At 70.1% G+C, this 50,150-nt stretch carries 55 protein-coding genes, 4 tRNA genes and 1 pseudogene; 22 read left to right on the top strand and 38 right to left on the bottom strand.

Translation table 11 applies throughout. From position 1 onward, the window contains the following. A partial coding sequence (locus B9G49_RS05640; protein ID WP_303645950.1) for an aldehyde ferredoxin oxidoreductase N-terminal domain-containing protein occupies positions 1-304 on the bottom strand: 304 nt, incomplete at its 3' end. 12 nt (positions 305-316) lie between these two features. On the opposite strand from B9G49_RS05640, the pseudogene B9G49_RS05645 reads away from it, so the two are divergent. Further along, a pseudogene (locus tag B9G49_RS05645) lies at positions 317-1,642 on the top strand (aldehyde ferredoxin oxidoreductase C-terminal domain-containing protein); the annotation flags it as partial. Positions 1,643-1,681: 39 nt separating this feature from the next. Here the strand turns inward: B9G49_RS05645 and B9G49_RS05650 are convergent. The 11 genes from B9G49_RS05650 to B9G49_RS05700 all read right to left on the bottom strand — a co-directional run bounded on the left by B9G49_RS05650 (position 1,682) and on the right by B9G49_RS05700 (position 12,748). Beyond that, positions 1,682-2,014, bottom strand: a complete 333-nt coding sequence (locus B9G49_RS05650; RefSeq protein WP_049930761.1) for a hypothetical protein — start codon at positions 2,012-2,014, stop codon at positions 1,682-1,684. Then, positions 2,011-3,054: an Mrp/NBP35 family ATP-binding protein gene (locus tag B9G49_RS05655; protein ID WP_086215718.1), complete on the bottom strand. Its 1,044-nt coding sequence runs from the start codon at positions 3,052-3,054 to the stop codon at positions 2,011-2,013. The genes B9G49_RS05650 and B9G49_RS05655 overlap by 4 nt, the downstream gene beginning before the upstream one ends. A gap of 81 nt (positions 3,055-3,135) precedes the next feature. After that, positions 3,136-3,939 (bottom strand): isopentenyl phosphate kinase, encoded by an 804-nt coding sequence (locus B9G49_RS05660; protein ID WP_086215719.1) that lies wholly within the window; start codon positions 3,937-3,939, stop codon positions 3,136-3,138. After that, positions 3,936-4,952 (bottom strand): mevalonate kinase, encoded by a 1,017-nt coding sequence (gene mvk / locus B9G49_RS05665; protein WP_086215720.1) that lies wholly within the window; start codon positions 4,950-4,952, stop codon positions 3,936-3,938. The genes B9G49_RS05660 and mvk overlap by 4 nt, the downstream gene beginning before the upstream one ends. Positions 4,953-5,017: 65 nt before the next feature. Continuing rightward, on the bottom strand, positions 5,018-6,043 hold the full coding sequence (locus tag B9G49_RS05670; protein ID WP_086215721.1) for an AbrB/MazE/SpoVT family DNA-binding domain-containing protein: 1,026 nt from the start codon (positions 6,041-6,043) through the stop codon (positions 5,018-5,020). 1 nt (position 6,044) lies between these two features. After that, entirely contained in the window at positions 6,045-6,716 is a 672-nt protein-coding gene (gene phoU, locus B9G49_RS05675; protein WP_086215722.1) for a phosphate signaling complex protein PhoU, read from the bottom strand. Between the two features lie 4 nt (positions 6,717-6,720). Then, positions 6,721-7,653: a phosphate ABC transporter ATP-binding protein PstB gene (pstB, locus tag B9G49_RS05680; protein WP_086215723.1), complete on the bottom strand. Its 933-nt coding sequence runs from the start codon at positions 7,651-7,653 to the stop codon at positions 6,721-6,723. 5 nt (positions 7,654-7,658) lie between these two features. Continuing rightward, complete coding sequence (gene pstA / locus B9G49_RS05685) at positions 7,659-9,287, bottom strand: phosphate ABC transporter permease PstA (protein ID WP_086215724.1); 1,629 nt, start codon at positions 9,285-9,287, stop codon at positions 7,659-7,661. Beyond that, a complete protein-coding gene (pstC, locus tag B9G49_RS05690) occupies positions 9,287-10,420 on the bottom strand; it encodes a phosphate ABC transporter permease subunit PstC (protein WP_086215725.1) in 1,134 nt (377 codons plus the stop codon). Before pstC ends, pstA begins: the two co-directional genes overlap by 1 nt. A 155-nt stretch (positions 10,421-10,575) precedes the next feature. Next, positions 10,576-11,802 (bottom strand): PstS family phosphate ABC transporter substrate-binding protein, encoded by a 1,227-nt coding sequence (locus tag B9G49_RS05695; protein ID WP_086215726.1) that lies wholly within the window; start codon positions 11,800-11,802, stop codon positions 10,576-10,578. 61 nt (positions 11,803-11,863) lie between these two features. After that, positions 11,864-12,748 (bottom strand): IS1595 family transposase, encoded by an 885-nt coding sequence (locus tag B9G49_RS05700; RefSeq protein ID WP_086215727.1) that lies wholly within the window; start codon positions 12,746-12,748, stop codon positions 11,864-11,866. Between the two features lie 269 nt (positions 12,749-13,017). On the opposite strand from B9G49_RS05700, the gene B9G49_RS05705 reads away from it, so the two are divergent. The 3 genes from B9G49_RS05705 to B9G49_RS05715 all read left to right on the top strand — a co-directional run bounded on the left by B9G49_RS05705 (position 13,018) and on the right by B9G49_RS05715 (position 15,122). After that, the gene (locus B9G49_RS05705) at positions 13,018-13,965 is read left to right on the top strand and encodes a halo transducer protein (protein ID WP_086215728.1); all 948 of its coding nucleotides are present in this window, start codon (positions 13,018-13,020) and stop codon (positions 13,963-13,965) included. Positions 13,966-14,013: 48 nt separating this feature from the next. Continuing rightward, on the top strand, positions 14,014-14,610 hold the full coding sequence (locus B9G49_RS05710) for a mechanosensitive ion channel domain-containing protein (RefSeq protein ID WP_086215729.1): 597 nt from the start codon (positions 14,014-14,016) through the stop codon (positions 14,608-14,610). A 164-nt stretch (positions 14,611-14,774) separates the two neighbouring features. After that, on the top strand, positions 14,775-15,122 hold the full coding sequence (locus tag B9G49_RS05715; RefSeq protein WP_086215730.1) for a DUF4870 domain-containing protein: 348 nt from the start codon (positions 14,775-14,777) through the stop codon (positions 15,120-15,122). Positions 15,123-15,209: 87 nt separating this feature from the next. Here B9G49_RS05715 and rpsB read toward each other — a convergent pair whose 3' ends face one another. The 13 genes from rpsB to B9G49_RS05780 form a co-directional block, all read right to left on the bottom strand. After that, positions 15,210-16,004 (bottom strand): 30S ribosomal protein S2, encoded by a 795-nt coding sequence (gene rpsB / locus B9G49_RS05720; RefSeq protein ID WP_049930745.1) that lies wholly within the window; start codon positions 16,002-16,004, stop codon positions 15,210-15,212. Between the two features lie 16 nt (positions 16,005-16,020). Beyond that, a complete protein-coding gene (eno, locus tag B9G49_RS05725) occupies positions 16,021-17,223 on the bottom strand; it encodes a phosphopyruvate hydratase (protein ID WP_086215731.1) in 1,203 nt (400 codons plus the stop codon). After that, entirely contained in the window at positions 17,223-17,402 is a 180-nt protein-coding gene (locus B9G49_RS05730; protein ID WP_049930742.1) for a DNA-directed RNA polymerase subunit K, read from the bottom strand. Before B9G49_RS05730 ends, eno begins: the two co-directional genes overlap by 1 nt. A 2-nt stretch (positions 17,403-17,404) precedes the next feature. Further along, positions 17,405-17,599, bottom strand: a complete 195-nt coding sequence (locus B9G49_RS05735) for a DNA-directed RNA polymerase subunit N (RefSeq protein WP_006628058.1) — start codon at positions 17,597-17,599, stop codon at positions 17,405-17,407. 12 nt (positions 17,600-17,611) lie between these two features. Continuing rightward, on the bottom strand, positions 17,612-18,010 hold the full coding sequence (locus B9G49_RS05740) for a 30S ribosomal protein S9 (protein WP_004595258.1): 399 nt from the start codon (positions 18,008-18,010) through the stop codon (positions 17,612-17,614). Next, positions 18,004-18,453, bottom strand: a complete 450-nt coding sequence (locus B9G49_RS05745) for a 50S ribosomal protein L13 (protein WP_086215732.1) — start codon at positions 18,451-18,453, stop codon at positions 18,004-18,006. The genes B9G49_RS05740 and B9G49_RS05745 overlap by 7 nt, the downstream gene beginning before the upstream one ends. Next, positions 18,450-18,803, bottom strand: a complete 354-nt coding sequence (locus B9G49_RS05750; protein ID WP_004595256.1) for a 50S ribosomal protein L18e — start codon at positions 18,801-18,803, stop codon at positions 18,450-18,452. The genes B9G49_RS05745 and B9G49_RS05750 overlap by 4 nt, the downstream gene beginning before the upstream one ends. A gap of 39 nt (positions 18,804-18,842) precedes the next feature. Then, positions 18,843-18,927: transfer RNA gene (locus B9G49_RS05755), tRNA-Leu, on the bottom strand. Positions 18,928-19,076: 149 nt separating this feature from the next. After that, positions 19,077-19,829: a DNA-directed RNA polymerase subunit D gene (locus B9G49_RS05760; RefSeq protein ID WP_049930736.1), complete on the bottom strand. Its 753-nt coding sequence runs from the start codon at positions 19,827-19,829 to the stop codon at positions 19,077-19,079. A gap of 1 nt (position 19,830) precedes the next feature. Further along, the gene (locus B9G49_RS05765) at positions 19,831-20,220 is read right to left on the bottom strand and encodes a 30S ribosomal protein S11 (RefSeq protein ID WP_086215733.1); all 390 of its coding nucleotides are present in this window, start codon (positions 20,218-20,220) and stop codon (positions 19,831-19,833) included. 6 nt (positions 20,221-20,226) lie between these two features. After that, positions 20,227-20,754 (bottom strand): 30S ribosomal protein S4, encoded by a 528-nt coding sequence (locus B9G49_RS05770; RefSeq protein WP_006112313.1) that lies wholly within the window; start codon positions 20,752-20,754, stop codon positions 20,227-20,229. Beyond that, the gene (locus tag B9G49_RS05775) at positions 20,751-21,272 is read right to left on the bottom strand and encodes a 30S ribosomal protein S13 (protein ID WP_086215734.1); all 522 of its coding nucleotides are present in this window, start codon (positions 21,270-21,272) and stop codon (positions 20,751-20,753) included. The genes B9G49_RS05770 and B9G49_RS05775 overlap by 4 nt, the downstream gene beginning before the upstream one ends. A 55-nt stretch (positions 21,273-21,327) precedes the next feature. Beyond that, a tRNA-Ser gene (locus B9G49_RS05780) sits at positions 21,328-21,413 on the bottom strand. A 260-nt stretch (positions 21,414-21,673) separates the two neighbouring features. On the opposite strand from B9G49_RS05780, the gene B9G49_RS05785 reads away from it, so the two are divergent. From B9G49_RS05785 to B9G49_RS05825, 9 genes are all read left to right on the top strand, one after another. Further along, complete coding sequence (locus tag B9G49_RS05785; RefSeq protein WP_086215735.1) at positions 21,674-22,714, top strand: zinc-binding dehydrogenase; 1,041 nt, start codon at positions 21,674-21,676, stop codon at positions 22,712-22,714. Next, the gene (locus tag B9G49_RS05790) at positions 22,704-23,084 is read left to right on the top strand and encodes a hypothetical protein (RefSeq protein ID WP_049930730.1); all 381 of its coding nucleotides are present in this window, start codon (positions 22,704-22,706) and stop codon (positions 23,082-23,084) included. The genes B9G49_RS05785 and B9G49_RS05790 overlap by 11 nt, the downstream gene beginning before the upstream one ends. Before the next feature lie 108 nt (positions 23,085-23,192). Next, on the top strand, positions 23,193-23,771 hold the full coding sequence (cmk, locus tag B9G49_RS05795) for a (d)CMP kinase (protein ID WP_049930728.1): 579 nt from the start codon (positions 23,193-23,195) through the stop codon (positions 23,769-23,771). A gap of 19 nt (positions 23,772-23,790) precedes the next feature. Then, entirely contained in the window at positions 23,791-24,816 is a 1,026-nt protein-coding gene (locus B9G49_RS05800) for an RNA-guided pseudouridylation complex pseudouridine synthase subunit Cbf5 (protein WP_086215736.1), read from the top strand. A 23-nt stretch (positions 24,817-24,839) separates the two neighbouring features. Then, the gene (locus B9G49_RS05805; protein ID WP_086215737.1) at positions 24,840-26,012 is read left to right on the top strand and encodes a succinylglutamate desuccinylase/aspartoacylase family protein; all 1,173 of its coding nucleotides are present in this window, start codon (positions 24,840-24,842) and stop codon (positions 26,010-26,012) included. 46 nt (positions 26,013-26,058) lie between these two features. After that, positions 26,059-26,129, top strand: a tRNA-Pro gene (locus tag B9G49_RS05810). Positions 26,130-26,273: 144 nt separating this feature from the next. Then, entirely contained in the window at positions 26,274-27,731 is a 1,458-nt protein-coding gene (locus B9G49_RS05815; protein ID WP_086215738.1) for a lamin tail domain-containing protein, read from the top strand. Continuing rightward, positions 27,728-28,024: a DUF3006 domain-containing protein gene (locus B9G49_RS05820; protein ID WP_049930723.1), complete on the top strand. Its 297-nt coding sequence runs from the start codon at positions 27,728-27,730 to the stop codon at positions 28,022-28,024. The genes B9G49_RS05815 and B9G49_RS05820 overlap by 4 nt, the downstream gene beginning before the upstream one ends. A 55-nt stretch (positions 28,025-28,079) precedes the next feature. Beyond that, positions 28,080-29,582 carry a replication factor C large subunit gene (locus B9G49_RS05825; RefSeq protein WP_086215739.1) on the top strand — a complete coding sequence of 501 codons (1,503 nt, stop codon included), beginning with the start codon at positions 28,080-28,082 and terminating at the stop codon, positions 29,580-29,582. An 18-nt stretch (positions 29,583-29,600) separates the two neighbouring features. Here B9G49_RS05825 and B9G49_RS05830 read toward each other — a convergent pair whose 3' ends face one another. Next, positions 29,601-30,755, bottom strand: a complete 1,155-nt coding sequence (locus B9G49_RS05830; RefSeq protein ID WP_049930720.1) for a HAMP domain-containing sensor histidine kinase — start codon at positions 30,753-30,755, stop codon at positions 29,601-29,603. Between the two features lie 146 nt (positions 30,756-30,901). Here B9G49_RS05830 and B9G49_RS05835 point away from each other — a divergent pair, with 146 nt between their 5' ends. Next, positions 30,902-31,972, top strand: coding sequence for a zinc-dependent alcohol dehydrogenase family protein (locus B9G49_RS05835; RefSeq protein WP_086215740.1), 1,071 nt, complete (start codon positions 30,902-30,904; stop codon positions 31,970-31,972). Between the two features lie 7 nt (positions 31,973-31,979). Here the strand turns inward: B9G49_RS05835 and B9G49_RS05840 are convergent, their stop codons facing one another. The 5 genes from B9G49_RS05840 to B9G49_RS05860 form a co-directional block, all read right to left on the bottom strand. Next, a complete protein-coding gene (locus B9G49_RS05840) occupies positions 31,980-32,708 on the bottom strand; it encodes an amino acid ABC transporter ATP-binding protein (RefSeq protein ID WP_086215741.1) in 729 nt (242 codons plus the stop codon). After that, positions 32,705-33,541 carry an amino acid ABC transporter permease gene (locus B9G49_RS05845; protein WP_049930713.1) on the bottom strand — a complete coding sequence of 279 codons (837 nt, stop codon included), beginning with the start codon at positions 33,539-33,541 and terminating at the stop codon, positions 32,705-32,707. The genes B9G49_RS05840 and B9G49_RS05845 overlap by 4 nt, the downstream gene beginning before the upstream one ends. 79 nt (positions 33,542-33,620) lie before the next feature. Further along, positions 33,621-34,442, bottom strand: a complete 822-nt coding sequence (locus tag B9G49_RS05850) for a basic amino acid ABC transporter substrate-binding protein (protein WP_086215742.1) — start codon at positions 34,440-34,442, stop codon at positions 33,621-33,623. A gap of 139 nt (positions 34,443-34,581) precedes the next feature. Then, entirely contained in the window at positions 34,582-35,478 is an 897-nt protein-coding gene (locus B9G49_RS05855; protein ID WP_222104438.1) for a COX15/CtaA family protein, read from the bottom strand. A gap of 124 nt (positions 35,479-35,602) precedes the next feature. Continuing rightward, positions 35,603-36,058, bottom strand: a complete 456-nt coding sequence (locus B9G49_RS05860) for a DUF5814 domain-containing protein (protein WP_086215744.1) — start codon at positions 36,056-36,058, stop codon at positions 35,603-35,605. 141 nt (positions 36,059-36,199) lie between these two features. Here B9G49_RS05860 and B9G49_RS05865 point away from each other — a divergent pair. Next, a tRNA-His gene (locus B9G49_RS05865) sits at positions 36,200-36,272 on the top strand. A 175-nt stretch (positions 36,273-36,447) separates the two neighbouring features. Here B9G49_RS05865 and B9G49_RS05870 read toward each other — a convergent pair. Then, entirely contained in the window at positions 36,448-37,188 is a 741-nt protein-coding gene (locus tag B9G49_RS05870; RefSeq protein WP_086215745.1) for an MBL fold metallo-hydrolase, read from the bottom strand. Between the two features lie 621 nt (positions 37,189-37,809). Between B9G49_RS05870 and asd the strand changes: the two genes are divergently transcribed. From asd to B9G49_RS05885, 3 genes are all read left to right on the top strand, one after another. After that, positions 37,810-38,856 (top strand): aspartate-semialdehyde dehydrogenase, encoded by a 1,047-nt coding sequence (asd, locus tag B9G49_RS05875; RefSeq protein ID WP_086215746.1) that lies wholly within the window; start codon positions 37,810-37,812, stop codon positions 38,854-38,856. 57 nt (positions 38,857-38,913) lie between these two features. After that, complete coding sequence (locus B9G49_RS05880; RefSeq protein WP_049931540.1) at positions 38,914-39,126, top strand: hypothetical protein; 213 nt, start codon at positions 38,914-38,916, stop codon at positions 39,124-39,126. A gap of 99 nt (positions 39,127-39,225) precedes the next feature. Further along, positions 39,226-39,852 (top strand): class I SAM-dependent methyltransferase, encoded by a 627-nt coding sequence (locus B9G49_RS05885; RefSeq protein ID WP_086215747.1) that lies wholly within the window; start codon positions 39,226-39,228, stop codon positions 39,850-39,852. Positions 39,853-39,867: 15 nt separating this feature from the next. Here the strand turns inward: B9G49_RS05885 and B9G49_RS05890 are convergent, their stop codons facing one another. Beyond that, positions 39,868-41,853 (bottom strand): 3-hydroxyacyl-CoA dehydrogenase/enoyl-CoA hydratase family protein, encoded by a 1,986-nt coding sequence (locus tag B9G49_RS05890; RefSeq protein ID WP_086215748.1) that lies wholly within the window; start codon positions 41,851-41,853, stop codon positions 39,868-39,870. A 369-nt stretch (positions 41,854-42,222) separates the two neighbouring features. Here B9G49_RS05890 and B9G49_RS05895 point away from each other — a divergent pair, with 369 nt between their 5' ends. Continuing rightward, a complete protein-coding gene (locus B9G49_RS05895) occupies positions 42,223-42,777 on the top strand; it encodes a DNA-3-methyladenine glycosylase (protein ID WP_049931703.1) in 555 nt (184 codons plus the stop codon). Positions 42,778-42,808: 31 nt separating this feature from the next. Here B9G49_RS05895 and B9G49_RS05900 read toward each other — a convergent pair whose 3' ends face one another. Beyond that, a complete protein-coding gene (locus tag B9G49_RS05900) occupies positions 42,809-43,261 on the bottom strand; it encodes a hypothetical protein (RefSeq protein WP_086215750.1) in 453 nt (150 codons plus the stop codon). A gap of 78 nt (positions 43,262-43,339) precedes the next feature. Beyond that, positions 43,340-44,695, bottom strand: coding sequence for a RimK/LysX family protein (locus B9G49_RS05905; RefSeq protein ID WP_176450716.1), 1,356 nt, complete (start codon positions 44,693-44,695; stop codon positions 43,340-43,342). Positions 44,696-44,805: 110 nt separating this feature from the next. On the opposite strand from B9G49_RS05905, the gene B9G49_RS05910 reads away from it, so the two are divergent. Next, the gene (locus B9G49_RS05910; protein WP_086215751.1) at positions 44,806-45,849 is read left to right on the top strand and encodes a succinylglutamate desuccinylase/aspartoacylase family protein; all 1,044 of its coding nucleotides are present in this window, start codon (positions 44,806-44,808) and stop codon (positions 45,847-45,849) included. A 71-nt stretch (positions 45,850-45,920) separates the two neighbouring features. Here B9G49_RS05910 and B9G49_RS05915 read toward each other — a convergent pair whose 3' ends face one another. Together B9G49_RS05915 and B9G49_RS05920 are read right to left on the bottom strand one after the other, a co-directional pair. Next, entirely contained in the window at positions 45,921-46,436 is a 516-nt protein-coding gene (locus tag B9G49_RS05915; RefSeq protein ID WP_049931545.1) for a hypothetical protein, read from the bottom strand. A 97-nt stretch (positions 46,437-46,533) separates the two neighbouring features. Next, positions 46,534-48,435, bottom strand: a complete 1,902-nt coding sequence (locus B9G49_RS05920) for a site-2 protease family protein (protein WP_086215752.1) — start codon at positions 48,433-48,435, stop codon at positions 46,534-46,536. 132 nt (positions 48,436-48,567) lie between these two features. Here B9G49_RS05920 and B9G49_RS05925 point away from each other — a divergent pair, with 132 nt between their 5' ends. Together B9G49_RS05925 and B9G49_RS05930 are read left to right on the top strand one after the other, a co-directional pair. Beyond that, positions 48,568-49,053: a DoxX family membrane protein gene (locus tag B9G49_RS05925; protein WP_086215753.1), complete on the top strand. Its 486-nt coding sequence runs from the start codon at positions 48,568-48,570 to the stop codon at positions 49,051-49,053. A gap of 66 nt (positions 49,054-49,119) precedes the next feature. Next, a complete protein-coding gene (locus B9G49_RS05930; RefSeq protein ID WP_049931548.1) occupies positions 49,120-49,359 on the top strand; it encodes a hypothetical protein in 240 nt (79 codons plus the stop codon). A 112-nt stretch (positions 49,360-49,471) separates the two neighbouring features. Here the strand turns inward: B9G49_RS05930 and B9G49_RS05935 are convergent. Then, on the bottom strand, positions 49,472-50,150 hold a 679-nt coding region (locus B9G49_RS05935; protein ID WP_233125169.1), incomplete at its 5' end, for a methyl-accepting chemotaxis protein.

Consider the following 50,150-nt stretch of genomic DNA (forward strand, 5'->3'; position numbering starts at 1 on the left):
GCGGCCGGCGGCGCGGTCCGTCCGGGACGGCGGGCGGGGGGGGCCGGGGGCCGACGGCGTGCGCCGCTTTCGGGCCCGTACCCGCGCCGGCGCCGCCGCGCCCGGCGGGGTGGTCGCCGCCGTCGCTCGCGATCGTCGCGTACGCCGCCCCGGGCTCGCCGGCCGGGCCGACGCAGGCGACGCCGGCGTCCGGGAACCGCTCGGCGGTCTCGGCGGCGTCGTCGCCCCACGCGTCGGTCGGCTTGACCCGGGCGCGACCCCCCTCGACCTCGATCCGGACCGGTCTGTCGGCGGTCCCGGTCACGAGCAGGCCGATGCAGTCGTCGCCCGCGACCCCCCGCCGGCGGTCCCGGACGACCTCGCCGCCCGCCGCGACCGCGACGCCGAGACGTACGGGCGGCGGCCGACCGGCGAGTGGCAGGCGGCCGGCGAGACGATCGAGACGGTCGACTACGCGGACGAGGTCGGGATCCTCGCGGCCGAGGGATGGACGGAGACCGGCTTCGACGGGGTCGACGACATCGGCGTCGAGGCCGCGACCGCCCGCGCGACGGGACGCGAGGGAGTCAGGGAGGGCGACTCGGCCGTCCCCGGCGGATTCCGGATCGACACGCCCGACGGCGAAGTGATCCCGCGCGGCGCGGCCCCGATCACGCTCGGCGCCGGCCTCGGGATCGACGACTTCGACCGCGTCGCGGAGCTCTGCGGGGTCTGCGACCGTCTCGGCCTCGACGTGATCGGCGCGGGCAGCGCGGTCGCTTGGGCGATCCGCGCCGGGCGGGCTGGGGTCGTCGACTGCCCGGTCGACTTCGGTGACGCCGCTGGCGCAGAGCACCTGCTGAAGGCGATCGCGGCCCGCGACCCCCCGGCCGATCTCGACGTGGACCCGGACCTCCCGGACGCCCTCGCCGACGGGGTCGACGCCGCGGTGGCCCAATTCGGCGGCGACGCGCTCGTGCCGACGGTGAAGTCGATGGCGCTGCCCGGCTTCGACCCGCGCGCGGCGGTCGGCGTCGCGCTCGCGTACGCGACGAGCGACCGCGGCGCGTGTCACCGGCGCGCGCGACCGCAGGAGCGCGAGCCGCTGGCACGTCCCGACCGCTCCCTCGCCGACCGGGTGCGCGACGTGGTCGGGGAGCAGAACGCGCGCTCGGTCCTGTGGAGCCTCGTCGTCGACGACTTCGTCGGCGAGGCGGTCTGTGCCGACCTCGGCGCGGAGTGGCTCGCGGCGATCGAGCACCCGGCGGTCGACGACTGCGGCGGCCCGCACCGCGACGAGTCGGAACGCGGGGACGCGAGGGACGCTGGCCGACCGGATCCCTCCCCCGCCGCGCTCGCGACGACCGGCGAGCGCATCTGGACGCTCACCCGACTGTTCAACGCCCGAGAGGGATTCGACCGCGCGGACGACGCGCTCCCTGAGCCGCTCCGCACCGACGCGGCCGACGGGACGCCGGGCGTCGACGTCGACGCGTTCGACCGCCTGCTCGATCGGTACTACGCGGCACGCGGGTGGGGCGAACGGGGGCTCCCGACGCCGGAGACCGCCGAGCGGCTCGGGCTCGCGCGCGTCGTCGACGACGCGACGCCGCTGGACGATAGCCCGATCGACTCCGCCCCGGCGGCCGACGCGGACGACTGACCCCGCCCGGCGACGTGACTGCCGTCCGCTCCGGCGGCCTCAGCGACGCAGCCCGCCCTCCGCCTTGATCCGCATGATGTGCCGGACGTTGAGGTAGATCTCCTCCGGCGACGTCTCCTCCTCCTCGTCGTAGAGGTCCGACACCCGGTAGAGGATCGCCGAGAGCTGCTTGCTCTCCGAGCTCTCCGCGCGTACGTCCGCCGCCACCTCGCGGAGGAACTCCCGCACCTCCGCGTCGGCCGGGATCTCCGCGCCCGACGCCTCGTCCGGTACCACCGGGTCGACGCCCGCGGCCGCGAGGGGGTCCTCCGGGTCGTCGCCGGTCGCCCCGGTTTCGTCGCCGGCCCCCGCGCCGTCGTCCGCGTCGGTCATCGCTCGCCGCTCACCCCGCGGCGGCGGACGACCCCGGCGTTGTTCGCGACGTTCTCGACGAGCACCTTGAACGCGTCTGCGGTCTCGCCGTCCTCCAAGACGAGGGGCTCGCCGTCGTCGCCGCCCGTCCGGACCGCGGGGTCGAGCGGGACGCCGCCGAGGAAGGGCAGGTCGTGGTCCGCGGCGAGCGCCTTCCCGCCGCCGGAGCCGAATATCTCGTGGAAGCCGCCGCAGTCCGGGCAGCGGAATCCGGCCATGTTCTCCGCGATACCGAGGACGTTCGTGTCGTGTTTACCGAACATCCGGAGCCCCTTCACCGCGTCGTCGAGCGCCACGTCCTGCGGCGTGGTGACGATCACGGCCCCCGTCAGCGGCAGCGTCTGGAGGATCGTGAGCTGTGTATCGCCGGTGCCCGGCGGGAGGTCCATCACGAGGTAGTCGAGCTCGCCCCACTCCACGTCCTCGACGAGTTGGGTGATGATCTTGTGGACCATCGGGCCGCGCCAGATGACGGGGTCGTCCTCGCCGGTGAGGAAGTCCATGCTCATCAGCTTCACGCCGAACCGCTCCGGTGGCACGATCGTCTCGCCGTCGGTTTCCGGGCGCTGTTCCGCGGACACCATCCGCGGGACGTTGGGCCCGTACACGTCGGCGTCGAACAGGCCGACGCGGGCGCCGAGTTTGGAGAGCCCGGCCGCGATGTTGACCGCCATCGTCGACTTCCCGACCCCGCCCTTCCCGGAGGCGACCGCGATCACGTTCTGTACGCCGGGGAGGACCTGCTCCTCGGTCGAGAGGTCGTCCGGGATCGACGCCGACAGCTCGACGTCGAGCCCGGTGTCGGCGAGCGCCTCGCGCACGTCGTCGGCGATGGCCGACTCGGTCGGCGAGAAGGGGGCGCCGAGCGCGAGCGACACGTGGACCGTTCCGTCCGCCTCGTCGACGTCGACGCCGTTCACCAGCCCGAGCGAGACGATGTCGCCGCCGAGGTCGGGGTCCCGCACCTCCGCGAGCCGCTCCCGTACGTCCGATTCGTTCATGCCGGGGAGGAGGGCCGTGGGTCGAATAAGGGTTCTGTACGGGGGCGCGCCACCGTTTGCGACGCGCCCGCGGTCACCCGCTCAATCGATCCGGGTCCCCGCGCCCTCGCCGCGCAGGAACGGGACCAGCCCCTCTGCGCCGAACACGTACGCCGGCGCGTCGAGCGCGAGCAGCTCGCGCACCTTCGCCGCCATCCCGCCGGAGACGTCCGTCGCGTCGCTCGCGCCGAGGGCGTCCGCGACCGACCCGAAGTCGTCGATCGCTGGGATCACGTCGCCGTCGACGTCGAGGACGCCGGGCACCGTCGAGCAGACCCCAACGCGGCGTGCGCCAAGTCCGGACGCGAGCTCGACGACCAGCTCGTCACCCGAGACGACTGTCACCCCGTCGCCCGCCGTCGCCACGCCGTCGCCATGGAGGACCGGAACGAACCCCTCGCCGAGCAGCGTCGCCGTCGACCCGAGCGGGAGGTCGAGCCCGCCGTCCGCGCCGTCGGCCCGCGCCGCGAGCGACAGCGGGTGAACCGGCACCGCCGGGACTCCGTGCTCGCGGAGTCGTTCTAACACGTGCGCGTTCAGCCGCTTCATCGCCCCGTGAATCGCGGCCGCCGCCTCGGCGTCCCGCGTCCCGTCGGTCGTCGACACGCCGTGCTCGCTGGCGTGGTAGTGGCCGAAGCTCCCGCCGCCGTGGACGACGACGAGCCGGTCGGCCGTACCCGCCGCGAGGGCGTCCGCGACGGCGTCGCAGGCCGCGTGGAGCGCCGCCTCGTCGAGGGTTTCGGGCTCGTTCTTCTCCGTGATCAGACTCCCGCCGAGCTTGAGGACGACGGGGGGAGCGGACTCTCCGCCGGCGTCGTCGTTACTGGCGGCTTCGCCCCCCGTCACGGCTCCACCACCCGGACGCCCTCGGTCGCCAGCTCGGCGCGGAACGATTCCTCGCAGCCCTGCGTGAACGAGAGCGCGGTCTCCGTCGCGTCGCTTTCGTCGAGCGCGACGATACAGCCGCCGCCGCCCGCACCGGTGAGCTTCGCACCGTGCGCGCCCGCGTCCCGCGCGGCCCACACCATGGCGTCGATCGACCGGGCGGAGACGCCGAGCGCCGCTAACAGTCCGTGGTTGAAGTCCATCAGCTCGCCGAGTTCCGCGAGCAGCGCCGGGTCGGGGTCGCTCTCGGGGTCGGCATCCGCGAGCAGTTCCTCGCCCGTCCGGACGAGGTCGCCGATCGATTCGACCGTGTCGGCGGCGAACTCGTGTTCCGCCCGCAGTTCGCGGACACCGGCGACCAGCTCGCCGGTATCGCCCGCGCCGCCGTCGAACCCGACGACGAACGGAAGGTTCGGCGCGTCGATCGGCTCGCAGTCGTCGCCCTCGACCCGCACCGCGCCGCCCATCGTCGAGCAGAAGGTGTCCGCTCTGGAGGCCTGCCCGTCCTGGACCTCGAACTCGGCCCGATACGCCCGCTCGGCCAGCTCTCGGCGGTCGAGCGGCTCCCCGAGCGCGCGCGTCGCGGCGTCGATACCGGCCACGACCACGGCCGCCGACGACCCGAGCCCCGCGCCGAGGGGGATGTCGCTCTCGACGGTGATGTCGAAGCCGGCGTCGGGCGCGTCGGCCGCCTCGCGCGCCTGCTCGACGGCCGCGTCGACGTACCCCATCGCGGCCTCGACGAGCGGCGTCGGCACGTCGACATCGGGCCGGTCGCTCGTCCCACCCGCGTACTCCACGGTGAACCCGTTCAGAGAGAGGTCCTCGGCCTCGACGCGCACGTGGTCGTCCTCGCGCGGCTCGGCGGTCACCGTGGCGCGCCGCTCGATCGCCGCGGGCACGGCCGGCTCGCCGTAGACGACGGCGTGTTCGCCGAAGAGGTACACCTTCCCCGGCGCTTCGCAAACGGTCATACGAGTCTCCTCTCCCCCCGCGCTTACAGGCGTTGCGCTTGGCGGGTCTGGGCGGGACCCGACATCTACTCGTTCATCCGTCCCGGGTCGCGGTCGCGTATCGTTTCGCGGCAGCGGACCGCGCGACGCAGCCCGATCTCCGCCACGTCGCCCCCGCACTCCGCGGTTCGCCGCAGCGCGCGCGCGACGCGGCGGATCTCCGCCGCCCCCGCGCCCGCCTCGTCCAGTTCTCGATCGAGCGCGTCGATGTCGTCGCGAGCCCGGCGCAGCTCACCGACCGCGCTCCGAGCGACGTCGGCGCCCTCGTCGCCGAGGGCGACGCTCACCCCGTCGGAGACGACCTCTCGGACCGTGCGACCGAAGTCGCGACACGCCGCCAGTCGCGCGGCCGACGGCGGGTCGTCGAGGGCCGCCGCGGCGTTCCCGATGTCCGCCGCCGCGTCGCGGAAGCGGCACAGCTCCCGCATCGCCGTCCACGACTCGAACAGCTCCGGGCGGGTCGTGCCGAGGGCGTCGACCTCCCCGAGGTCGGCCATGCCGCGGGAGACGGACCGGTCGATCATCGACGCGAGGCGGTCGACCTGTTTGTCGCGGGAGCCGATCGGCGACGAGTCGGGCGGCGTCGCCAGCGCCTCGACCGCGTCGCCGTGTATCGAGCGGACCGTGAACGCCAGCTGTCGGAGCGACTGACTCACGGAGACCTCCGCCGAGTCCAGCATGATCTGAACCGTCGTCGCGGTCTCCGACTCCGCGGCCACCGACATCCCGATCCGGTTGCGGGCGACCCGCTCGACGACGCGCCGCTGGTCCGGGGTGAGCGGCTCGTCCCGTTCGAGCGTGACCTCGCGCGCGCCAGCGGCGTAGGCCGCCCGCAGCGCCCGCTCGATTACCTCCGGGTCGGCCGACTCGATCCGGGCGACGGGCGGGTCGCCGTCGCCGCCGTTCCCGGTCTGGACCGCCAACACGCCGTCGATGTGGTCGTGGAGCGTCACGGTGTCGCCGGACGCGACGCCCTGCGACTCCGCCCAGTCCTTCGGGAGCGAGACCGTGTACGTCCCGTTCCCCACGGTTTGGACCTTTCTCGACTCCATCTCAGTAGAGCAGCTCCGGGTCGTTTTCGATCATGTACAGCGTCCGCGCCGCGATGTTCACGGCGTGATCCGCGATCCGTTCGAGGTCTCGGATCGTCAACAGCACCCGCGATACGTCGTCCAACAGCCGTTCGGCCTCCCAGCCGTCCCCGTCCGACCCCGCGATCAGGTCGCGGGTGACGCTCTCGCTCGCCCGCTGGCAGAGCGCGTCGACCTCGTCGTCGTCGGCCGCGACCGCGCGGCACGCGGCCGCGTCCTCGGCCTCGTACGCGGCGAGGCTCCGTTCGAGGAGGTCGCGCGCCGCCTCGCCGATGGCGTCGAGCTGAACCTCCGGCGAGAGCGTCCGCGTCGCGGTCCGGAGGTAGTCCGCCAGGTTGACCGCGAGGTCGCCGATGCGTTCGAGGTCGGTGATGATCTTGAACGAGGCGGTGACGAGTCGGAGGTCGCCCGCGACCGGCTGCTGGAGCGCGAACAGGTCCACGCACCGGTCCTCCAAGCGCAGGTACGTCTCGTTGACCGCGGCGTCGGCGTCGACCACTTTCTTCGCCAGCGGCTCGTCGCGGCGCTCCGCGGCGTCGAGGCTCCGTTCGACCTGCCCTATCACCTGATCCCCCATGGCGAGCACGTCCGCCCGGAGCTCGTCGAGCGAGTCCTGGTACTGTTCTCGGGGCATGGGATCACCCGAACTTGCCGGTGATGTAGTCCTCGACGCGCTCGCTGTGTGGGTCCTCGAACACCTGATCGGTGTCGCCGTACTCGACGAGCTCGCCGCCCGTGAGGAAGACGGCGGTCTGGTCCGATATCCGGGCCGCCTGCTGCATGTTGTGCGTGACGATGACGACGGTGTACTCCTCCGCGAGGTCGTCGATCAGGTCCTCTATCTTCGCCGTGGCGATGGGGTCCAAGGCGGACGCCGGCTCGTCCATCAGGATGACCTCCGGGTCGACCGAGAGGCAGCGGGCGATACAGAGCCGCTGTTGCTGGCCGCCCGAGAGCCCGAGCGCGTTGTCGTCGAGCCGGTCGCTCACCTCGTCCCATAGCGCCGCGTCGCGGAGGCACCGCTCGACGAGCGCGTCGCGCTCGTCGGCGTCGCTCCGGTTCAGCAGGCGGGCGAGGAGGCCCGTGTCGAGGTCGCCGTGCTTCTTTGGCCCGTAGGCGATGTTCTCGCGGATCGTCTTGGGGAAGGGGTTCGGCGACTGGAACACCATTCCGACCCGCTTACGCAGCTCCACGAGGTTGACCCCGTCCCGGTAGATCTCTTGCCCGTCGAGCTTCACCGAGCCGTCGATCCGGGCGGAGCTGACCCGATCGTTCATCCGGTTGAGACACCGGAGGTACGTCGACTTCCCGCAGCCTGAGGGGCCGATCAGGGCGGTGACGCTCTTCTCGGGGATCTCCATCGAGACGCCCTTCAGCGCGTGGTCGTCGCCGTAGTGAACGTCGAGGTCCTCGACGGCCAGTTTCGTGTCGCCGCGGAACTCGTAGTCGGTCCACTCGTCGCGGGTCTGCTCGACGGTCTCGCCGGTCGTCGTGGTGGGCGAGCGGCCGTCGGTCGGCGAGCGGTCGTCGGTCGATGCGGTCTGGGTCTGTTGGGTGGTGTTCTCGCTCATCGGATTCAGGTGTGTGTGAGCCGTCGCCGGAAGTAGTAGCGCGTCGCGATGCCGATCGCGTAGAATGAGAGGACGACGACGAGCAGCACCAGCGCCGTCGCCCAGCGGAACTCGTCCGCGTTGCCGACGTTGCTGCTGGCACCCACGCCGGCGGAAATCAGAGCGTACAGCTGGTACGGCAGCGCTGAGGTTGCCTCCAGCAGGGCCGGATTGGCGACGAACGGCGGCGCGGACGTGAACTGGAAGCTCCCGAGGACGTCGACCGTCTGCGAGCCGGGAACGAACGTCCCGCCGGCCATCGTCAGCAGGATCGGCGCCGTCTCGCCGGCGATCCGACCGACGCCGAGGATGACGCCGGTGACGACGCCGGGCAGCGCCGCCGGGAGGACGACGCTCCGGATCGTCTGCCACTTCGACACCCCAAGCGCGGCGCTCGCGTCGCGGTACTCGTCGGGGACGGAGAGCATCGCCTCCCGGGAGGTGATCACCACGAGCGGGAGGAGCATGAACCCGAGCGTGATCATCCCGGAGAGCAGCGACTTTCCGTTGCCGAACCGCGGGATGAGGAAGGCGAAGCCGAACAGCCCGAAGACGATGCTGGGGGTGCTCCACAGCCCGTTTGTCGCGATCTCGACGACCTGGGTGAACCGACCGCGGTCCGCGTACTCGGTGAGGAAGAGCGCCGCGCCGACGCCCAGCGGGACCGCCAGCACGACGGCGCCGAGGACGAGCCAGACCGTGCCGACGATCGCGGGCAACACGCCCTGGAAGTCGTTGAAGAGGGCGACGCCGTTCATCACGAACGGGACGGACACCGGCAGCGTGACCGAGACGCCGAGGACCGTCGTCTGCGGCCCGGTTCCGAGGCCGATCTCGACGCCGTTCAACAGCCCGGGGACCCCCTGGACGACCACGAAGGCGACGAGGACGAACAGGAAAGCGACGATCGAGAGCGCGTTCAGGTACACGAGGACGTACGCGCCCGTGTGCCGACCGCGGGCGCCGAAGCCACCGTACGCCTTCGCCGAGGCCCAGCCGCCGTACAGCCCGCTGAACAGCGTCGCCGCGGGGATGAGGAACTCCGCGGTGAGGGCCGCCTGCTGGGCCCAGTCCAGCTCCCACACCCACGTCGGGCCGATGACGCCGGTGAGGAACACGAGCCCCGTCAGCGCGAGGAGGCTCCCGAGCGGGAGCGTCGACCCCACGTCCTCGCGGGGGAGGACGGTGAGCGCGAACGCGCCGCCGCCGACGGCCGTCCCGGCGAGGACGCCGACCGTCGTGCCGAGACCGAGCGTCTGGCTCGCGACGCTCCCGCCGACGACGACCCACGGAACGGCGGCGCCGAAGCCGGCGACGAGCCCGGCGCTCGGGTCGGGGTCGGTCTCGACGTAGCCCAGACGGGAGCCGGCGCCGAAGGCGACCACCGCGACGCCGAGCGCGGTCAGGAGCCCGCCGAGCAGCGTCACGGTCCGAATCCCGAACAGCGAGCCGGTGAGGCTGACGCGCTCGAACAGCGCGGCGACGGCGAGCGCGAACAGGACCGCCGAGAGCCCGACGGCAACGCCCGCGACGGCGTCCGTCTCCGTGGTCTCCGACTCGACGAGCCTAGCGTCCGTCTGGCTCGCGTCCGCCATCAGACCTCACCCCCGAGCCGCTTGTGCATTCTCCATTCGATGTACTGCGCGCCGATGGAGATGACGAGGACGGTGACGAACAAGATCACGCCCGCGACGAACAAGGCGTCCATCTGGAGGCCGTCGGCCTCGCCGTAGTTCCGCGCGATGATCGACGTCAGCGTCTCCTGCCCGTAGAAGACGTTGACGAGTGGCTCCGTGAGGCGAGGCACGCCGCGGAGCATCACCGTGGCGGCCATCGTCTCGCCGATGGCGCGGCCGACGCCGAGCAGGACCGCCGCGGAGACGCCGGAGAACGCGGCCGGCAGCGTGATCGAGGTCATCGTCTGCCAGTCGGTCGTCCCCATCGCCAGCGAGCCGCTCTTCATCGACTCCGGGACGCTGCTCAGCGCGTCTTCGGCCACGGAGACGACGGTCGGGAGCGCCATCAGCCCGACGACGATGCCGACGAACAGGTACGACCCCTGCCCCGTCGTCTGGAACTGGTCGGAGGCCCACGGGCCCAGCACGGTGAACCCGATGAACCCGTAGACGATTGAGGGGATGCCGGCGAGGATCTCGACGCCGGGCTTGACGACCTCGCGGACGGTCGCGGGGGCGATCTCCGAGAGGAAGAGCGCCGCGGAAACACCGAGGGGCGCGGCGACCGCGGAGGCGATCAGCGTCACCATCACCGTCCCGTGGATCATCGGCACCATCGAGTACCGGATGGGCGGCGAGACGGCGTCCCAGTTCGGCTGGATGAACATCCGCAGGCCGGGGACCGTGATCCCGAACGCCGTCGCGCTCTCGTATCGGATCACCGGGACGGACTCGCGGAAGATGAAGACGATGATCAGTCCGAGGATGAGGATCGTCGACACCGTCATCATCAGCGCGATCGTGTACGCGGTCTCCTCCTGGTACCGGAACCAGCCGATCCCCGCCGCCGTGAGGAAGACGACGAAGGGAGCGATGGTGAGGTCGGAGACGGCGAGGAACCCGACGAGGGTGGCCAAGAGCGACAGCGTCATCGCGGAGATGATCGCCAGCGCGGGGGGTTCGGTCTCGTCGACGAACTCCCTGACTCGTCTGCGCTGCGCGCCGAGCGCGTCGGTCAGTCGCCCGCCGAGCGCGTCTGTTACCGTTGGCATCTGTCTGTTATCGAGAGCATTCGCGTGTTGTGTGTCGTAGAAGCCATGTTCGTCCGTACCGTGAGCGCCGGCGGCCGCGGAGAGACGGGCGGTCGCGGGGGGTCAGTCGGCCGAGACGACGCTCGTCTCGGGTCGATCGACCGTCGGTCGTCGGACTACGGCGAGATGAGATCCTCCGTGGCGACGGACGAGACCTTGTCTTTCATCGACTGGAGGTCGCTCGTCGGGAGCGGGATGTAGTTGTTCCCCTCGACGAAGACGCTCTGTCCGAACTCGTTGAGGAACATATTGACGAACGCCGCCTCGCGCCGGTCGTAGCCGCCGGCTTCGGGGTTGTTCTCCTCGATGAGCGTGTACATGTGGAGGTCGCGGTTGAGCGGGTACTCGCTGTCGAAGATGGTGTTCTCCGCGTCGCGGCTGGTCTCGTACAGCGTGCCGTCGAACTCGATGGAGATCGGGATGACCGTTTCGCTGGTGAACGCGAGCGCCATGTACGCGATGGCGCCCTCGTTCTGGGAGACGGCCTGCGCGACCTGCTGGTTCTGCCCGAAGCGCGTGTCGACGCCCGACATCGAGGCGTCGGCGGCACCGAGCATGTTCAGGCGGAACGAGGTGTCCGTTCCGGAGCCCTCGGCGCGGCCGATGGCGTAGATCTCCTGATCGTAGTCGACCCCGTCGATCTCGTTCCAGTTGGTGATCTCGTTCTGGTAGATGCCGCGGATCTCCTCGCCGGTCAGCTGCGCGACGCCGGCGTCGGAGACGTCGGAGCTGACGACGACCGGCTGGCCATCGCGACCGACAACGTTGTCGACGACTGTGTTCTGGGCCTTCTCCTCGGTCCAGTCGAGCTCCGCCGTGATCGGCCCGGAGGAGTTGCCGATGTCGACGAGGCCGTCAGTGACGGCCTCACAGCCGGTCCCGGAGTGGCTCAGGCCGACCGTCGTCGGGAACGGCGGCGAAGAGCGCTGATCGGTCGGCTCGAAGCCGAACTTCGCTGCGAAGTAGTCGGCGATGAGCATGTCGTCCGCGCCGTCGGCGGAGAGCTGGTCCCAGCCGGGCACCGAGCCCTCGTCGTTCGCGCCCCAGTACTCGCCGTCGCTCGGCGGGGCGTTGGAGTTCCAGTATGAGCTCCCCGTGTTCGAGATGGGGTACACCGTCGAGGAGCCCTCGGCGTTGAGCAGCGCCGTGCTCTGCCCGGAGCCGTCGTCGCCGTCGCCACCGGAGCCGCCGGAGCCACCGTCGCCGCCGTCGCCGCCGGATCCGCCGTCGCCGCCGTCGCTGCTTCCGCTACAGCCCGCCAACCCGGCGGTTCCGAGCGCTCCGGACGTGATGAGAACTTTCCGCCGCGACACGCCGCCGTCGACCCAGTTCCGGTCTGACATCAGGCGTGGCAACGGGCAAATCTATTAAACTGGTTCGCTCTTGTGTAGCACATTGTTGATTTCAGAGAGTGGCTTTGACGGCGTCTTTGAGCGCTTCTCGTCCGGGTTTGCGGTAGAGTTCTCGTCTGAGTTGGAACGCTCGGAGATACTGTGTGAGGCGATCTTTTGAGATGCCTCGATGCGGCGAGAGCCACCGTCGCGCCAGCGACGCGTGGCTCTCGCAGGTATTCACGTGGACCGTGTCGTCGGCGTATTCACCGTCTCCGTGAACGACGTATTCGCGGTCGAATTGCTCATCTTCATCAAGCGGATCGTACGCGCAAAATCCGTCGGTATAGACCGTGAGGGGCTCCTGCTGGCGGTCAGCCAGCAGGAGCCGGATCGTCAATTCGTCTGCGGATTTCGCCGGCACGACGTACCGTTGCTCGGTGCCACGATCCACGAGGACGAACACGGGTGGTTTGTCTTGATCATACGTTCCGCGTCCGCGTCGTGAGAGGCCGCGAGAGCGCGACCAGCGGTCGCGCTCGCGGCCTTTCAAGCCGGCAGAGACGTAGAACTCGTCAATTTCAACCGGGCCACGGAGATCGAGTGACGGCGCGTCGAGCGCTTCGGTGAAGCGCTCGACACGCCTGTGGATCGTTTTGTAGGTGACATCGATTTCGCACTGTAGTTGCCTGAGACTGGTGTTAAACCGCAAAAACGCGTAGATCGAGAACAACCATTTGCGGAGTGCGATCTTCGAGTGAGCGAAGATCGTGCCAGTCTTATCGTTGAACGTGCGGTCGCAATCCTTACAGAGATACCGCTGAAACTGCCCGTAGCTGCCGTTTCTGACCGTTCGGTCAGAACGGCAGCGAGGACAGGAAACGCCGTCACGCCAGCGAACCTGCTGTAACAGGTCCGCTGCGACCGATTCCGACCCAAACACATCTAGCGGAATCATCCGTGTCGGACACCGCTGACGCGGTGTCCTTGTCCTCTTCGACACGACAGCGACAGCTCGCCAGTATCAACAATCTCCTACAGAAGAGCGAACTGGTTTATATTTTTAATATAGTCACCTCTTGTCACGCGAAGAGCCCACAGTATCGGTGGTGAGTACAAGAGAGGGTTCTGACAGCTATATACCACCACGTACCGCTCTGTTCGCCTCTGTCCCCGAACACACCGCTCTTAGGAAGGTATACACCGTACTACGCCGAATCCGGCCGTATGAGTGAGAGCGCGCCCGCGGAGACGCCCCTCGACGAACTCGTCGAGTCTGTGGCCGACCGGACCGGCGAGGAACCGGAGTCGATCCGGACCTGGCTCGAACCCTTCACCGACGACGGGAGGGTGACGTCCGCGGCGATCGAGTCGAGCGTCACCGACGTGTCGCAGATACTCGCGACAGCGGAGACGCGGGTCGACCTCGCGACGCGGACCCACGACGAGGCGACCGCCGCCGACGACGCGCCGGACCTCGAGGTCGTCACTGTCCGCCGGCGGGCGTTCGGGGACCGGCTGGACGACCTCCGTGCGGAGGTGGAGGCGCTCGGCGACGACCTCGGCGCGGCGCGGTCGGGGCTGGCCGAGCCGGTGGCGGTGTACCGCGCCGCGGTTGCCCTCCACGAGATAACCACCGAGGCGCAGGACATCGTCCGCGTCGCCCACGACCTCGAAACCGAACTGGAGGCGTTCGAGGCGTGGCTCCGCTCGGCCAACCGACGTCACGGCGCGCTCGTGGACGAAGTCGAGGCCGCCGAGGAGTCCGCCGCGGCCCTCACCGAGACCGTCGAGTCGCTGCGGGACGCGGACGACCCGGACCCGGGACGGCGGTTCGACGCCACCGTCCAGACGCGCGTCCTCGACCTCGTCGTCGCCGACCTCCGAGCCGAGGCCGACGACCTCCGCGCGTGGGCCCACCGCGACGGCGCCCCCTTCCCGGACGACGTGGACGCGCGGATCGACGATCTCGAATCCGCGGTCGCGGAGCACGCCGACGCGCTCGGCGACCGGCCGGGCCGGGACGGCGAGTTCGGCGAGCGGCTCGACGCGCTCGACGCGGAGCTCGAGGCGGTCGAGCCGCCCGTCGCGTGGGCTCGCGTGGACGAGACCGTCGCGGAGGCTCGGTCGGCGCTGTCCGAGGACGGGGCGCCCGGCGACGAGGCCGCGAACTGAGCCGGCGGCGCCCTCACCTTTTCCACTCTCCGCCGTGTGCGGTTCGGCATGACGCAGATCCCGTCGCTCGTCTCCCGCTCGCTCTCGAACTTCGTCGAGGGGCTGGTCGTGGCGGTCCCGCGGCTGCTCTCGGGGCTGATCTTCCTCGCGCTGGCGTACCTGACGGTGCGGGTCGTCCTCTCGGTCGTCCGCGGGTCGATCGAACGGCTGTACGTCGGCGACCGCGAACTGGTCGGCGACCTCATCGTCACGCTCGTCTCCGTGTTCCTCTGGTTCGGCGTCGCGCTCACGTTCCTGAAGGTCGTCGGCATGGGCGACATCGCGGCGAGCCTCGGCACCGCCGTCGGCTTCATCGCCCTCGGGGTCTCCTACGCGCTCTCCGAGATGATCGAGGACACGGTGGCGGGGGTCTACCTCCTGCGGGACCCGGACTTCAACGTCGGCTACCGCGTCGAGTCGAAGGGCGTGACGGGAACGGTCGCCGCCATCGAACTCCGGAAGACGCGGATCGACACCGACGGCGGCGACCGGATCGTGATGGCGAACCGAGAGATAGAGCCGCGGTGGACCCACGACGTGCCCGAGGAGACGACGGGCGGGGCGGTCGACGAACCGACCGACAGCGAGCCGTCGACGCCCGACTGAGCGGGGGACCGGTCGACGCCCGACTGAGCGGGGGACCGACCGACGACCGATCGGTCGCAGTCGGCGACGGGCGCCGGCTCGAGCGTGGCTGTCGACTGACGCCTCCGTGTATTCCGGTCGGTCTCCGAAAATTTATCAATCTGCTCCGAAACCGCCATCCCGCTATGTCAACCACAGCAACTGAGACCGGCGACGGGACCGTCGACGGGGACACGACGCTAGCGGCGCTGTCGCACGCCTCGTCGCTCTTCGCGTCGTTCCTCGGCCCGATTCTCTTCCTGATCCTCGCGGACGACGACGAACTCGTCGAGCGGAACGCGAAGAACTCGCTGAACTTCCAGATCGTCGTCTTCGCCGCGCTCATGATTGCTGCCGTCCTGAGCTTCGTGTTCATCGGCCTCCTGCTGTTCCCGATTATCGGCGTCGTCGACCTAGTCCTGGTCCTCGTGGCAACGGTGAAGGCCAACGACGGGCGGGTCTATTCGTACCCGTTCACGCCCGATATCGTCTGAGCGCGTCGCGCCGCGGATCGATTCGCCGACGGCTCTCCGAGCGGTGAACGGACGAAACAGGAAGCGTCGAAGAAAAACGCGGCCGGCTTAGAGTTCGTCCTCGAAGTCTTCGAGGGCGAACACCGTGTCGGCGCCGCGGCGGTCGAGCGTCTCGTTGGCGAGGAGCCAGTAGACGACCGACAGCGCGCGCCGACCCTTGTTGTTCGTCGGGATGACGAGGTCGACGTTCGACAGCTGGTTGTTGGAGTCGCACATCGCGATCACCGGGATACCGACGGTGATGGCCTCTTTGACGGCCTGCGCGTCGCCGATGGGGTCGGTGACCACGACCACGTCCGGCTCGATGTAGCCGGCGTAGTCGGGGTTCGTCAGCGTGCCCGGAATGAAGCGACCGGTGCGGGCGCGGGCGCCGATGGCGTCCGCGAACTTCTCGGCCGGGAACCGACCGTACTGCCGCGAGGATGTGACGAGGATCTGCTCGGGGTTGTAGTTCGCGAGGAAGTCCGCGGCCGTGCGGATCCGCTGGTCGGTCAGGCTCACGTCGAGGACGTACAGCCCGTCGTCGCGGACGCGGTGGATGAACCGCTCCATGTCCTTCGTCTTCTGCTGGGTCCCGATGTGGACACCCGCGGAGAGGTAGTCCTCGACGGGGATCAGCAGGTCGACGTCGTCGTCGGGCATGACGTCGTCGTCGAACGGGGAGGCCTCCTCCTCGTCCGCTTCGTCGTCGCCCGCGGCGGTCTCGCTCTCGGCGTCGGCGGCCGTCTCGGCCGCGTCGGCGGTCGGTTCCTCGGTCGTGTCGGCCTCCTCCTCGACCGCCGCGTCGACCGCCTCGGTCTCCGCGTCGTCGTCGAGTTCGACCGCGTCGTTGTCTTCGCTCATGCGTGGTGTGGGCCCGTCATACCGCGTCGTCCGCGATGCGGACCAGTTCGTTCAGCTTGGCGGTTCGCTCGCCGCCGACCGTCCCGGTCTTGATGTAACCGGCGTCGGTCGCCACGGCGAGGTGTGCGATGGTGGTGTCCTCGGTCTCGCCCGAACGGTGAGAGATGACCGTCTCGTACCCGTTGCGGGCGGCGAGCTCGACGGCGTCGAACGCGTCCGACAGCGTCCCGATCTGGTTCGGCTTGATGAGGATGCTGTTGGCCGCGCCGGCGTCGATGCCGTCCTGGAGCCGCTCGACGTTGGTGACGAACAGGTCGTCCCCGCAGATCAGCGTCCGGTCGCCGACCCGGTCGGTCAGGTCCGCGAACGCCTCGTAGTCGTTCTCGTCGAGCGGGTCCTCGACGTACGCGAGGTCGTACTCGTCGACGAGGCCGGCGACGTACTCGATCTGCTCGTCGGCCGACTTCGTCTCGTCGCCGTAGACGTACGCCTCGGCCTCGTCGTCGTACAGTTCGGCCGCGGCCATGTCGAGACCGAAGCGGATCTCGAAGCCCACGTCTTCCTCGACGCGGTCGACCGCCTCGTCGACGACCTCGAACGCGTCGGCGTCCGAGATGGGGGGCGCCCACGCGCCCTCGTCGCCCTTCGCCGCGGGCACGCCGCGCTCGTCTAACACGTCCGCGACCGCCGCGTGGACCGCGGCGTTCGCGAAGACGGCCTCCGAGACGCTCGGCGCGCCGACGGGCGCCGCGAGGAACTCCTGAATGTGGGTCGCCTCCTTGGCGTGCTCTCCGCCGCCGACGACGTTGCCAAGCGGGATCGGGAAGTTCTCGCCGCGGAACGCCCCGCCGAGGTGCTGGTACAGCGGTGCGCCGAGCACGTCGGCGGCGGCCTTCGCGGCCGCCATCGAGATGGCGACCGCGCTGTTCGCGCCGATGGCGGAGAAGTCGTCCGTCCCGTCGGCGCCGCGCAGGGCGTTGTCGACCGCGCGCTGGTCGCCGGCGTAGACGCCCTCGAGGCGCGGGACCGCGTGTTCGCGGGCCTTCGCGATGGACTCGCTCGCCGGGAGTTCGATCGCTTCGTACTCGCCGGTCGAGGCCCCGCTGGGCGCCGCCCCGCGGCCGAAGCCGCCGGACTCGGTGAGCACGTCGGCCTCGACCGTCGGGTTTCCGCGCGAGTCGAGCACGCGACGCAGTGAGACGCTGGTAATTCGGGTCATTAGTTGGATTCCCTCCGCACCGTGAACGGGAGCGCGCCCGCGTCGTACTCCTCCGCGGCGACGAGGATCGGCTCCGTCTGGTCCGTGTCGATCAGCACGGGCGCCCCGTAGGACACCTGTAGCGCTCGCGCGCCGAGGATGCGTGCCTTCTCGTATCGATTGTATCGCTGTCCTGACATGGTTACTGGTACGGCGAGACGACGTCCACGAGGTCGCGGTGACTCACCAGCATGCGCCGGCAGCAGTGCCGGTCGACCCCGAGGTCGTCGAGCACCTCGCCGGGGTCTTCGTCGCCCTCGCGAGCCCGCTCTTTGAACTCTTCCCAGTGTTCACCCACGACGTTGCCGCACGTGAAACACCGGACGGGGATCATCATGACTGGATCACCTCAGCGGTAGGACTTCTGGTAGCGAGCGCGAGCGCCGGGTCCGCCCCACTTCTTGGGTTCGGACTGGCGCACGTCGTTGACCAGCAGGGTGCGGTCGAAGTTCATGTACGCGTCGCGCAGCTCCGCGTCGCCGAGGTGCTGGACGAGGCCGCGGGCGATGGCGGTCCGCGTCGCGTCCGCCTGGCCGCTGAAGCCGCCGCCCTCGACGTCGATGTCGATGTCGACGCCGTCGCGGAGCTCCTCGCCCGCGATGCGGAACGGCTCGAGCATCTTGAGCCGCGCCTGCTCCGGTTCGACCAGCTCGACTGGCTGGGAGTTGATGCGCACGCGACCCTCGCCCTCGCGCACGGTGGCGCGGGCGACGGCCGTCTTCTTCTTGCCTGAGGTGTTCGTTACCATGTGACGTTGGCTCCCAGAGACTCGGAGATCGCTCCGAGCGTCGTGAATTTGATGTTCGAGAGGCGGTCGAGCGAGGTGCCGTCGAGGACGACGCTCTCGACGTCCTCGTCGCGCTCGTAGGGGTTCCCGACGTACACGCGCACGTTCGAGAACGCCTCGCGGCCGTCCTCCGACTTGTACGGCAGCATGCCGCGGATGGCGCGCTTGAAGATGCGGTCGGGGCGCTTGGGGTAGTACGGACCGCTGTCCGAACCGAGCTCCGCGCGCTTGTGGTACGTCTCCATCGTCGCCTCCTCGTTGCCGGTGATGACGGCGCGCTCGGCGTTGACGACGGCGACGGTCTCCCCGGCGAGGACGCGCTGGGCGACCTCCGAGGAGACGCGACCGAGGATACAGTCGCGGGCGTCGACGACGACGTCCGCGTCGATCTTCGCGAGACTCATCGGATCACCCGCACGTTGCTTCCTTCGGGGTTCTGTTCGACGTACTGTTCCAGCGTCACCGCTTCGCCGGCCTGGTCGATCTTCGTCCGGGCGGTTCCGGAGAAGTCGACGGCGGCGACGGTAACGTTCGTTTCGAGCACACCGCTGCCCAGCACCTTGCCGGGGACGACGACCGTCTCGTCTTCCTGCGCGTATCGTTCGATACGGCCCAGGTTGACCTCAGCGTGCGTGCGCCGTGGCTTCTCCAGTCGGTCGGCGACGTCCTGCCACACGTTGGCACCGGAGTCACGCGAGACCGACTTCAGATCGGCGATGAGGTTCTGTAGTTTCGGATTCGTCTTGCTACTCATAGCTGTCCCTCCTGAACGGAGAGTTCGTGGAAAACGGAGTGCAGGGAGCAGGATTTGAACCTGCGGACCTCTACAGGACAGCGCCCTGAACGCTGCGCCGTTGGCCTGACTTGGCTATCCCTGCGTGCACTCCACCGTATTCCGGCTCCCTTCAAACCACTTTCGGTCCCGGCGTCCCCGCGGTCGGCCGCGGGCGCTCCGTCGGTCGGAGCGGCGCCGCGGCTGCCGGCGGGGGCGACGGTCAGGGGGGTGGTTCGAAGGGCCGTCATTTCCTTATACTGCGACTTTCGTCTGTAGTTCGTCCGCGCGCTCCTCGATGGAGTCGATCGCGCGGAGCAACAGTTCCTCGACGTCGAACGAGCCGTCCGTCTCGATGTGGAAGACGAACGCGCCCGGCACGTCCTCGACCGCGACCTCTTTGCCGGGGAACCGTTCCGAGAGGTCGTTGTCGAACTCGTCCGTGAGCTCGATCTCCCCGTCCGGCGTCTCGATGACGCCGCGGAGGATGTTCGGCTCGTCGTCGTCGAACTCGCCGCGGTCGCCCTCGACCGAGACGCGCTGGAGGTGGCGGTAGCCGACGGAGACGCCGCCCTGGTGTTTGGCGTGCTCCTTGCCGGTGTCGAGGACCGCGTCGGCCTCGAACTCCAACCGCTGTCCCTCCTTCAGCTCGATGATCGGAACGTTCTCGTCGGCGACCTCGACGAGCGGGTCGCTGCTCTCGATGTCGCCGGAGTACGCCGTCGCCGGACCTTCGACGTCGAGCGCGAGGGTGACCTCGTCGCCGATATCGAAGTCGTCGAGCGGCGTCGTCAGGGGCACGAGCCCCAGCCGCAGGCCGATCATCTCGTCGAACATGACCGAGGAGTTCTCGACGAACCGGACGGTGTCGATCGAGAACGTCGGGACGTCGGCGATCATCGCGCGGCGGATGCCGTTGGCGAACGCCGGCGTGAGCCCGCGGATCAGCACCCGCGCGCTGCGTTCGTCCCGTTCGACGTACTGGACGTCGAATTCGTCTTCGGTCATGTCAGACTCGCTTGTTCTTCGGCGCCTTCGTCCCGTCGTGCGGGATCGGCGTGACGTCCTCGATGCGCCCGATCTCGACGCCCGCCCGCGAGAGCGCGCGAATCGTCGCCTGCGCACCGGGACCGGTGGACTTGTTGAGGTTGCCGCCGGGACCGCGCACGCGAACGTGCACGCCCTCCAGACCGGCGTCCTTGACGCGCTCGGCGACGACCTCCGCCATCTGCATGGCGGCGTACGGCGACGCCTCGTCGCGGTTCTGCTTCACCACGGTGCCGCCGGACGACTTGGCGATCGTCTCGGCGCCCGTCTCGTCGGTGACCGTGATGAGCGTGTTGTTGAACGACGCGTACACGTGGGCGATGCCCCACTTTCGGTCCTCGGATTCACTCATGGTTGGTTACTCCTGTGACTCCGCGCGCTCGGGGTGGAGATCGTCCGCGAGCGGGCTCGTCTCGTCGAAGGCGATGGCGCCCTCGTCGTCGACGTCCACCTTCACCGACGGGCGCGTGACGCGGGCGCCGTTGACGGTGATGTGGCCGTGGACGATGAACTGGCGGGCCTGCTGGGTTGAGGAGGCGAAGCCCTGTCGGTAGACGACCGTCTGGAGGCGACGCTCCAGCAGGTCGGTCACGTCGAGCGACAGGACCGTCGAGATGTCGTCGTTGTCGCCGAGGATGCCGATCCGGCGGAGCCGCGTAACGAACTCCGCGCCGGCGTCCTGTGCGGCGTCGACGTCACCCTGCGCCTCGCCGAGCAGCCGTCGGGCCTCTCGGCGCATGTTGCGCAGTTCGGACTGGGCGCGCCAGAACTCCTCTTTGTTCTTCAGACCGTACCGCGAGAGGAGGTCGGACTCCTCGGCGATGCGCTCGCCCTGATACGGGTGGTTCGGCGTCTCGTAGCCCTTGGTGTTCTTTCCGGTACTCATTCGTCGTCACCGCCCTCGTCGTCTTCCATCTCCTCGCGGATCTCCTCGACGTTGACCCCGATGGTCCCCTCCGAGCGACCCGTGGACTTGGTGCGCTGGCCGCGGACCTTCTGCCCGCGCTTGTGGCGCACGCCCTTGTACGATTCGATGATCTTCATCCGGTTGATGTCGTGGCGCCGCTTCTCGTTGACGTCCGTGCCGACGAGGTGCGTCGTCTCTCCGGTGAAGAAGTCGTTCTGTCGGTTCGTCATCCACGACGGGACGTGGTCTTCGAGGTTCTCGGCGATGTCGACCACCGCGTCGATGTTCTCCTCGTCGAGGAGCCCGAACGTGGCGTTTCGGTCCACGTCGGCCTTCTCGGCGACCAGCCGCGCCGTGCGCGTGCCGATGCCGTCGAGTTCGGACAGGCTTCGCTCGACCGTCTTCGTCCCGTCGAGGTCCGCGCCCCCGATCCGAACGAAGTACTGGAGGTCTTCCTCCTCCTCCGGCGAGTCGTCCTGTGGTTCTTCCGTGCTCATGTGTTGGTTGTGGTGAGCCCTACCGGCGCGATCCGGCGGTACTCGTCCGTTCGAGCGTTGCGGCGGGGATTCGAACCCCGGAGGCAGTGACGCCACAGAGTTAGCAACCCTGCGCCTTGGGCCAGGCTTGGCTACCGCAACCCGCGTTGTATCATCGCCCTCTCGGACTCGGGGCCCGATGCCCCTACAGTTCGTGCGTTCGTATGCTCCCGCTTTCGGTACTTAAACATCACGAAACGGTCGGGTCGCTGTGGGCGACTCGCACGGTGGCTGCGAGCGTCGTCCGGCGGGCCGCGCCGGTTCGATGGTCGCGTCAGCCCGGTGGCCGCGCCGGTTCGATGATCGCGTCGCTCGTTTCCGTGAGGCGTACTGTTTAGTGGGTCCCGCGGGAGGGTCCGAATATGAAGGCCGTTCAGTTCGCCGACCACGGCGACCGCGACGTGATCGAGTACGGCGAGTTCCCCGAGCCCGACCCCGACCGCGGCGAGGTGCTCGTCGACGTCAAGGCGGGGGCGTTGAACCACCTCGACGTCTGGACCCGCCGCGGAATGCCCGGCATCGACGTGGAGATGCCGCACATCCCGGGGAGCGACGCCGCGGGCGTCGTGGAGGCCGTCGGTGAGGGCGTGACGCGCTTCGAGCCTGGGGACCACGTCGCCGTGAGCGCCGGCGTCTCCTGCGGCAACTGCGAGTTCTGCCGGAACGGCGAGGAGTCGCTGTGCGTCTCCTTCCACATCATCGGCGAACACGTCCGCGGCGTCCACGCCGAGAAGGCGTCGGTCCCGGCCGAGAACCTCGTCCCGGTCCCCGACGGCGTCGACTGGGAGGTCGCCGGCTCCGCGTCGCTCGTGTTCCAGACCGCGTGGCGGATGCTCCAGACGCGCGCGGACATCGAGGCGGGCGAGAAGGTGCTCGTCTTGGGCGCCTCCGGCGGCGTCGGCCACGCCGCGGTCCAGATCGCCGACCACGCGGGCTGTGAGGTGTTCGCGACCGCCTCCACCGAGGAGAAGCTCGCGCACGCCGAGGACTGCGGCGCCGACCACGTCATCGACTACGAGGCGAACGACTTCGCGGACGAGATCGCGGCGCTCACCGGCAAACGAGGCGTCGACGTCGTCGTCGACCACGTCGGCGAGGCGACCTACCCGAACTCGCTGAAGTCGATGGCGAAGGGCGGCCGGCTCGTCACCTGCGGCGCGACCACTGGCCCGAACCCGGGCGCGGGGCTCAACCGCATCTTCTGGAACCAGCTCTCCGTCATCGGCTCGACGATGGCGACGCCGGGCGAGGTCGACGACGTCCTGGAACTGGTCTGGGACGGGACCTTCGAGCCCCGCGTCCGGGAGGTCCTCCCGATGAGCGAGGCCGCGCGCGCACACGAGATGATCGAGAACCGTGAGGGCTTTGGCAAAGTGGTGGTTAGACCCGACAGTGAGCTCTGAGACCGACGCGGCCGACGGCGACGCGGCCGATCGCGACGCGGCCGCGGGCGCCGACGGCACTACCGACGGCGGCTATGTCCACGCCCCGGAGGGCGAGAGCGGCGGCGCCGACGGTACGGGGCCGTCGGAGTCGGCCGGTCGGGAGCCGGCGGCCGACGGCTTCGGCCGCGAGGGGTGGGCGCTGACGGCGGCGCTTTTCGTCTGCGCTATCGTCATCCCCGGGATCATCTACGCGTATCCGTACGCGGCCGGGTGGTTCGGGCTCCCCTTTTTCGCCACGTACCTCGTGCTGCCGCTTGTCCCCGCGCTCCTGCTCGGCCTCGTCGCCGTCTGGTCGATGACGGCCGCGACGGCCGACCCCGAGGCGTGAGCGAGCCGGGTCGGTGACGGCGAGCGAGTCCTCGACACGGGCGCCGACGGGCGCGCGCTCCCGCAGCCGAACGACAACCGTTTTGAACGACACCCGCGCAGTGGTGATATGTTGATCACCGTCTCCGGCCCGCCTGGAAGCGGGAAGAGCACCAACGCCGTCCAGCTGGCGGACGCGCTCGGTCTCGGGCACGTCTCCGGCGGCGACATCTTCCGCGAGATGGCGGCCGAACGCGACATGACGCCGGTCGAGTTCAACGAGTTCGCCGAGGAGGACCCGCAGATCGACCGCGACCTCGACCGCCGGCTCCGCGAGATCGCCGTCGAGCGCGACGACGTGGTCCTCGAATCGCGGCTCGCCGGGTGGCTCGCGGCCGACCACGCCGACTTCCGGTTCTGGTTCGACGCGCCGCTGTCGGTCCGCGCGGAGCGGATCGCGGAGCGCGAGGCGAAGCCGACCGACCGCGCGCGAACGGAGACGGAGCGCCGCGAGGCCTCCGAGCGCAAGCGGTACCGGGAGTACTACAACATCGACATCGAGGACCTCTCGATCTACGACGCCGCGTACAACACCGCCCGCTGGGGGCCCGAGCGCTTCCTCGACGTCCTCGTCGCGACCGTCGAAGCGTACGACCCCGACGACGACGAGGGGAAGGCGCCCGTCGACGGCGTCGTGTACGACTTCTGAACCCGCGACTGACCTCCGCATGACGGATCCTTCCGACGCCGACCCCGACCCGCTCAGAGCGCCTCCCGAAGAGCGGTCGGTGCCGGAGCTGCTCCGGTTCGGCGTCGTCAACCTCGACAAGCCCGCCGGGCCCTCCTCGCACCAAGTGTCGGCGTGGGTGCGGGACGCCATAGACGAGACGCTCGCGACGCTCGACCCCGAGGGGCCACCGACCCGCGGCGTCGCTCACTCGGGGACCCTCGATCCGAAGGTCACCGGCTGTCTCCCCACGCTGACCGGCGACGCGACGCGCATGGCGCAGGTGTTCCTCGAAGGGGCGAAGGAGTACGTCGCGGTGCTGGAGCTCCACGGGTCACCCCCGTCGGACTTCCGGGAAGTCGTCGCCGAGTTCGAGGGCGAGATCTACCAGAAGCCGCCGCGGAAGAGCGCCGTGAGCCGTCGGCTCCGCACGCGGACGGTCCACGAGTTGGACCTGCTGGAGGTCGCCGACCGCCGGGCGCTCCTCCGGATCCGCTGCGAGTCGGGGACGTACGTCCGGAAGCTGTGTCACGACATCGGGCTCGCGACGGGGGGCGGCGCGCACATGGGACACCTCCGGCGCAGCGCCACGGACCCGTTCGACGACCGCGACCTCCGCACGCTTCAGAACCTCGTGGACGCGCTCGCGTGGGCCGGGGACGGCGACGACGCGCTCCTCCGCGAGGTGGTCCGCCCGGCGGAGGACGCCCTCGCCCACCTCCCCGCGGTGACGGTCGCCCGGTCGGCCGCCCGCAGCGTCGCGACCGGGGCTCCCGTGTACGCGCCCGGCGTGATCGACATCGACGACGCGGCGATCCCGGCGGCGGTCCGCGATGACGCGTCGACCGATAGCGACGCGCCGACCGACACGAATGGCGACGCGCCGACTGACCGCGACACGGACCCGGACCCGCCGCTCGCCGCGTGCTTCACGCCGGACGGCACCGCGGTCTGCCTCGGGCGCGTCGTCGACGACCCGGACGCCGAGAACGGGACGGTCGTCGCCTTGGAGCGCGTTCTTTTATAAATACGCCGCCCCCAGATGCGGACATGGACGAGCCGGACGCAGACGGAGGCGGAGTGGTAGCCGTCGGGAGCGCGAGCGCCGAGCCCGGAACGCTCGACCGCGGGTGGCTCACGGTCGGGGACCTGCCGACCGGCGGCACGGAACGGCTCCCGGTCGCGGTCGCGAACGGCGCCGCCGACGGGCCGACGCTGTGGCTCACCGGCGGCGTCCACGGCGACGAGGCGACGGGCGTCGCGGTCGTCCAGGACGCGGTCGCGACCTTCGGCGACCGCCTCGCCGACCTCGCCGGCGTTGTCGTCGCCGTGCCCGTCGTCTCCCCGGCCGGCCTGCGCCGGAACGCGCGAGAGACGTACTACGCCGACGAGGACCCGAACCGGCACTTCCCGGACGCCGACGCGGAGTCGGCCCGCCCGCCGAAGCTCCAAGAGCGGATCGACGCCCGGCTGTACGCCGCGATCACCGGCGAGTCGTCGGACGATGGGGACAAGTTCTCAGTCGACGCGGTCGGCACCGACGCGACCGCGGACGCACTGATCGACTGTCACACCGCAGGCGTCGGTAGCGAGCCGTTCGCCATCCGCGACCGCGTGCTGTACGGTGACCGACGGAATGAGGCCGATGCGGCCGCGCTCTCTGAGGACCTCGGCCGACTCGTCGAGGCGTTCGGGCTTCCGGTGGTCCGGGAGTATCCCGCCGCAGAGTACGTCGAAGAGAACCTCCAGCGATCGACCGCGGGTGCCGTACTCAACGAGGCGGGGATCCCGGCGTTCACGGCGGAACTCGGCGCCCACAGCGTCGTCGACGACGCGCTCCTCGACGCTGGCGTCGCGGGCGTCGTCGGCGTCGCGGTCGAACTCGGGCTCCTCGACGAAGTACCCGAGTCGGCCAGCGAGCCCGGGGTCGGCGTGGCTCCGGCCCCCGTCGAGTTTCCCGTGCGGCGCTTCCGCGGGCCGACGACCGATATCTCCGGACTCGTCCGGCACCGGGTGGCGGCCGGGAACGCGTTCGACGAGGGTGATGTCCTCGCGAGCGTGGTCGACGCCGCGGGCGCGGAGCGCGGGACGGTCGAGGCGGACCGCGACGGGTACGTCCTCGGTCGTGCCGAGGGGCTGGCCGTCTACGAGGGCGACGCGATCGGGAGCCTCGCGGTGCGGGACGCGGGCGACCTCGTGGTCCCGCGGGACGGCGACGACTGAAGCGAAGTCCTTAATTACTGGACCGTCGTTTTTCAGCGTGTAGTCAGGGACCGTGGGGTAGTGGTATCCTATGCGGATGGGGTCCGTATGACCTGAGTTCGACTCTCAGCGGTCCCATACGGAATTCTACGCGGACCGTCCGGATGCGGCTAGCGCGACCGCTGTCGCTCTTCGCGGACGGTGCGACGCGATCCGGGACAGTACACGTGCGGGTCGGTAACGGATGCGTACCTCTTTGCCCGTGTAGAATATCAACGAAACATGAAACGAACGGGCGGTGCGTTCCGGATCCTCCTGCTCGCGGGGATCATCTTCCTCGCGGGCTGTGCCGGCGCGGTACCCGGCGATCAGGCGCCGACGGGACCGGACGCGGGCGACGAGACGGCGGCCGAGGCGGCGAACGGCACCGTCGAGGTCCACTTCATCAACGTCGGGCAGTCGGTCAGCACGCTCGTCGTCGGGCCGGAGGGAGCGACCATGCTCGTCGACACGGGTCACTACAACGACGACGGCGAGTACGTGCTGGAGTACCTCCGGCGGCACGACATCACGCGGATCGACCACCTCGTCACCTCGCACAACGACGCAGACCACATCGGCGGCAACGCGGCGATCATCGAGCACTACGAGACGGAGGCCGACGGGATCGGTGCCGTCTACGACCCCGGCATCGCCGCGAGCACGCAGACCTACGCCGAGTACCTCGACGCGGTCGAGGAGCACGACGTGACGCTGTACGAGACGCGCGAGGGCGACGCGATCTCGTTCGGCGCGGTCGGCGTCGACGTGCTCGGGCCGCCCGAGCCGTACCTCGAAGGCGAAGCGCGCAACGAGAACAGCGTCGTGCTCAGGCTCACCCACGGCGAGACGAGCTTCCTGCTGTCCGGCGACGCCGAAGACGATCAAGAAGCGTACCTGATCGACGCGTACGGGTCGGAACTGGAGTCGACCGTGCTGAAAGCCGGCCACCACGGCTCGTCGAGCTCGTCGAGCGGCCAGTTCCTCGACACGGTGGGACCGCGGGCGGTCGTCGTGTCGAGCGCGTACGACTCCCAGTACGGTCACCCGACAGAGGAGGTCCTCCGGCGGTTCGCGGACCGGTCGCTCCCGACCTACTGGACCGCGACGCACGGGACCGTCGTCCTCGTGAGCGACGGGAACGGCGTCTCCGTGCGGACGCAGCGCGACGCGCCCACCGACCCGCTCGCGATGCGCGACGGCGAGCCGATCGAACCCGGGGCAGGCGGCGAGGTCGTCGAACGCGCTCGGCTCGGCGGCGACCCGGTCGACGGCGGTTCCGGAGGCGGAGCCGACGACGACAGCGACGCCGACGACGACGGCGGCGACACTGACGGAGGGGACGAGACGGCGTCGACCGATCCGGCCGCAGCCTTGGAAGTCGCGGCGATCAACGCGGACGCCGAGGGCGACGACGGCGAGAACCTGAACGACGAGTACGTGGTCTTCGAGAACGCGGGCGACGAGCCGATCGACCTGTCCGGGTGGACGGTCGCGGACGAGGCGGCGCACAGCTACGCGTTCCCGGAGGGATACACGCTCGACGCGGGCGCGACGGTGACGCTCCGGACGGGGAGCGGCGCAGACACCGACGCCGAACTGTACTGGGGGGCGGGGGCGCCGGTCTGGAACAACGCCGGCGACACGGTGATACTCTCGAACGCCGCCGGGGAACGCGTGCTTGCGGTGAGCTACGAATGACCGGTATCGATCTCCCCGACGGCGAGTACACCGCGGTCGTGGACGGCGTCGAGGACGGGCTCGCGACCGTGTTCTTCGAGCGCGACGGCGACGAGGTGGGGGACGCGGTGCTGGACGCCTCGCGGCTTCCGCCGGACGGAGGGCATGCCGACGCGGTCCTGTCGGTGACGCTCGACGGCGGGCGTATCGAGGCCGCCTCGTACGAGCCCGAGGAGACGGAGCGCCGCGCCGAGGCGGCGCAGGACCGGTTCGATCGGCTCTCGGAGCGACCGCCGTCCGACGAGGGGGCGTAAGGGCGGCGCCGGTCGCTCCGCAACCACTAAACGCGGCTCGCTCCTTGCTTCGGTAATGGCCGACTGGACGGAGAAGTACCGCCCGAGCACGCTCTCGGAGGTGCGCGGCAACGACAAGGCCCGCGACGCGTTCGCGGAGTGGGCCCGCTCGTGGGACGACCATCACGAGGCGGTCGTCCTCCACGGCAGCCCCGGCGTCGGGAAGACGAGCGCGGCGCACGCGCTCGCGAACGACATGGGGTGGGAGACGGTGGAGCTGAACGCCTCCGACCAGCGCACCGCCGACGTCATCGAGCGGTTCGCGGGCCGGGCCGCGCGGAACGCCACCCTCAGCGGGAGCGCGGCCGGCGGCGGCGCGGCCGGCGGCGACACCGCCTCGCGACAGCTCGTCATCGTCGACGAGGCGGACAACATCCACGGCAACTACGACCGCGGCGGCGCCTCGGCGATCACGAAGCTGGTCAAGGAGTCCGGCCAGCCCATCGTGCTCATCGCCAACGACTACTACGACATGTCGCGGGGGCTCCGGAACGCGACCCAGGAGATCGAGTTCCGCGACGTCTCCGCGCGCTCCATCGTCCCCGTCCTCCGCGACGTCTGCCGCAAGGAGGGAATCGAGTTCGACTCCGACGCCCTCCAGCGGATCGCGGAGGGGAACCGCGGCGACCTCCGAGGCGCGGTCAACGACCTCCAAGCCGCGACGCAGGGGCGCGACTCGATCACGGTCGAGGACGTGGTCACCGGCGACCGCGACAAGGCGCTGGGGCTGTTCCCGTTCCTCGACGCCGTGTTGAAAGAGGAGTCCGCCGAGGAGGCGCTCCGGTCGGCGTACGCCGTCGACGAGACCCCGGACGACCTGACGGCGTGGATCGAGAACAACGTCCTCGACGTGTACGAGCCGGCGGCGGCGGTTCGCGCGTACGACTTCCTCGCGAACGCCGACGTGTGGCTCGGCCGCGTCCGCGCCACGCAGAACTACTCCTACTGGCGGTACGCGACCGACAACGCGGCGGCGGGCGTCGCGTCCGCCCGCGACGGCGAGAAGGGGGGCTGGACCCGGTACGGCCGCCCGCAGTTCTGGTCGTCGTCGGACGCGACCGCCGACGAGGTCGTCGGCAAGATTGCGGCCGCGAGCGGCTGTAGCGTCGCGACCGCCAGACGCGAGGTGCTCCCGTTCCTCGAGACCGTCACGCACCACTGTAAGCCCCGCGACCTGACCGTCGCGATGGCGGCCGCATACGACCTCGACGAGGCGGGCGTCGCCTTCGTTACCGGCTCCGGCGAGTCGACGAACAAGGTCGCGTCGATCGTCGAGGACGCGCAGGCCCGCCGCGAGGAACTGATCGAGGAGCACGCGGACGGCGCCTTCGCGCACGCCGCGGCCGACCGCCGAGACGACGAGAGCGACTCGGGCGCGGCCGACGACCCGGACCGCGACGGCTCCGAGGCGACCGCCGACGGGAGCGACCAGCGCGACTCGGCGGACGGCGCGGCCGCTGACGAAGCGGCCGACGAGGAGGAAGACGACGATCAGGCCGGGCTGACCGACTTCATGTGAGCCGGTCTCGGGGGTAGTTCACCGGTTCCCGCTGCCGCTGAGGGGGGACGAACTCGGCCCCGAACCGCCGTCGCTCACGCCCGCAGGCTCGATCGCATCCACGCGGCAGAACTCGAACCGCGCGCCGCCCTCCCGGCCCTCCGTCACCGAGACGGTCCACCCGTGCGCCTCGGCGATTCGCTCGACGATGGCGAGCCCGAAGCCCGTCCCGTCCTTCGCGGTGGTGTGTCCAGCATCGAAGACGGCGTCTCGCTGGTCGGGGTCGATCCCGGGCCCGTCGTCAGCGACGTAGAACCCCTCGCGCGTCCGCCCGACCCGGACGCGGACCGCGGCCTCGTCGGGGTCCGAGGGAGTGCCGTCGGCCTGCGACCCCGCTCCCGAGGCGAACGTCCTCGGCGCGCCGCGCTCGTCTGGGTCCGACTCGTCGCCGCCGGTGCCGGCCGAGCCGGGTTCGTCCGGGGTCCCGTGTTCGATCGCGTTGCGGAAGAGGTTCTCGAGCGCCTGTCGGAGTCGGTCCGCGTCCGACCGGATCGTCGGGAGCGGTGCGTCGACGACGAGCGCGGCGTCGGCCGGTCGGCCCGTCGTCCGCCACGCGCTCTCGACGACCGACCGCAGGTCGGTCGGCTCGGTCGCCTGAACCGTTTTCCCCTCGCGCGCCAGCGTCAGGACGTCGCCGATGAGGTGGTCCATGCGGTCGAGGGCGTCGAGGGCGCGGTCCAGCTGCTCCGTCGACGCGTCGCCGTCGAGGTCGTCGGCCAGTTCGATGTTTCCGACCGCGACGGAGAGGGGGTTCCGGAGGTCGTGGCTCACGACGCTCGCGAACTCCTCCAGCCGCTCGCGCTGTCGTTCCAGCCGTTTGCGACGCTCGACGCGCTCGTCGGCGGGGAAGAGGTACCCCGCCACGTCGCCGCGTTCGGTCGCCCGGCCACGCTCGTGGACCCACTGCGGCTCACTGTCGGACGCGACGCGGTACACCACGTCGACGGGGTCGGTCTCGAGCGCCTCCCGGAGACGGTCGCGGTCCTCGTCGGCCACGCAGTCGAGCCAACCGCCGTCCGGCCGCTCCGGGGCGTGGACCCGCGGATCGTCTCCCGCCTCGATCACGAACCGAGAGGGGTCCCCCTCGGGTCGGCGGTAGGCGATCCCGGGCCGTCGCTTCATCGGTCGTGACACGTGTCAACCAGATTACTCGGTCCACATAAACATTACTCAACTATCACTTGTCATACACTGAGATCAAGTCAAAATAACACGAAAAAATCGATCGCGGAAGCGGAACCGCCGAGAGACCTTTGTCGCGTCCGCCGATTGATCGCCGTATGCGCGCTGCGATCCTTCGAGACCACGGGGAGCCGCTCGCGGTTCGCGAGCTTCCCGACCCCGAACCGCAGCCCGACGGCGCCGTCGTCCGCGTGGAGGCCTGCGGCGTCTGCCGCAGCGACTGGCACGCGTGGGCCGGTCACGGGGAGTGGGCGGACGACCGCGTCCCGCGCGGCCAAGTGCTCGGCCACGAGCCGGCCGGCGAGGTCGTCGCGGTCGGCGACGAGGTCGACCGGTTCCGCCCGGGCGACCGCGTGGTCGTCCCCTTCTCGCTCGGCGACGGGACGTGCCCCCACTGCCGCCGCGGGGCCGGCAACGTCTGCGAGGACGGCCGCGCGCTGGGGTTCGAGGCCGCCGCCCCGGGCGCGTTCGCGGAGCGAGTGGCGGTGCCGGCCGCCGACTACAACCTCGTCGGGCGCCCCGCCTGGCTCGGCGCGACCGCGGCCGCGGCGCTCGGCTGTCGGTACATGACGGCGTACCACGCGCTCGCCGAGCGCGCGAACGTCAGCGGCGGCGACGCGGTCGCCGTCCACGGCTGCGGGGGCGTCGGCCTCTCCGCGGTCCAGATCGCTGCGGCGCTCGGCGCGCGCGTGATCGCGGTCGACATCGACGACGCGGCCCTCTCGCTCGCTCGCGAGCTCGGCGCCGACGAGAGCGTGAGTCCGGGGTCGCTGCCGGAGGAAAGTTCGGTCCCCGAGCAAATCCGCGACCTCACCGACGGCGGCGCCGACGTCTCGCTCGACGCTCTGGGGATCGCCGAGACCTGTCGGAACTCCGTCCGGTCGCTGCGTCCCCGAGGCATCCACGTCCAAGTCGGGCTCACGACGGACGCCGAACGCGGCGAGGTGTCGCTCCCGACCGACTGGATGACCCGGTGGGAGATCTCGTTCCTCGGCTCGCGCGGGATGCCGCCGACGAGCTACCCGGACCTGTTCGCGCTGATCGAGTCGACGGGGATCGACCCCGGCGCCCTGGTCGCTCGCGAACTGTCACTGCCGGAGGTGTCGGGCCGGCTCGCGGCGATGGACGAGTACGAGGTGGCGGGCGTGGAGGTCGTTACCGAGTTCTGAGCGCGGCCTACAGCAGTCGCGAGAGGAACTGTTGACCGCGGTCCGTCGACGGCTCGTCGAAGAAGGACCGCGTCTCGGTCCGCTCAACGACTCGGCCGTCGGCCATCAAGACGATCCGGTCGCCGACCTCGCGGGCGAAGCCCATCTCGTGGGTGACGAGGACCATCGTCATCCCGTCGGCCGCGAGTCCCTCGATCACGTCGAGCACCTCGCCGACGAGCTCGGGGTCCAACGCGCTCGTCACCTCGTCGAACAGCATCACCCGCGGCTCCATCGCGAGCGCGCGGGCGATGGCGACGCGCTGCTGCTGGCCGCCCGAGAGCGCGCCCGGGTGCGACTCGGCCTGATCGGCGAGCCCGACCCGGTCGAGGAGGTCGGACGCGGCCCGCTTCGCCTCGCCCTCCGGCTCGCCTTTCACCTTCTCCGGGGCGAGCGCGACGTTCTCCAGCGCGGTCTTGTGCGGGAAGAGGTTGAACGACTGGAACACCATCCCGATCTGCTGTCGGATCTCGTTGACGTCCGTCTCGATCACGGACCGGCCGTCGAGCCGGATATCGCCGCCCTGAATCTCCTCTAACCGGTTCGCACACCGGAGCAGCGTCGACTTCCCGGACCCGGACGGTCCGATGACGACGACGACCTCTCCCTCGTCGACGTCGACGTCGACGTCGTACAGCACCTGCGTGTCGCCGAATGACTTGTCGACGCCGTCAAACTCGACGAGCGGACCGGTCACGCCTCCTCACCCCCGTCGTCGTCGCCGGAGCCGAGCCCCGACAGCCGACCGAACATCCGGCTGTCGGACCCCCAGTCCGACCGGCGCTCCAGTCCGTTGACGAGCTGGCTCATCGACATCGTGATCGCGAGGTAGAGCACGCACACCCACACGAGCGGGGTCCACGGGTCCAGTTGGTTGCTGTTGATGTTTCGGAACACGCTCATGATCTCCGGGACAGCGATGACGGTCAGCAGCGAGGTGTCCTTCACGAGAATGATCTGGTCGTTGCCGATGGCCGCGAGCGCGTTGCGCCACGCCTGCGGGAGGACGACCTGCCGCAGCGCCATCACGCGGGACATCCCGAGCGACCGGGCCGCCTCCATCTGGCCGTTCGGGACGGCGTCGATCCCGCCGCGGATCGCCTCGCCGACGTACGCGCCGTGGTTCAGCGTGAGCCCGATGATCGCGGCCGGGATCGCCCAGTCCGTGAAGGGGAACTCGCCGGTGGCCCAGAGCCGCGGCACGCCGAAGTAGATGACGAACAGCTGGAACAGCAGGGGCGTGCCGCGGAAGAACTCGACGTACCCCTTCGCGATCCGTCCGGTGACGTTCGATGTCGAGATCCGGCCGAGCCCCACGAGGACGCCGAGCGACACGGAGAGGAGACTCGAGATCACGACGATCTGGATGACGAGGAAGAACGCCTCCGCGAACCGCCGCGCGATGAGCGGCGAGGCGAGCAGGCTGTAGTCGACCTGCGTCGAAAGGATCCAGGCCAACAGTCCCCCGATGGCCAGCACGAACCCCCCGGCGGCCACCTCGCCGACCCGCTTCACCAGCCGGTCGCGCATCAGTACGCCGCCGCCGCTCGACTCCGATTCTGTCTGTGTTGCCATGTGATATCAGGTAGAGACGGCGAGGTCCGGAGACTCAGCCGTCGAAGTACTCGTTGTAGATCTCCTCGTACGTCCCGTTCTCGCGGATCGTCGCGAGGGCCCCGTTGACCTCCTCTCGGAAGTCGTCGTCGTCCTGCCGGAACGCGATCCCGTACTCCTCGATCGTCAGCGTGAGGTACGGCGGCGCGTCGTCGCGGTCGGCCGCGACCCCGTCTCCCTCGAGGAAGACGACCTCCTCGTTCTCCGCGGCGAACGAGGCGCTCACGGTGTTGTCGTTGATGACCGCGTCCACCTGATTGTTGAGCAGCGCGTCGAACGCGCCGTTGATCTGGTCGTAGCTCTCGATCTGGAGGTCGCCGCCGAACTCCTCTTGGAGGTCCTCGGCGGCGGCCTCGCCGGTCGTCCCGCGCTGGACGCCGACGGACGTGCCCTGGAGGTCCTCGCGGGAGCCGATGTCGCTGCCCTCCAAGAGGAGGACGGTCTGGTACGCGGTGAAGTACGGGTCCGAGAAGTCGACCCGCTCGGCGCGCGACTCGTTGATCGTCATCGCGCTCATGATGACGCGGAAGTTCGCGTTGTTCAGCGACGCGATGATCCCGTCGAAGGAGGTCTCCTGGAACTCGTAGTCCATGTCGAGCTGCTCGCCGAACACGGCCTCGGCGATCTCGACGTCGAATCCGATGAGGTCGCCCGCCTCGTTGCGGTACTCGAAGGGCGCGTATGGGATGTCGGAGCCGATGGTGATCGTCTCACCGCCCCCGCCGCCGCCGCCGATACAGCCGGCGGTGGCCGCCAGTCCGCTCGCGCCGACCGCGGTCAGGTACTGTCGCCGGTTCACAGAACGGGTTTCGTCCATACACCGTTTCTCGGTTGATCACGATTTCAACGTTTCGGCCGCGAGATAGCAATATTTGCCGAACTGCGGGGGTTCGACAGGGTCGTTCAGGAGAGACGCCGCTCCGTTCGGGGGCGCGACCCGACGGCGAGCGGCCCGATCAGTCGCCGCCGATCGGGACGCTCCCGTCGCGCATCTCGTCGGCGCCGCGGAGGGTCCACGCCGCGCCCGCGGCGAGCGCGACGGCGACGGCCAAGACGGCGAGGTTGATCTGCTGCCACGTCGCGGTGTACAACACGAGGTCCCGGCCGAGCAGCAGCGTGCCCACGAGCGCGGCCAACGACCCGGCCGCCAACGCGCGAACGGTGTTGGCCGTCCCGGCGTCGAGCTCGTCGTACCCGCCCCGGACCGCCTCCGTCGCGTACGCGACGGCCGCGACGAGCCCGAGGTGTCCGGCGAGCCCGGTGATGTAGAAGGCGGCCTGCGCGGGCGGCGCGTAGGTGAGGAACGGGACCGCCCGCGAGAAGACCGCGCTGGCGACGATACCGGCGACGGCGATTCCCGCGGCCGCCCGGAGCAGTCGCGCGTTCCCGCGCCCGCCGCCCCAGATCGTCGCCAGCCCGAGCAGCGTGAAGATGATCAGCGCCACGGACAGGTGCGCCGCGTGCGTGGATACCGTGTACCCGCCCGGGATGAGCCCGCTGAGGGTGACGGTGATCGCGCCGACGGTGATCTGGAGCGGTAAGATAGCGACCGCCAGCGTCGCCGCCAGCTTGGTCCGGCGCTCGAACCCGGACCCGAGCCACGTCCACCCGGCGACGCCGATGATGAGGAAGCCGGTGACCATCGCCCACGCCCGGTGGAACCACTCGATGAAGTCGGGGTTGATCGTGAGCGCCGGGATGAGCTGGTCGGAACACAGCGGCCACTGGGCCTGACACGCCAGCCCGGAGCCGGTCGCCGCGGTGTAGACGCCGAGCGAGAAGAGGACGAGCGTCATCCCCGTCGTCGCCGCCGCGTATCGCCTGAACGTTAGCCACGCGGGCCGAAGACTCATTAGCCGATTTCGGGCGCGCGCGCACTTAGACCGTTCGGCCGCTCCTCGCGATCGAGAAGGGCGCACGGGTCGACAGGCGGCGACGGACGGTCGAGGCGGTCGAGCGTCCCCCGGTACGCGACCGCTACCCGGACAGCTCTCGCTTCGCCCGCCGCGCCCGCTCGGACATTTCTTCGTTGCCGTCGACGTCCGCGAGCGTCTCGATCGCCTCCAGCTTCCGGACGGAGTTGTCGAGGAACGAGAGCACGTCGCCGGTGTACGCGTACACCATGTAATCGTCGGTCATCACGTCGACGATGGCCTGCGGGCCGAGCCCCTCGGCGCGCAGTTCGAGGACATAGCGCATGAACTTCTCCTCGGGGCAGCCGCAGTACGGGTTCGAATCGCAGTCGCAGTCGAGGAAGTCCTCGGCGAAGTCGAGGACGCGGTCGCGGGTCGTCTCGTCGAGCTTCGAGAGGCCGTCGCCGGTGAACAGCAGGTCGAGGGTGGCGCCGGCGAACGCCCCCTTCGGGATGTTCGCCTCCAGCTGGGAGGCGAGCTGCCGGTGGTTCTTCACGTAGATCTTGTCGGTAAAGGCCACAGTTAGCGATTTGTACGCCCGCAGCCCTCAAAAGCGACGCGGTGATCGGGAGACCGTCGGCGGTTCGAACGACATCGCGTCACACGCCCGTCCGGGAGTCGTAACCGTTATTTATCGAAGCGGGGTACTTGACGACGCGTGTCCGGGTTAGGGTAGTGGACTATCCTTCAGCCTTGTGGAGGCTGAGACGCGGGTTCGATTCTCGCACCCGGACCTTTTCCGACGAACGGAGTGAGGAGCGAAAAGTCCGGAAGGCGAGATTGAATCATGCGAGACGAGCGGAGCGCGTCTCGCCCGGGTTCGATTCTCGCACCCGGACCTTCTCGCGGTGAGCGGTATCGCGAGCCGCGAGGCTCCGTAGCGAATTGAAGCGGTGATCGAGGCGCCGGTCAGAACTCGATCCGCTCGCCGTCTTCCGGGATCAGCACGTCCGCCGTCTCCGCCCGGAGTTCCTCGCGCGAGAGCAGGCAGTGGTTGATCGCCTCCATGTGGACCACGGCGACCGGAGCGTCGGTGGCCTCGCGCACGGCCGCGACGTCCTCGACGCCCATCGTGATCGGTTCGCCGTGGTTGAACCGCGCCGCGCCGCCGTTGAGCACGACGGCGTCGGGGTCGAACTCCGCCAGCGTCTCCGCGACCGGGTCGTACCAGACCGTGTCGCCGGCGAGGTACAGCGTCTCGTCGCCGTCAAGCAGGAACCCGGAGACCGGACCCATCTGCTCGGCAAGTTCCCCGTGTCCGTGACGGCCCGGGGTTCGGCGGAGCGCGACGCCGTCGAACGACGCCGTCTCCTCGACCGGTCGCACGTCGGTGAAGCCGTCCTCGACGAACGCGTCCGCCTCCGCGGGCTGACAGAACAGCGGCACGTCGGCGTCGAGTCGCTCCGCGGCCGCGTCGTCGAAGTGATCCGGGTGGCGGTGGGTGACGATCACCGCGTCGTGCGACAGGTCGACGTCGGGAAGCGGGACGAGCGGGTTGCGCCGGTCGTTCGGGGTGTTGTCGATCGGCGGAAGCGTGCCTTCGGACGCGAACAGCGGATCGACGAGGAACGTCGTCCCGTCCACGGTCGCGAGCGCCGTGGCGTTGCGGACGAGAGTGACGGCGGGGCCGGCGCCGCGGGTGTTCGACATGTCGGGCCTTCGGCGCGCGAGGGGTTGTGCGTTGCGGCGCCGCTGTCGAGCGTCGGAATGTCGCCCGCGACACTAACGACCGGTCTCATCTCCGGCGGCGTGCCGCGTCGACCGGGAAACCCTCGTGGCGGGCGGTCGCCTGCGCGGCGACGGGCGGGTCGCGTTCGCGACCGGTGTCACGCGCCTGGGTTCTCCGCGCTGTCATCGCTCCCATCGGGGAGTACTCGGGCGGGGACTAGGGGCGCGCACGTTCGGATAGCCGTCGCGCGCGGTTAAACGGTCGGGTGAGAGGCTCACGACTTCCGGCCGGATGCCGAAGGAGAGCGAGCGGGCCGTCTCGTGGGTGACGCTCGCCAGCGTGGCGGCGGACAGGGTCGGGACGAGCGAGAACCCGTCGAACTTGGGCGTGCTTCGAACGCACCTGACGCCCAGAACGGAACGTTCCTGCCGGATCGGCGAATATCTCCCGGACCGCGCCGGTCGGCGACGGTTCGTTGGGAACGCGCCGCGGTCGCCGACGCATCATAGTCGGACCGACCGTCAGGCCGAATCGCCGGCCGCGTTCGGCGGTATCGACGGCTATCCGAACGCACTTACGTCCCTGTCACGGACCCACGCGCAATGTCAGTACGAGTCGGCATCCTCGGTGCCACCGGCGCGGTCGGCCAGCGGTTCATCCAGTTGCTCGACGACCACCCGACCTTCGAGCTCGCCGCGGTCACCGCGAGCGCGGAGAGCGCGGGCAAGACCTACCGCGAGGCGGCCAAGTGGCGCGTCGACACCCCGATTCCGGAGGGCGTCGCCGAGATGGAGGTCGCCGAGACGAGCCCCGCCGGGGTCGCGGACGACGACGTCGACCTCCTCTTTTCCTCGCTCCCGTCGGGCGTCGCGGCCGAGGTCGAGCCCGAGTTCCTCGATGCCGGATACGTCGTCTCCTCGAACTCCTCGAACGACCGCATGGCGGCGGACGTCCCGCTCACGATCCCCGAGATCAACCCCGACCACCTCGGGCTCATCGAGGTCCAGCGCGACGAGCGGGGCTGGGACGGCGCCCTCGTGAAGAACCCGAACTGCTCGACGATCACGATGGTGCCGACGCTCGCGGCGATCGACGAGTTCGGCCTCGAAAGCGTCCGGGTCTCGACGCTTCAGGCGGTCTCCGGCGCCGGCTACTCCGGCGTCACTTCGATGGAGATCCTCGACAACGCCATCCCCCACATCGGCGGCGAGGAGGACAAGATGGAGACGGAGTCGCGCAAGCTGCTCGGCGAGTTCGACGGCGCCGAGGTCTCCCTCCACGACGCCGACGTGGCCGCCTCGTGTAACCGGATCCCCACGCTCGACGGCCACCTGGAGAACGTCTTCGCCGAGTTCGCCGAGGACCCCGCGCCGGCGGACCTCCGCGAGGCGATGCGCTCGTTCGAGGGCGTCGGCGACCTCCCAAGCTCGCCCGAACAGCTCATCAAGGTGTTCGGCGACGACGAGCCCGAGCGTCCGCAGCCCCGCCTCGACCGCACGTACGCCGACGGGATGGGAATCGTCGCCGGCGGCGTCCAGACCACCGACGCCGGCGCGAAGTACAACTGCCTCGCACACAACACGATCCGCGGCGCGGCGGGCGCCTCGCTGCTCAACGGCGAGCTGCTCGTCGAGGAAGGGTACGTCTAAGCGCGCCGGCCGCCGACCGATAACCACTTTATTCTCCGCGTTCCGTCGGCCGACGCCATGGCAGAGCCATCCGCGAAACGGTCCGTCCGCCGGGGCGTCGCGGTCCTCCTCCTCCCGGTGTCCGGGGCGACGACGCTCCCCGCGTTCGTCGAGGCCGCGCTCCCCGGCGTGTCGAGTGTGGTCGGTGTCGTCCTCTTCGTCGCCGCGGTCGCGTACCTCGTCGGCAGCGTCAGTAGACAGGTGGCCGCGGCGGCCGACACGCCGCTGTGATCGGTCCCGGACGGGCACCGGACGGCACCGAATACTCCGGGGGGCCACGAGACCGCGCCGACCGAAGCGTTCAACAGCCCGTCGCGAATGTCCCCGCACATGGTCGACAGGAACGTCGTCCGCCGGGGGTACGACGAACTCGCGACGGCGTACGCGGCCGACCGCGTCGAGGACAGCCGCGGACGAGCGGTCCTCGACCGCTTCCGTGAGTCGCTGCCGCCGGACGCGCGGGTCCTCGACGCCGGCTGCGGGCAGGGCACGCCCGTGCTCCGAGCGCTGAACGACTCCGGGACCGCCGTCGGAGCGGACATCTCGCGCACCCAACTGGCGCTGGCCGCCGAGAACGTCCCCGGAGCGCCGCTCGCGCAGGGTGACCTCGTCGCGCTCCCGTTCCGCGACGGCGCCTTCGACGCGGTGACGGCGTACCACTCGCTAATCCACGTTCCGGAGGGGCGTCACCAGGCCGTCGTCGACGAGTTCGCCCGCGTCCTCGGCGACGGGGGACGGCTCCTCTGTTCCGAGGGACCGGAGCCGTGGAACGGCGAGAACCCGGACTGGCTCGACACCGGCGTCGAGATGCAGTGGCACATCGCGGGCGCGGAGGCGACTCGGCGGCAGCTCCGGAACGCCGGCTTCGTAATCGAGCGGGAATCGACCGTCGACGACTCGCTCGCCGACGGCGAGGACGCGCGCTGGACGTTCTTCGCCGCGCGGCTCACCGAGTGAGCAGCCGAGCCCTCGTTACTTCCCTTCGAACTCGGGTTCGCCGTCGCCCATGAACGCCGTGACGCCCTCGATGAGGTCGTCGGTGTTCATGACGTGGCCGAAGCCCATCGCCTCGACTTCGAGGCCGGCCTCGTTGTCGGTGCGGCCGGCGTGGATGGCGCGCTTCGTGTACTTCTGGGCGATCGGCGGGCCGCCCGCGAGCTGCTCGGCCAGCTCCTGCGCCCGGTCGTCGAGCTCGTCGCCCGGCACGACCTCGTTGACGAAGCCGTAGTCGGCCATCGTCTCGGCGTCGTAGCGGTCGGCGGTGAGGATGATCTCCTTCGCGCGCCCCTCGCCGACGACGCGCGCGAGCCGCTGCGTGCCGCCCCAACCCGGGAGCAGGCCGAGGTCGAGTTCGGGCTGGCCGAGCTCGGAGCGCTCGGAGGCGATCCGCATGTCTGCCGCGGTCGCGAGCTCCATCCCGCCGCCGAGGCAGTAGCCGTCGATGGCGGCGATGACGGGCTTGTCCGACTCCTCGAGCTTGCCGAACGTCTGTTGACCCTGCCGCGAGAGCTCGACGGCGTGGATCGGGTCCGCGCCGCCCGCGGCCATACTCTGGACGTCCGCGCCGGCGGAGAAGGCGCGGTCGCCCGCGCCGGAGAGGAGGATCGCCCGCACGTCGTCGTCGCCGTCGAGCAGGTCGATCGCGTCGGCGAGCTCGTCGAGCACGTCGCCGCTGATCGTGTTCATCCGGTGCGGGCGGTCGATCTCGACGTGCCCGACCCGCGCGTCGGCGTCAACGTCGACGTTCAGCACGTCGAACGCCGGGCCGCTCTCCGCGTCGCCGTCGGCTCCGTCGCCGCGGAAGCCGCCCGACTCGGCCGCCTCGCGCAGGTAGTCGGTCGCCTCGTAGCGCTCCTCGCCGGTCTCCTCCGCGAGGGCGTCGAGCGTCTCGACCAGCGCGTCGAGCCCCTCTTCGTCAGCGAGCTTTGCCGGGCCGTCGGGGAAGCCCGCGCCGAGCTTGACCGCCTCGTCGATGTCGTCGGCGTCGGCCACGTCGTTGCCGATCAGGCCGGCCGTCTCGTTGGCCATCACCGCGAGCAGGCGGCGGCGCACGTCGTCGTCGAGCGCGTCGCTCGGGATCTGCGCGCCGTCGCCGTCCTCGTAGTCGTAGAATCCCTTGCCGGTCTTCTTGCCGAGGTCCTCCGCCTCGACCTTCTCGCCGAGCAGCGGGCAGGGGCGGTAGGCGTCGCCGAGGACCTCGTACATGTACTCCAGCACGTGGTAGCCCACGTCGATGCCGACCTGGTCGGCGAGCTCGAACGACCCCATCGGGAGGCCCATGTCGAACTTCGTCGTGGAGTCGACCGCCTCCATCGTCGCGTCGCCGGACTCGACGATCCACGCCGCCTCGTTCATCAGGGGGACGAGGATGCGGTTGACGATGAACCCGGGGCTGTCCTTCCGGACCCGGACGGGCGTCTTCCCCATCGACTCGGCGAGCCCCTCGATCAGGTCGAGCGTCTCCTCGCTCGAGTGCTCCCCGGAGATGACCTCGACCAAGTCCATCCGCACCGGCGGGTTGAAGAAGTGCATCCCGCAGAAGCGCTCGGGGCGGTCCGTCACCTCCGACAGCTCGGTGATAGAGAGGCTGGAGGTGTTGGTGGCGAAGACGGCCTCGTCGGGCGCGTACTCGACCACGTCGTCGTACACGTCCTTCTTGATGGCCATCTTCTCGGGGACGACCTCGACGACGACGTCGGCGCCGTCGAGCGCGTCCTCGAGGTCGACGAACGCGTCGACGCGGTCGAGCGCGGCGTCCGCCTCGTCGTCGCCGATTCGGTCCTTCTCCGCGAGCTTGCCGAGCGACCACTCGATCTGGTCGTACCCGTTCTGGACGAGCTCATCGTTGATGTCGCGGAGCGACACGTCGTAGCCGGCGAGAGCGGCCACTTCAGCGATACCGTGGCCCATGTTCCCGGCGCCGAGCACCGTCACGCGCTGGACGTCTTCGAGCTGCATACCTGAGAGTCGGAACCGTCATGGTTGAACGTTTTCATCTTCCAAACGTAAAACAAACTGTAAGTTTATTCGGGTGGGTCGGCGGCGGCTCGACGCGGGGTGCGAGGGACTGAGACGAGCACGAACGGTCGACGCGGGGTGTGAGGGACTGAGACGAGCACGAGCGCTCGACGCGGGGTGTGAGAGGCCGCGCGGACCGGTCCGGAACCGAACGTACTCCTCCGTGCGGTCCCTCGCTTCGGTATGGACGACCGCGTCGACGGAACGATCGACCCGGCCGCGGACGCTGACGGGCCAGCGGCGAAGAGTGGCGGTCCGGCCGCGGACGTAGACGACCCGGTGATCGAGGTCCTCCGCGAGGACCCGACGATGGCGACGCTCGTCGACCGACACGGGCCCCTCGACGTCGCGCCCGCGGACGACGAGTTCGCGCGGCTCTGTACCTCGATCGTGAACCAGCAGCTCTCGACCGCCTCTGCGGCGGCCATCCACGAGCGGTTCGTGGAAGTCGTGGGCGGCGACCCGACCCCGGAGCGCGTCCTCGCGGCCGACGAGGCGGCCCTGCGCGAGGCCGGGCTCAGCGGCACGAAGGTCGACTACCTGCGCAACGCCGCCGCCGCGTTTCGCGACGACGAGCGCGACCTCACGCGCGAGGAGTTGGCGGGCGTAAGCGACGAGGCGGTCGTCGACCGGCTCACCGAGATCACGGGCGTCGGCGAGTGGACCGCGAGGATGTACCTCGTCTTCGCGCTCGGGCGCGAGGACGTGCTCCCGCTCGGCGACCTGGCGGTTCGGAAAGGGATCGAGCTGGTGTACAACGGTGGGGAATCGCTGTCGCGCGCGGAGATGCGCGAGATCGCCGAGGCGTGGCGCCCGTACCGGAGCTACGGGACGCGATACATCTGGGCCGAGTACGAGTCCTGACCGCGCTCTCGTCGAGGAACGACGGGCCGAGCTATCGGGTCCGGGTCGACTGCTCCGGTTCGGGCTCGGGGTCGCCGGCCGGGGCTCGGTCACCGCTCGCCGCGTCCTCGCGGTACAGCCGGAGGATCTCTTCTAAGAGGACCGCGTGCCGATCACCGGGGACGTACTGGTGGTCGATGAAGTCCTCGGCGTCGCTGAACTTCTCCCGGAGCGCGAGCTTCCGCACGAACGCGACGGACTCGAAGAACGGGGGGCCGTCGGTCTCCTCGTCCGCGCCCAGCGTCCGGTCCGCGTCCGGGATCACCTCGGACTCGATCGCCTCGTAGTCGATCGTCTCCGGGTTGTACTCGTCGAGGGTCCGGGAGAGCACGTAGTCGGCCGAGAAGCGGTAGAACTCCGACTTGCTCTCGAACTGCCCCTCGTCGACGAGCGATTCGATCTCCTCGACCACCGACTCGGGAAACCGGACCGTGCTCTTCACCATGTGTCGTGTCCTCGACAGCCTCGGTCTTATACTTTTGTCAGACGCGCGTGAGCCAGATTTCGGCGGCGCCGGACGGGTCTACTCCTCCTCTTCGAGGATTTCGCCCGCCTCGTCGCGCTCGGCCTCGTCTCTGTCGGCGCGCCGCCGCACGTCGACCCGGTAGTCGGTGAGGATGTCGCGGCCGAGCAGCAGCGGGTACTCCATGTGCTCGCGGTCCTCGACGCTCGCGGTGACGGTGTGCTGGTTGCCGCCGATACCGATGACGAGGTCGACGACCGGCCGGGCCTTCCCGCCCTTCACGCTGCCCGACTTGACCCGGGTCATGCTCTTGATCGGACCCGCACCGATCTCGGCGGCCAACTGGGTGTCGATGCTCGTCCGGGTCGCGCCCGTGTCCGACTTCGCGAGCGCCTGCGTCGAGCCGGAGGTGCCCGTGACGACGACCTCCTCGATGTAGCCGATGTCGGGCTGCTCGGAGGGGGTCGGCTTCGGCGCGGGCGCGCAGGACGGCCGCGAGTCGTCGAGGGTCGCGGCGACGCGCTCGACCGCCTCGTCCTCGACCTCGCCGCCGACCGTCTCGATCGCCAGCTTCGCGATGTGCGGGGCCGGGCTGGTGCCGGTCGCCTCGAACAGCCCCTTGAACCCGGCCGTGGGGTTCACTTCGAGGACGTACCAGCCGTCGTACCCCTCGACGAGGTCGACGCCGGCGTAGTCGAGCCCCATCACCTCGGCCGCGTAGAGGGCGGTGTCGGCGGCCTCCTGCGGCATGTCGTCGGTGGCGTCCTCCACCGCGCCGCCCAGCGCGACGTTGGTGCGCCAGTCGCCCTCGGGCGCGTAGCGGTACATCGACCCGACGATCTCGTCGCCGACGACGTACACCCGCAGGTCGCGGTGCTTCTCGTCGTCGCGGTCGATGAGCCGCTGGAGGAACGCCTGCCGGTTGCCGACCTTCGGGTTCACGCGCTCGGTCAGGTCGACCTTCCACGTCCCGCCGCCGTGGGTGCCGATCGCGGTCTTATACACGCCCACGTCGCCGAACCGCTCGCGGCCCTCGTTGAGGCGGTCGTTCGACAGCGCGAGCAGCGCGTCGGGCACGCGGATGTTCCAGTCGGCGAGCGTCGCCGCCGTCGCGAACTTGTGGATCGACGCCAGCACCGCGTTCGGCTCGTTCAGCATCGGCCGGATGCGCTCGAACGTCGCCGCCAACCCGAGCAGCTCCGCGGGCTGGTCGGTGTTCGATAAGAGCAGGCGGTTCGCGATCACGTCGACCGCGGGCTCGACCGCCACCTCGCCGTCCTCGACGCTCACCGCGGCGTTCTCCTCGCGGAGCCACACCGGCTCGTGGCCGAGATCCTCGACGGCGTTACAGATCGCCTTCGTCTCCTTGCTGTTGTGCAGCGACAACACTCCCACCCGAACCGAGTCCGAACTCATACCTCTCACTGCGCGGGCCGACGTAAAAGACGCCCCGATCGTTTCGGCCGGACGAGATCCGGAGTCTCCGGGTCGCCATATATATACCCGACGCCGCGCTCCGGTCTGCCATGAGCGAGGACCGGGCGTTCACGTACAACGGCGGGGCGGTGCCGCCCGGCGAAACGCAGAACATCCGCTACGGCATCAGCGAGACGTACCTCGGCGACCCCGTCCGTATCCCGGTCACGATCGTCAACGGGGAGCGCGACGGGCCGACCGCCTTCCTGACCGCGGCCGCCCACGGCGACGAACTCAACGGAATCGAGGTCGTCCGCGAGGTCGCCCACGAGTGGGACCTCTCGGCGCTTTCGGGCACGCTCGTCTGTCTCCCCGTCCTCAACGTGCCCGGCTTCCTCGCCCAGCAGCGATACCTCCCCGTCTACGACCGCGACCTGAACCGGTCGTTCCCCGGGAAGCCCGGGTCGACCAGCTCGAAGCGGATGGCCCACCGGATCTACGAGAACTTCATCGCGCCGTGCGACTTCGGGCTCGACTTCCACACCTCCACCCGCGGCCGGACGAACATGCTCCACGTCCGCGCGGACATGACCGACGAGTCGGTGTACCGGCTCGCGATGGCGTTCGGCTCGAAGGTGATCATCGACAGCGACGGGCCGAGCGGCACGCTCCGCGGCGAGGCGACCGACGCCGACATCCCCACGATCACGATCGAGATGGGGGAGGCCCACCGGTTCCAGCGCCCGCTCATCGACGACGCGCTCGACGGCGTCAAATCCGTCTTCGCGGAGTACGGACTCCTGGAGACCGACACGGTTCGCTGGCCCGGCTGGCGCACCGTTGTCGCCGGGGCGGGCGAGAAGACGTGGCTGCGCGCCGACTCCGGCGGCATCGTCGACACCCACTTCGAGAGCGGCTCGCTCGTCCGCGAGGGCGAGCGCATCGCGACGATCACCAACCCGTTCAAGGAGGACGCGGTCGCGGTGGAGGCCCCGTTCACCGGGCTCCTGATCGGCCTGCTGGAGAACCCGGTCGTCTACCCCGGGAACCCCCTGTGTCACCTCGTCGAGATCGGTGAGTCGACCCGTCGGGCGATCGAGGCCGGCAGCGCGCCGAAGCCCGTCGGTCAACCGACGCCGACGGCCGGGAAGTGAGGTCGCCCTCTGTGGTCGACGGGTCGCGCTCTGGGTTCGTACGTCGCCGTCGTGGCCGTGACACCGACCCGTCACCCCTCGCCGAGCCGCTCCCGTAGCCCGACCGCGGCCCCGGCGACGACCGCGAGGAAGCCGCCGAGGAACGCCACCGGCTGGAGGACGACCCGCTGGGCGACGACGGCGCCCGGCTCGCGCTCGACGGTCCGGGTCCAGAACTCGTACCGCTCGCCGTCGAGCTCGACGATCAGCAGTCCGTCGCCGAGCGTCGGGTCGGTCGGGTACGACAGCGAGTCGACGCGCTCGTCGGGGCTCTCGACGCCGAACGCGCCCTCGGGGGCGTCGCGGGCGCGGTCGAACGCCGCGCGGGCGGCGGGGTCGAGGTCGGCGTACGCGACGACGGCGTTCGAGTCGTCGAGACCTTCGTCGGTCGGAGCGTCGAGACCCACCGACGACCCGGCGGTCACCGACCGAACAGTGTGGGTGTAGGCCGGGTCGGCCTCGCCGACCGAGACCGGGAGGAACAGCGGGTTCGCCATCAGGAGGACGCCGAGCGCGACGAGCGCGGCGGCCGCGAGCGGGGCGCGCATACGCCGCCTTCGGCGGGCCGGGAGTTGAGCCTTTCCGAGCCGCGCGGCCGCCCGCAGCCGAACAGCTCCGCCATCGGCCGAGACGTGGCGCCGGGCCTCAGATCAGCCCGAGCGCCGTGAGGATCTGGTTGCCGAAGATCATCGCGATCAGTCCGGTCAGCATGACGAGGCCGGACGAGACCGTGATCGTCCGCACCGCGGCGTGCCGGTCGCTGATCGGGACCCGGCTGATCACCGCCTCGGCGACCATCCGGAGGATGCGGCCGCCGTCGAGCGGGAACGCCGGCAGGCAGTTGAACAGCGCCAGCTGGATGTTGATCCACCCCGACCAGAACAGGAGGTTCGCGAGCAGGAACGTCCCGCCGCCGAGCACCGCGAGCGGCCCCTCGACAACGAAAAAGTTGGTCAGGTCGCCGGTGAACCCCGCGAAGTTGAACGGGAGCCCGAACAGGCTGCCGAGCGGCAGGATGAGCGCGACGAACACCAAGCCGAGCGGCGAGTCGGTGACCCCGCCGAGCGGGACGCCGCCGGCGGTCCCCTCGCCCCCGTCGCCGCCGAGCAGTTCGAGGTACGCGCCGGCGGGGTACTCGGTGACGCCCACGTCGTCGAGCGCGAGCCCGCTCGTCCCGGGGAAGACGCTGACGCCGACGAAGCCGCCGTCGCGGTTCGGGTGGGCGTCGAGTTCGACCTCGTACGTGTCGCGTTCGCCGTCAGCGTCGTAGACGGTGACGGGGACGGTCTCCCCCGGCTCGCGCTCGCCGAGGACCGCGGAGAGCGCCCCGTTGTCGACGACGCGCTCGCCGTCGACCGAGACGATCGTCAGCGGCTCGCCGAGGGCGGCGCCCGCGTCGTGAATCGGCCCGTCCTCCTGAACGCCGACGACGTACGCGCCGATCGACACGTCCGGGACGGTGACTGCGGCCTCGCCGTCGGCCGTTTCGACGCCCGAGGCGTCCTCGGCGCCGGGCGCGTCGCGGACCTGGTCGACGACGGTCGCGTTGCCGGTCACCGTCAGCGCGGCGCGCTCGTCGTCGCCGACCGCGGCGAAGAGGTCCGACTCGGTCGCGACCGGCTCGCCGTTCACCGCCGCGATCGTCACCGGTGCGCCCTCGATCCTCACGCCGAGGGGGTTGCCGCCGGCGGACCCGACCACCTGTAGCTCGCGGTCGACCCGCACCGTCTCCCGCGCGTCGCCGTCGTCGACTGTGAGCGCAACCGAGTCGCCGGCGTCGGCGATCGCCGACTCGAACTCGGCGCTCGTCTCGATCGGCGTTCCGGCGACCTCGACGACCCGGTCGCCCTGCGAGATGTCGGCCGCGGCCGCCGGGGAGCCGGGGTTGACCTCGCCGACCGCGTAGCCCGCCGCGGGCGAGATGGCGCCGACCACGGGGCCGAAGAGGAGCGCGAAGACGACGATCGTGAGGACGGTGTTCGCGGTGACGCCGGCAGCGAACATCCGTGCGCGCGCGCCGCGAGACGCATCCTGCGTCGCCTCCTCGTCCGGTTCGACGAACGCGCCCACCGGGAGCAGCGCGAAGAAGACGAGTCCCATCGAGTCGATGTCGATGCCCTCGACCCGGCAGAGGAGCCCGTGTGCCCCCTCGTGGATCACCATCGCGGCTCCGAGCCCGGCGACGATCTCCGGCGCGACCGACAGGGGAAGGAAGTCGTTGACGCCGGGGATGATGAGGAAGTTCTGCGGCTGCTGGATCGCGGCGGGCTGTGCGTTCGTGAACGCCGACATCGCCGACGAGAGGATGAGCACGAACGACGCCACCATCGCCACTAAGGCCCCGCCGAGGCCGAGGTTGGCGACCGCGCGCCAGAACCGCTTCGGCGCCGCCAGTCGGCCGAGGAAGGCGCGCCCGCGGAGGGTCCGGAGCGTCAACACCGGTCCGGAGATCCTGACCGCGTCCGGGAGGATCCCCTCGTTCCGCAGCCACATCGCGACCGCGGAGTACGCGAGGACCCCCGTCAGCACCCAGAACAACGTGTTCATTACCACGCCGTTGGGCTCGCCCGCTCGTAAGGGGTTCGGTTCCCGGAACCCTCGGCCGCACCGCGCGCACCGATACGGCCCGCCGCGGCCGTCGGGGAGGACTGATACGCGTCCGGTGCGTGCGTCGGACCGATGGCCGACGCCGACCGGTCCCACGCCGCAGACGCACAGCCCGCGCGCCGACGGCCCGATCCCGTCGAGTCGGACGCCGCCGAACGCTCGCTCGCGCCCCTCATGGGCGCGGCGTACGTTACCGCCGGGGTCGCCCACTTCCTGATCCCGGATCGGTTCGCGGAGGCGATCCCGCCGTCGTTCCCCCGGCCCGTCGGGCTGGTGTACCTCTCCGGGATCGCCGAGATACTCCTCGGGGTCGGCGTCGCGATACCGCGGACGCGGCGCCCGTCCGCGTGGGGGATCGTCGCCCTCCTCCTCGCCGTGTTTCCGGCGAACGTCCACCTCGCCCGGCGCGACACCCTCGACGACCTCCTCCCGGACCGACTCGTCGCTCCGGCGCGGCTCGCGGCGCTGGCCCGCCTGCCGTTTCAGGGCGTCCTGATCGCCTGGGCGCTGCGGTACGCGCGCGACGACGACTCGTCGGAGCCGTGTTCGGAGGCGTAGTTCCGGAGCGATCGAGGTCCCGCCGCGAACTCAACACCCAAGTACCCCCCGGTACAAGCGTGACTCATGATGGCGCTCATCGACTTCGTCTCCCGGCTGGTCGGCGACGTCGGGCGGTTCGTCGACATCTTCCTGAACGACCTCATCCTCGGCGCCGGCGACCCGCTGTCGGCGCTGCTCGTCCTCGTCGGACAGGTCCTGATTATCGCTTCCGTCGGCGCGCTGGGCTACGCCGCCGTCGGCGCGCTGCTCGGTGAGATCGGCGTGAACCTGCCCTCGCTCGGCGGACGCGGGCGCTCGGAGTAGTCGGCGGCGCCGGTCGCCGACCTCGTCGCGCCCAGACCGTCCTCAGTCGTCGTCAGCACCGATCGCCGACCGCGTCCTCAGTCGTCGTCAGCACCGATCGCCGACCGCGTCCTCAGTCGTCGTCGGCGCCCGTCGCCGACCGCACCTCGGCGCCGGCCCCCGGACCGTCGACGGTTTCGTCACCGTCGCCCCCGTCGGGAACCTCGAACTCGTTCAGCCGCGCCAACAGGTCGTCGGACCGGTCCGAGAGCGTGTGGACCCGGCCGGTCACCTCGGAGACGGTCGCGGTCTGCTCCTCGGCCGCGGCCGCGACGGTCTCCGCCTCGGTCGCGGTCTGTCGGCTCACAGAGGCGACGCCGTCGACCATGTCGACGACCTCCTGCGTGGTGCGCGCCTGGTCGTCGGTCGCGTCGCTGATCTCTTGGACCGTCTCGTCGACGCTCGTCACGTCCTCGACGACGCCCTCGAACTCCCGCAGCGTCGACTCGATCGTCTCGACCCCCTCGGCTACCTGGGCCTCCATCGCCTCGGCGTCGGCGGCGGTCTCCGCCGACGCGGTCTGGACCTCCTCGATCCGCCCGGAGATCTCCCCCGCCGACTCGCGCGTCTCCTCGGCGAGCGCCTTCACCTCGTCGGCGACGACCGCGAACCCGTCGCCGGAGCCGTCGGCGCGCGCCGCCTCGATGGCGGCGTTCCGCGCGAGCAGGTTGGCCTCCTCCGCGATCCCGTCTATCCCGGCCGCGATCTCGTCGATCTCGCCGACCCGGCCCGCGCGGCCCCTGCCCGCCGCC

The organism is Halorubrum sp. SD683 (assembly GCF_002135045.1).
In the GTDB taxonomy this organism is placed as follows: Archaea; Halobacteriota; Halobacteria; order Halobacteriales; family Haloferacaceae; genus Halorubrum; species Halorubrum ezzemoulense.

Excerpts from the sequence above, each read along its gene's own strand:
- B9G49_RS05650 (WP_049930761.1), bottom strand. The coding sequence starts at position 2,014 with ATGACCGACGCGGACGACGGCGCGGGGGCCGGCGACGAAACCGGGGCG.
- B9G49_RS05655 (WP_086215718.1), bottom strand. The coding sequence starts at position 3,054 with ATGAACGAATCGGACGTACGGGAGCGGCTCGCGGAGGTGCGGGACCCC.
- mvk (WP_086215720.1), bottom strand. The coding sequence starts at position 4,952 with ATGACCGTTTGCGAAGCGCCGGGGAAGGTGTACCTCTTCGGCGAACAC.
- B9G49_RS05670 (WP_086215721.1), bottom strand. The coding sequence starts at position 6,043 with ATGGAGTCGAGAAAGGTCCAAACCGTGGGGAACGGGACGTACACGGTC.
- phoU (WP_086215722.1), bottom strand. The coding sequence starts at position 6,716 with ATGCCCCGAGAACAGTACCAGGACTCGCTCGACGAGCTCCGGGCGGAC.
- pstB (WP_086215723.1), bottom strand. The coding sequence starts at position 7,653 with ATGAGCGAGAACACCACCCAACAGACCCAGACCGCATCGACCGACGAC.
- pstA (WP_086215724.1), bottom strand. The coding sequence starts at position 9,287 with ATGGCGGACGCGAGCCAGACGGACGCTAGGCTCGTCGAGTCGGAGACC.
- pstC (WP_086215725.1), bottom strand. The coding sequence starts at position 10,420 with ATGCCAACGGTAACAGACGCGCTCGGCGGGCGACTGACCGACGCGCTC.
- B9G49_RS05695 (WP_086215726.1), bottom strand. The coding sequence starts at position 11,802 with ATGTCAGACCGGAACTGGGTCGACGGCGGCGTGTCGCGGCGGAAAGTT.
- B9G49_RS05700 (WP_086215727.1), bottom strand. The coding sequence starts at position 12,748 with ATGATTCCGCTAGATGTGTTTGGGTCGGAATCGGTCGCAGCGGACCTG.
- B9G49_RS05705 (WP_086215728.1), top strand. The coding sequence starts at position 13,018 with ATGAGTGAGAGCGCGCCCGCGGAGACGCCCCTCGACGAACTCGTCGAG.
- B9G49_RS05710 (WP_086215729.1), top strand. The coding sequence starts at position 14,014 with ATGACGCAGATCCCGTCGCTCGTCTCCCGCTCGCTCTCGAACTTCGTC.
- B9G49_RS05715 (WP_086215730.1), top strand. The coding sequence starts at position 14,775 with ATGTCAACCACAGCAACTGAGACCGGCGACGGGACCGTCGACGGGGAC.
- rpsB (WP_049930745.1), bottom strand. The coding sequence starts at position 16,004 with ATGAGCGAAGACAACGACGCGGTCGAACTCGACGACGACGCGGAGACC.
- eno (WP_086215731.1), bottom strand. The coding sequence starts at position 17,223 with ATGACCCGAATTACCAGCGTCTCACTGCGTCGCGTGCTCGACTCGCGC.
- B9G49_RS05730 (WP_049930742.1), bottom strand. The coding sequence starts at position 17,402 with ATGTCAGGACAGCGATACAATCGATACGAGAAGGCACGCATCCTCGGC.
- B9G49_RS05735 (WP_006628058.1), bottom strand. The coding sequence starts at position 17,599 with ATGATGATCCCCGTCCGGTGTTTCACGTGCGGCAACGTCGTGGGTGAA.
- B9G49_RS05740 (WP_004595258.1), bottom strand. The coding sequence starts at position 18,010 with ATGGTAACGAACACCTCAGGCAAGAAGAAGACGGCCGTCGCCCGCGCC.
- B9G49_RS05745 (WP_086215732.1), bottom strand. The coding sequence starts at position 18,453 with ATGAGTCTCGCGAAGATCGACGCGGACGTCGTCGTCGACGCCCGCGAC.
- B9G49_RS05750 (WP_004595256.1), bottom strand. The coding sequence starts at position 18,803 with ATGAGTAGCAAGACGAATCCGAAACTACAGAACCTCATCGCCGATCTG.
- B9G49_RS05760 (WP_049930736.1), bottom strand. The coding sequence starts at position 19,829 with ATGACCGAAGACGAATTCGACGTCCAGTACGTCGAACGGGACGAACGC.
- B9G49_RS05765 (WP_086215733.1), bottom strand. The coding sequence starts at position 20,220 with ATGAGTGAATCCGAGGACCGAAAGTGGGGCATCGCCCACGTGTACGCG.
- B9G49_RS05770 (WP_006112313.1), bottom strand. The coding sequence starts at position 20,754 with ATGAGTACCGGAAAGAACACCAAGGGCTACGAGACGCCGAACCACCCG.
- B9G49_RS05775 (WP_086215734.1), bottom strand. The coding sequence starts at position 21,272 with ATGAGCACGGAAGAACCACAGGACGACTCGCCGGAGGAGGAGGAAGAC.
- B9G49_RS05785 (WP_086215735.1), top strand. The coding sequence starts at position 21,674 with ATGAAGGCCGTTCAGTTCGCCGACCACGGCGACCGCGACGTGATCGAG.
- cmk (WP_049930728.1), top strand. The coding sequence starts at position 23,193 with ATGTTGATCACCGTCTCCGGCCCGCCTGGAAGCGGGAAGAGCACCAAC.
- B9G49_RS05800 (WP_086215736.1), top strand. The coding sequence starts at position 23,791 with ATGACGGATCCTTCCGACGCCGACCCCGACCCGCTCAGAGCGCCTCCC.
- B9G49_RS05805 (WP_086215737.1), top strand. The coding sequence starts at position 24,840 with ATGGACGAGCCGGACGCAGACGGAGGCGGAGTGGTAGCCGTCGGGAGC.
- B9G49_RS05815 (WP_086215738.1), top strand. The coding sequence starts at position 26,274 with ATGAAACGAACGGGCGGTGCGTTCCGGATCCTCCTGCTCGCGGGGATC.
- B9G49_RS05820 (WP_049930723.1), top strand. The coding sequence starts at position 27,728 with ATGACCGGTATCGATCTCCCCGACGGCGAGTACACCGCGGTCGTGGAC.
- B9G49_RS05825 (WP_086215739.1), top strand. The coding sequence starts at position 28,080 with ATGGCCGACTGGACGGAGAAGTACCGCCCGAGCACGCTCTCGGAGGTG.
- B9G49_RS05835 (WP_086215740.1), top strand. The coding sequence starts at position 30,902 with ATGCGCGCTGCGATCCTTCGAGACCACGGGGAGCCGCTCGCGGTTCGC.
- B9G49_RS05845 (WP_049930713.1), bottom strand. The coding sequence starts at position 33,541 with ATGCGCGACCGGCTGGTGAAGCGGGTCGGCGAGGTGGCCGCCGGGGGG.
- B9G49_RS05850 (WP_086215742.1), bottom strand. The coding sequence starts at position 34,442 with ATGGACGAAACCCGTTCTGTGAACCGGCGACAGTACCTGACCGCGGTC.
- B9G49_RS05855 (WP_222104438.1), bottom strand. The coding sequence starts at position 35,478 with ATGAGTCTTCGGCCCGCGTGGCTAACGTTCAGGCGATACGCGGCGGCG.
- B9G49_RS05870 (WP_086215745.1), bottom strand. The coding sequence starts at position 37,188 with ATGTCGAACACCCGCGGCGCCGGCCCCGCCGTCACTCTCGTCCGCAAC.
- asd (WP_086215746.1), top strand. The coding sequence starts at position 37,810 with ATGTCAGTACGAGTCGGCATCCTCGGTGCCACCGGCGCGGTCGGCCAG.
- B9G49_RS05880 (WP_049931540.1), top strand. The coding sequence starts at position 38,914 with ATGGCAGAGCCATCCGCGAAACGGTCCGTCCGCCGGGGCGTCGCGGTC.
- B9G49_RS05885 (WP_086215747.1), top strand. The coding sequence starts at position 39,226 with ATGGTCGACAGGAACGTCGTCCGCCGGGGGTACGACGAACTCGCGACG.
- B9G49_RS05890 (WP_086215748.1), bottom strand. The coding sequence starts at position 41,853 with ATGCAGCTCGAAGACGTCCAGCGCGTGACGGTGCTCGGCGCCGGGAAC.
- B9G49_RS05895 (WP_049931703.1), top strand. The coding sequence starts at position 42,223 with ATGGCGACGCTCGTCGACCGACACGGGCCCCTCGACGTCGCGCCCGCG.
- B9G49_RS05900 (WP_086215750.1), bottom strand. The coding sequence starts at position 43,261 with ATGGTGAAGAGCACGGTCCGGTTTCCCGAGTCGGTGGTCGAGGAGATC.
- B9G49_RS05905 (WP_176450716.1), bottom strand. The coding sequence starts at position 44,695 with ATGAGTTCGGACTCGGTTCGGGTGGGAGTGTTGTCGCTGCACAACAGC.
- B9G49_RS05910 (WP_086215751.1), top strand. The coding sequence starts at position 44,806 with ATGAGCGAGGACCGGGCGTTCACGTACAACGGCGGGGCGGTGCCGCCC.
- B9G49_RS05915 (WP_049931545.1), bottom strand. The coding sequence starts at position 46,436 with ATGCGCGCCCCGCTCGCGGCCGCCGCGCTCGTCGCGCTCGGCGTCCTC.
- B9G49_RS05920 (WP_086215752.1), bottom strand. The coding sequence starts at position 48,435 with ATGAACACGTTGTTCTGGGTGCTGACGGGGGTCCTCGCGTACTCCGCG.
- B9G49_RS05925 (WP_086215753.1), top strand. The coding sequence starts at position 48,568 with ATGGCCGACGCCGACCGGTCCCACGCCGCAGACGCACAGCCCGCGCGC.
- B9G49_RS05930 (WP_049931548.1), top strand. The coding sequence starts at position 49,120 with ATGATGGCGCTCATCGACTTCGTCTCCCGGCTGGTCGGCGACGTCGGG.